General features: G+C 69.0%; 39 protein-coding genes and 1 pseudogene. 26 read left to right on the top strand and 14 right to left on the bottom strand.

The genetic code is table 11. From position 1 onward, the window contains the following. The 5 genes from OQF71_RS03520 to OQF71_RS03540 all read left to right on the top strand — a co-directional run. Positions 1-1,120, top strand: a 1,120-nt coding sequence (locus tag OQF71_RS03520; protein WP_280585834.1) for a BMP family protein, incomplete at its 5' end; no start/stop codon positions are given. Between the two features lie 151 nt (positions 1,121-1,271). Beyond that, positions 1,272-2,900, top strand: coding sequence for an ABC transporter ATP-binding protein (locus OQF71_RS03525; RefSeq protein ID WP_280585835.1), 1,629 nt, complete (start codon positions 1,272-1,274; stop codon positions 2,898-2,900). Then, positions 2,897-4,144, top strand: coding sequence for an ABC transporter permease (locus OQF71_RS03530; RefSeq protein WP_280585836.1), 1,248 nt, complete (start codon positions 2,897-2,899; stop codon positions 4,142-4,144). Before OQF71_RS03525 ends, OQF71_RS03530 begins: the two co-directional genes overlap by 4 nt. Next, on the top strand, positions 4,137-5,237 hold the full coding sequence (locus tag OQF71_RS03535; RefSeq protein ID WP_280585838.1) for an ABC transporter permease: 1,101 nt from the start codon (positions 4,137-4,139) through the stop codon (positions 5,235-5,237). Before OQF71_RS03530 ends, OQF71_RS03535 begins: the two co-directional genes overlap by 8 nt. Positions 5,238-5,511: 274 nt before the next feature. Then, on the top strand, positions 5,512-6,882 hold the full coding sequence (locus OQF71_RS03540; protein ID WP_280585841.1) for a geranylgeranyl reductase family protein: 1,371 nt from the start codon (positions 5,512-5,514) through the stop codon (positions 6,880-6,882). A 49-nt stretch (positions 6,883-6,931) separates the two neighbouring features. Here the strand turns inward: OQF71_RS03540 and OQF71_RS03545 are convergent, their stop codons facing one another. Then, positions 6,932-8,212 carry an amidohydrolase gene (locus OQF71_RS03545; protein WP_280585843.1) on the bottom strand — a complete coding sequence of 427 codons (1,281 nt, stop codon included), beginning with the start codon at positions 8,210-8,212 and terminating at the stop codon, positions 6,932-6,934. A gap of 103 nt (positions 8,213-8,315) precedes the next feature. Next, complete coding sequence (locus OQF71_RS03550; protein ID WP_280585844.1) at positions 8,316-8,648, bottom strand: uS10/mL48 family ribosomal protein; 333 nt, start codon at positions 8,646-8,648, stop codon at positions 8,316-8,318. 161 nt (positions 8,649-8,809) lie between these two features. Between OQF71_RS03550 and OQF71_RS03555 the strand changes: the two genes are divergently transcribed. The 3 genes from OQF71_RS03555 to OQF71_RS03565 all read left to right on the top strand — a co-directional run bounded on the left by OQF71_RS03555 (position 8,810) and on the right by OQF71_RS03565 (position 10,642). Beyond that, complete coding sequence (locus tag OQF71_RS03555) at positions 8,810-9,256, top strand: bis(5'-nucleosyl)-tetraphosphatase (protein WP_280585845.1); 447 nt, start codon at positions 8,810-8,812, stop codon at positions 9,254-9,256. A gap of 114 nt (positions 9,257-9,370) precedes the next feature. Beyond that, positions 9,371-10,411 (top strand): DUF5787 family protein, encoded by a 1,041-nt coding sequence (locus OQF71_RS03560; RefSeq protein WP_280585846.1) that lies wholly within the window; start codon positions 9,371-9,373, stop codon positions 10,409-10,411. Positions 10,412-10,432: 21 nt separating this feature from the next. Continuing rightward, positions 10,433-10,642 (top strand): hypothetical protein, encoded by a 210-nt coding sequence (locus OQF71_RS03565; RefSeq protein WP_280585848.1) that lies wholly within the window; start codon positions 10,433-10,435, stop codon positions 10,640-10,642. Between the two features lie 60 nt (positions 10,643-10,702). Here OQF71_RS03565 and OQF71_RS03570 read toward each other — a convergent pair whose 3' ends face one another. After that, the gene (locus OQF71_RS03570) at positions 10,703-13,774 is read right to left on the bottom strand and encodes an FAD-binding and (Fe-S)-binding domain-containing protein (protein ID WP_280585849.1); all 3,072 of its coding nucleotides are present in this window, start codon (positions 13,772-13,774) and stop codon (positions 10,703-10,705) included. Between the two features lie 381 nt (positions 13,775-14,155). On the opposite strand from OQF71_RS03570, the gene OQF71_RS03575 reads away from it, so the two are divergent. The 10 genes from OQF71_RS03575 to OQF71_RS03620 all read left to right on the top strand — a co-directional run bounded on the left by OQF71_RS03575 (position 14,156) and on the right by OQF71_RS03620 (position 24,651). Continuing rightward, entirely contained in the window at positions 14,156-15,241 is a 1,086-nt protein-coding gene (locus OQF71_RS03575) for a glycerophosphodiester phosphodiesterase (protein WP_280585850.1), read from the top strand. Between the two features lie 226 nt (positions 15,242-15,467). Further along, positions 15,468-16,889, top strand: coding sequence for an ABC transporter substrate-binding protein (locus OQF71_RS03580; protein ID WP_280585852.1), 1,422 nt, complete (start codon positions 15,468-15,470; stop codon positions 16,887-16,889). Position 16,890: 1 nt separating this feature from the next. Then, entirely contained in the window at positions 16,891-17,778 is an 888-nt protein-coding gene (locus tag OQF71_RS03585; protein WP_280585854.1) for a sugar ABC transporter permease, read from the top strand. Beyond that, positions 17,778-18,665, top strand: a complete 888-nt coding sequence (locus OQF71_RS03590) for a carbohydrate ABC transporter permease (protein WP_280585855.1) — start codon at positions 17,778-17,780, stop codon at positions 18,663-18,665. The genes OQF71_RS03585 and OQF71_RS03590 overlap by 1 nt, the downstream gene beginning before the upstream one ends. Then, entirely contained in the window at positions 18,662-19,807 is a 1,146-nt protein-coding gene (locus tag OQF71_RS03595) for an ABC transporter ATP-binding protein (protein WP_280585856.1), read from the top strand. The genes OQF71_RS03590 and OQF71_RS03595 overlap by 4 nt, the downstream gene beginning before the upstream one ends. Then, positions 19,804-20,502, top strand: a complete 699-nt coding sequence (locus OQF71_RS03600) for an HAD-IA family hydrolase (protein WP_280585857.1) — start codon at positions 19,804-19,806, stop codon at positions 20,500-20,502. Before OQF71_RS03595 ends, OQF71_RS03600 begins: the two co-directional genes overlap by 4 nt. Then, positions 20,499-21,275: a sugar phosphate isomerase/epimerase family protein gene (locus OQF71_RS03605; protein ID WP_280585858.1), complete on the top strand. Its 777-nt coding sequence runs from the start codon at positions 20,499-20,501 to the stop codon at positions 21,273-21,275. Before OQF71_RS03600 ends, OQF71_RS03605 begins: the two co-directional genes overlap by 4 nt. An 89-nt stretch (positions 21,276-21,364) precedes the next feature. After that, positions 21,365-22,003, top strand: a complete 639-nt coding sequence (locus tag OQF71_RS03610) for an LUD domain-containing protein (protein ID WP_280585860.1) — start codon at positions 21,365-21,367, stop codon at positions 22,001-22,003. Beyond that, a complete protein-coding gene (locus OQF71_RS03615) occupies positions 21,996-24,230 on the top strand; it encodes an LUD domain-containing protein (RefSeq protein ID WP_280585861.1) in 2,235 nt (744 codons plus the stop codon). Before OQF71_RS03610 ends, OQF71_RS03615 begins: the two co-directional genes overlap by 8 nt. 109 nt (positions 24,231-24,339) lie before the next feature. Next, positions 24,340-24,651: a PRC-barrel domain-containing protein gene (locus OQF71_RS03620; RefSeq protein ID WP_280585862.1), complete on the top strand. Its 312-nt coding sequence runs from the start codon at positions 24,340-24,342 to the stop codon at positions 24,649-24,651. Here OQF71_RS03620 and OQF71_RS03625 read toward each other — a convergent pair. The 5 genes from OQF71_RS03625 to OQF71_RS03645 all read right to left on the bottom strand — a co-directional run bounded on the left by OQF71_RS03625 (position 24,648) and on the right by OQF71_RS03645 (position 27,191). Beyond that, positions 24,648-24,974, bottom strand: coding sequence for a hypothetical protein (locus OQF71_RS03625; protein ID WP_280585863.1), 327 nt, complete (start codon positions 24,972-24,974; stop codon positions 24,648-24,650). The two genes, OQF71_RS03620 and OQF71_RS03625, sit on opposite strands and share 4 nt — an antisense overlap. 91 nt (positions 24,975-25,065) lie before the next feature. After that, the gene (locus OQF71_RS03630) at positions 25,066-25,479 is read right to left on the bottom strand and encodes a hypothetical protein (RefSeq protein ID WP_280585864.1); all 414 of its coding nucleotides are present in this window, start codon (positions 25,477-25,479) and stop codon (positions 25,066-25,068) included. 2 nt (positions 25,480-25,481) lie between these two features. Next, positions 25,482-26,174, bottom strand: a complete 693-nt coding sequence (locus tag OQF71_RS03635) for a hypothetical protein (RefSeq protein ID WP_280585887.1) — start codon at positions 26,172-26,174, stop codon at positions 25,482-25,484. Positions 26,175-26,242: 68 nt separating this feature from the next. Further along, a complete protein-coding gene (locus OQF71_RS03640) occupies positions 26,243-26,803 on the bottom strand; it encodes a thioredoxin family protein (protein ID WP_280585866.1) in 561 nt (186 codons plus the stop codon). A gap of 70 nt (positions 26,804-26,873) precedes the next feature. Further along, positions 26,874-27,191, bottom strand: coding sequence for a hypothetical protein (locus tag OQF71_RS03645; protein ID WP_280585868.1), 318 nt, complete (start codon positions 27,189-27,191; stop codon positions 26,874-26,876). A gap of 231 nt (positions 27,192-27,422) precedes the next feature. Between OQF71_RS03645 and OQF71_RS03650 the strand changes: the two genes are divergently transcribed. Continuing rightward, positions 27,423-27,608: a hypothetical protein gene (locus OQF71_RS03650; protein WP_280585870.1), complete on the top strand. Its 186-nt coding sequence runs from the start codon at positions 27,423-27,425 to the stop codon at positions 27,606-27,608. Between the two features lie 63 nt (positions 27,609-27,671). After that, positions 27,672-30,239, top strand: a complete 2,568-nt coding sequence (locus tag OQF71_RS03655; protein ID WP_280585871.1) for a PAS domain S-box protein — start codon at positions 27,672-27,674, stop codon at positions 30,237-30,239. Between the two features lie 85 nt (positions 30,240-30,324). On the opposite strand, the gene OQF71_RS03660 is transcribed toward OQF71_RS03655, so the two are convergent. Together OQF71_RS03660 and OQF71_RS03665 are read right to left on the bottom strand one after the other, a co-directional pair. Beyond that, positions 30,325-30,723 carry an OsmC family protein gene (locus OQF71_RS03660; RefSeq protein ID WP_280585872.1) on the bottom strand — a complete coding sequence of 133 codons (399 nt, stop codon included), beginning with the start codon at positions 30,721-30,723 and terminating at the stop codon, positions 30,325-30,327. Positions 30,724-30,825: 102 nt separating this feature from the next. Next, positions 30,826-31,551: a metal-dependent hydrolase gene (locus OQF71_RS03665; protein ID WP_280585873.1), complete on the bottom strand. Its 726-nt coding sequence runs from the start codon at positions 31,549-31,551 to the stop codon at positions 30,826-30,828. A 144-nt stretch (positions 31,552-31,695) separates the two neighbouring features. On the opposite strand from OQF71_RS03665, the gene OQF71_RS03670 reads away from it, so the two are divergent. From OQF71_RS03670 to OQF71_RS03695, 6 genes are all read left to right on the top strand, one after another. Further along, complete coding sequence (locus OQF71_RS03670; RefSeq protein WP_280585874.1) at positions 31,696-32,772, top strand: zinc ribbon domain-containing protein; 1,077 nt, start codon at positions 31,696-31,698, stop codon at positions 32,770-32,772. A gap of 54 nt (positions 32,773-32,826) precedes the next feature. After that, positions 32,827-33,570 (top strand): fumarylacetoacetate hydrolase family protein, encoded by a 744-nt coding sequence (locus OQF71_RS03675; RefSeq protein WP_280585876.1) that lies wholly within the window; start codon positions 32,827-32,829, stop codon positions 33,568-33,570. A gap of 332 nt (positions 33,571-33,902) precedes the next feature. Further along, entirely contained in the window at positions 33,903-35,327 is a 1,425-nt protein-coding gene (gene hflX / locus OQF71_RS03680; RefSeq protein ID WP_280585877.1) for a GTPase HflX, read from the top strand. 81 nt (positions 35,328-35,408) lie between these two features. After that, entirely contained in the window at positions 35,409-36,503 is a 1,095-nt protein-coding gene (hisC, locus tag OQF71_RS03685; RefSeq protein WP_280585879.1) for a histidinol-phosphate transaminase, read from the top strand. Next, entirely contained in the window at positions 36,500-37,057 is a 558-nt protein-coding gene (locus OQF71_RS03690) for an adenylate kinase family protein (RefSeq protein ID WP_280585880.1), read from the top strand. The genes hisC and OQF71_RS03690 overlap by 4 nt, the downstream gene beginning before the upstream one ends. Before the next feature lie 26 nt (positions 37,058-37,083). After that, complete coding sequence (locus tag OQF71_RS03695; RefSeq protein ID WP_280585881.1) at positions 37,084-37,686, top strand: CDP-alcohol phosphatidyltransferase family protein; 603 nt, start codon at positions 37,084-37,086, stop codon at positions 37,684-37,686. A 169-nt stretch (positions 37,687-37,855) separates the two neighbouring features. Here OQF71_RS03695 and OQF71_RS14600 read toward each other — a convergent pair whose 3' ends face one another. The 4 genes and pseudogenes from OQF71_RS14600 to OQF71_RS03715 all read right to left on the bottom strand — a co-directional run. Beyond that, positions 37,856-39,169, bottom strand: a complete 1,314-nt coding sequence (locus OQF71_RS14600; protein WP_280585883.1) for a response regulator — start codon at positions 39,167-39,169, stop codon at positions 37,856-37,858. A gap of 156 nt (positions 39,170-39,325) precedes the next feature. Further along, the gene (locus tag OQF71_RS03705; protein WP_280585885.1) at positions 39,326-40,681 is read right to left on the bottom strand and encodes a P-loop NTPase; all 1,356 of its coding nucleotides are present in this window, start codon (positions 40,679-40,681) and stop codon (positions 39,326-39,328) included. A gap of 70 nt (positions 40,682-40,751) precedes the next feature. Beyond that, the gene (locus OQF71_RS03710; protein ID WP_280585886.1) at positions 40,752-41,588 is read right to left on the bottom strand and encodes a HEAT repeat domain-containing protein; all 837 of its coding nucleotides are present in this window, start codon (positions 41,586-41,588) and stop codon (positions 40,752-40,754) included. After that, positions 41,585-41,932: pseudogene (locus tag OQF71_RS03715) on the bottom strand (phosphate ABC transporter permease); the annotation flags it as partial. The gene OQF71_RS03710 and the pseudogene OQF71_RS03715, both read right to left, overlap by 4 nt.

Raw genomic sequence — 41,932 nt, forward strand, 5'->3', positions numbered from 1 at the left:
CCTAAGCCGGCTCCCTTCCCCCGCCGTAGTCTCGCGGTCTCGGAGATGTGTTTTAGAGTCTGCGGACGGGTCTGACGGTTCGGACGGTTCGGACGGATCTGATGGTTCGGACGGGTCTGACGGTTCGGACGGTTCGGACGGGTCTGACGGTGAGAGCGGCCCGGCGGCGAACATCGGGATGGTCTACGCGACCGGCGGTCTCGGCGACGGGTCGTTCAACGACCAGGCTCAGCAGGGAGCGATACGGGCGGAAGAGGAGCTGGACATCTCGTTCCGGGAGGCCCAGCCCGACGAGGTGTCGCAGTTCAGCACGTTCCAGCAGCAGTTCGCGGAGTCGAGCGACCCGGACTACGACTTGGTGTCGTGTATCGGCTTCCTTCAGGCGGACTCGCTCTCGGATACGGCCGAGTCGTACCCCGACCAGGACTTCATGATCGTCGACTCGGTCGTGGACGCGGACAACGTCGCGAGCTACACGTTCCAAGAACACGAGGGATCGTACCTCGCGGGCCTGATGTCGAGCCTGCTCACCACACGAGACTTCTCGGCGGGCGCGGGATCGACCGCGGGCGACTCCACGAGCGTCGGCTTCGTCGGCGGCGTCGAGTCCGACCTGATCCAGAAGTTCCAAGCCGGCTTCGAGGCGGGCGTCGCCGCCGGGAGCGACGACGTCGACGTCAGCGTCAACTACACCGGTAGCTTCAACGACCCCGCGGCGGGCCGCGAGGCGGCGACCGCGATGTACAACGACGGCGCCGACATCGTCTACCACGCCGCGGGTAACACCGGGACCGGCGTCTTCCAGGCCGCGCAGGAGCAGGAGGGGTTCGCGATCGGCGTCGACCGCGACCAGTCGATCACGCGGCCCGACTACGCCGACGTCATCCTCGGGAGCATGGTCAAGCGAGTCGACACGGCCGTCTACAACGCGATCGACGCGACCGTCGACGGGGAGTTCCCCGGCGGATCGGTCGTCGCGCTCGGCCTCGACAACGAGGGCGTCGCGCTCGTCTACGGCGACCAGCTCGGCTCCGAGATTCCCGACGACGTCAGAGACGAGGTCTCGACCGCGCGCGAGGACATCATCGCCGGGGACATCTCCGTCCCCTCGGAAGTCTAGCGTAGCGTCTCACGGACCGACGCCACCGACGGGTGCTCCGCGAACCGACCGTCCCGCGCTTCGGTCGGGGGGTCGGGCGTTCGTCGCGCTGCTCGGGCCGAACCATATCCAAACATATTCAGCCGCTCTCAAAACAGAGGGTACTAGACCAATGGCCTCAGCCGTCCACCTCGACGGGATCACGAAGCGGTTTCCCGGGGTCGTGGCGAACGACGACGTCGATCTCGAAGTCGAACGCGGCACCGTTCACGCCCTCCTCGGCGAGAACGGTGCCGGCAAGACGACGCTGATGAACGTTCTCTACGGCCTCTACGAACCGACGTCGGGGGAGGTTCGGCTCGACGGCGAGCCGCGCGCGTTCGGCTCGCCGCGGGACGCGATCGACGCCGGGATCGGGATGATCCACCAGCACTTCATGCTCGTGGACCCGATGACCGTCACCGAGAACATCACGCTCGGCAACGAGCCGCGGAAGTGGGGCGGGATCGCCGTCGACCGGGCGGGATCGCGCGAGGCCGTCGTCGACCTCGCCGACCGCTACGGGTTCGACGTCGATCCCGACGCGCGGATCGAGGACGTCTCCGTCGGCGAGCAACAGCGCGTCGAGATCCTGAAGGCGCTGTACCGCGGCGCAGACACGCTGATCCTCGACGAACCGACCGCCGTGCTGACTCCCCAAGAGGTCGACGAGCTGTTCGAGGTGCTCGACGAGCTCACCGCCCAGGGGAAGACGATCATCTTCATCACCCACAAGCTCGGCGAGGCGATGCGCGCGGCCGACGAGATTTCCGTCCTCCGAGACGGACGGAAGGTCGGAGCCGTCGACGCGGACGCGACCACTCAAGAGGAGCTCGCGGAGCTGATGGTCGGCCGCGAGGTCCTCTTGGACGTCGACCACGGGACCGCGGAGACGGGCGAGGTCGTCGCATCGGTCTCGGACGTCGTCGTCGAAGACGACCGCGGGGTTCGGGCGGTCGACGGCGTCTCCTTCGATGTCCGGGGCGGCGAGGTGTTCGGGATCGCCGGCGTGGACGGCAACGGCCAGTCCGAACTCGTCGAGGCGGTGACCGGTCTCCAGACCCCCGACGCGGGCGAGATCCGGTTCCGCGGCGAGGACGTCACGACCGCCTCGCGGCGACAGCGGATAGATGACGGGATGGCGTACGTCCCCGAGGACCGCCAGGAACGCGGACTGGTGATGGAGTTCGGACTGGTCGAGAACGGGCTGTTAGGCAGTCAACACGGTCCCGAACTCGCCTCCAACGGTCGGATCGACTGGTCGAAGACGCGAGGGCACGCCGAGGCGATCATCGACGAGTACGACGTTCGGCCGCCGGACGCCGACGCCGACGCGGAGTCGCTCTCCGGCGGCAACCAGCAGAAGTTCATCGTCGGCAGAGAGTTCGAGCGCGACCCGGAACTGGTCGTCGCCTCGCACCCGACGCGGGGCGTCGACGTCGGGTCGATCGAGTTCATTCACGAGCGGCTCTTAGAGCTCCGAAAGCAGGGCGTGGCGATCCTCCTCGTCTCCTCGAAGCTGGAGGAGGTACAGGGGCTCTCGGACCGGCTGGCCGTCGTCTACGAGGGAGAGTTCATCGACGTGGTCGACCCGGACGAGACGACCGAAGAGGAACTCGGGCTCCTGATGGCCGGGGAGCGGCCGGGAGAGGACGACGGAGACGGGGGCGAACCTGAGGCGACGGGCGGCGGGGACGCGGACGGGACGGAACGAGAGACACCGACGGACCTCACGGACGCCGCGGACGGTGAGCGAGCGTGAGCGTCACCGACCGCGCGCGAAGCGCGCTCTCCCGACTCGTCGACGCGTCCGCGACCGAGCGGATCCTGATCAGCACCGCGGCGCTCGTCCTCTCGATCCTCATCGGCGCGGTGCTGGTGCTCGTTGCCGGTCGGATGACGACGTGTACCGCCGGCGAGGCGGTGTACTACTTCGGCACCGGGTTCTGTTACGACCCCGTCGTCGTCTTCGACCGCCTCTTCCTCGGGGCGCTCGGCGACCCGCTCAGCGGCGGCTGGTCGCCGAACGGGCAGTTCGCGGTCACCCTGCGAGAGACGACGCTGCTGCTGTTCACCGGGCTCTCCGTCGCGCTGGCGTTCCGCGCCGGGATCTTCAACATCGGGACGCAGGGGCAGATGGTCGTCGGCGCGCTGGCGACCGCCCTCGGCGTCCTCTGGGCGTCGTCGCTCGTGTCGGGGGTCGTCGGCACCGTCGTGTTGATCCCGTTCGGGCTCCTCGTCGGTGCGGTGTTCGGCGGACTTTACGGCGCGGTTCCGGGCCTACTGAAGGCGTACGCCGACGCCAACGAAGTGATAACGACGATCATGCTCAACTTCATCGCCACCGGGGTCGCGCTGTATCTGGTCAGCGGGATCTTCAAGGACCCCGAAAGCGCCGCGAACCAGACCGTGCCGCTCCCCGAGTTCGCGCAGTTCCCGGCCCTGCTGTTCGGCGGCCGTCAGGACTTCTCGATCGTCGCGCTCGGCTTCGGGCTCCTCGCCGTCGCCGCGCTGTACTACGCCCTCGAACACACGGCGTTCGGGTACGACGTCCGCACGAGCGGCGTCCAACCCGAGGCGGCCGAGTACGGGGGCGTCGACGCCAAACGCACCGTCGTCGCGAGCCTGACGCTCTCCGGCGCGCTCGGCGGCATCGCCGGCGCGATGTACGTGATGATGGTGCTCGGGACGTTCCAGACGGGGATCCCCGCCTACGGCTTCGACGGGATCACCGTCTCGATCCTCGCCGGCAACAACCCGCTGGGCGTCGGTGTCGCCGCGCTGCTGTTCGGCGTGCTGAAGAGCGGGACCACGGTCGTCCAGTTCGCGACCGACGTCCCGCCGCAGCTCGTGGGCGTCCTCCGCGGACTCATCATCCTGTTCGTGGCGATGCCGGAGTTCTTCCGGCTACTGGCCCGCGGACTGCCGGGAACGGGATCGAGACCGGAGGCGGTCGCGACCGACGGCGGCACCGCGGGCGACGGGAGAGGTGAGACCGATGAGTGACGCGCCCGCGGACCGAGCCGACGCCGATAGCGCCGCCCGGAACGCCGAGGGAGATGGATTCTTCGAGCGGTACACGACTCGCGCGCTCGTCGCCGGCGTGACGGTCGCCGTCGTCGTCACGCTGCTTCTCGCCGGCCTGCTGTTCCCGGACTCGCTCGCCGGGACGCTCGCGGACGCGCTCACGAGCCGGAACACGCTCGCGGCGGCGCTGCGGCTGTCCGTGCCGATCGCCTTCGCCGCCCTCGGCGGGATCTTCGCGGAGAAGTCTGGCGTGATCAACATCGGGCTGGAGGGGCTCCTGATCATCTCGGCGTTCAGCGCCATCTACGTCGCCGACGTCACCGGTGGCGTCTGGATCGGCTTCGCCGGCGGAGTGGTCGCGAGCACGCTGCTCGCGGCGCTGTTCGCCGTCGTGACGATCGGGTTCCGCGCGGACCAGATCATCGCCGGGCTCGCGGTCTGGCTCATCGCCCTCGGGCTCGCGCCGTTCGCCTCGCAGGTGATCTACTCGAGCCCGAACACCCCGACCGTCGCGACGACGGGGACGATCACGGTGCCGGTGCTCGCCGACCTCCCGTTCTTCGGCGCGCTCTTCTCGGCGTCGCCGTCGGTGTATCTGCTGTTCGCCGCCGTCTTCGGGTCGTGGTACGTCTTCGAGCGGACGGCGTTCGGCCGGTGGATCCGCGCCAGCGGCGAGAACCCGAAGGCCCTCGACACCGCCGGCGTGAGCGTCACCCACGTTCGGTACGCGGCGGTGCTGATCTCGGGCGTGCTCGCGGGGATGGGCGGTGCGGCGCTGTCGCTCGATCTGGGTCAGTTCACCGGTAACGGTCCGACGATGGTCAACGGGAAGGGGTTCATCGCCATCGTGGCGTACCTGTTCGGCAACTACAACCCGGTCGGGGCGTTCCTCTCGACGATGCTGTTCGCGGGACTGGACGCGGTTCAGACCGTGCTCCAGCTACAGGGGATCGGGATCCCCCGCCAGCTCATCCGGATCACGCCGTTCGTCGTGGTCATCCTCGTCCTCGCGCTGGTCGGCCGGACGCGGCTTCCGGAAGCGGCCGGGGAGAACTACGAGACCGAAGACTGAGCCGAAACCGGTGGTCGGTCGGGGGGCGCGTCCCGCCGCCTCGGAGACGGGGCGGACCGACAGCCCGGCGGACTCGACCCCGACCGACTCGACCGACTCGGTCGACCGGTCGTCCCACGATGCCGGTTCGATCGCACCGATCCCCTCGTCGCACGCGACCGCGACGGCGTCGCCCGTAGGGCCGCGATCCGGCGACCGCCGCCGCTCGTGTCGGTCCGGAGGCGACCGAATCGGGAACAAAGAGTTTTGCCACCGGGGGAACGACCCACGTGACATGACCATCGACGAGTACGACGTCGTCGTGGCCGGCGCCGGGACCGCCGGCTGTTACGCCGCCGCGACGATCGCGAACGAGGGCCTCGACGTCGTCATCGTCGAGCGAAAAGACGAGACGGAGGCGGGCCACATCGCCTGCGGCGACGCGCTGAAGGGCGCCGACGCCTTCCCGGAGGCCATCCCGAAGGAGCGGCTCGAACCGGCGTTCACGAACACCGGCGTCGACCACGGCCGGTTCGAGATCCCGCAAGAGGACACGGTCCTCGAGATCCCCGTCCCGGGCGAACTCGCCGTCATCGACCGTTGGGAGTACGGTCGCCGGATCATCGCGGGCGCCGAGGACGCCGGAGTCGACTTCCACTACGACACCGTGATCAACGACGTGGTCCAGACCGTCGACGGGCGGGTCACTGGGCTCCGCGCGAAGCGGAAGGGAGAGCCGGTCACGTACGAGAGCGACCTCGTCATCGACGGCGCCGGGTCGCTGTCGCTGCTGCAGGACAAGGCGGACTTCGAGGGGACGACGTTCGACACCAACGTCCGCTACTCGCAGTTCTGCTCGGCGTACCGCGAGATCGTCGAGGTCCCCGAGCCGGTCGAGTGGGACGACGCCCTCGTGTTCAAGGCCACCGACCGCGCCGCCGGCTACCTCTGGTACTTCCCGCGGACGAGCACGGAGATCAACGTCGGGCTCGGCTTCCAGATGAACGAGGAGCCGATGCAGCTCGTCGAGGCGCTGAAACGCGACCTCCGGAACCGCCCCGAGTTCGAGGGCGCGGAGGTCACGGACAAGCTCGGCGCCGCGCTCCCGACTCGCCGCCCGTACGACTCGGCGGTCGCGCCGGGATACATGGCGGTCGGCGACGCGGCGGGCCACGTGAATCCCACGACCGGCGGCGGTATCGCCGGCGCGGCGTACGCGGGCAAGTACGCCGGCGAACAGGCCGTGAAGGCGGTCTCCGACGGCGACGTCAGCGAGGAGAACCTCTGGCGGTACAACACCCGCGTGATGGACCACTTCGGCGGGCGCTACGCCGGGCTCGACGTGTACAACGTGCTCTCGACCGCGGTCGACGTGGACGACCTGATGGGGCTGCTCGCCGCGCTCCCGGGCGAGAAGCTCGCGGAGGCGCTGTACGAGGGGTCGACGTCGATGTCGTTCGGGCTGAAGCTGAAGGCCGCGATCAAGAGCTTCGGCTACTGGGGGACGATCCGGAACTTCTACCAGACGAAGTCGCTCGCGGACGAGCTGCTGGCCCACTACGAGTCGTACCCGACCAGTCCGGTCGCGATGGCGAACTGGACCGGCGAGCGCGACGAGATTATGGACCGGATCTACGAGACGACCGGCGCGGACGCGAAGTACTGAGTCTGTTTTCCCGTTCTCCCGTGGTGCCCGGTTCGATCGCTCATCCGCGTCAGGGCCGTGTCTCGGCTACTCGCCGGATCGCCCCGCTCAGCACGTCGATCCCGACCGCGATGTCGCCCTCGACCACGTCGAAGGTGCTCGTGTGATGACCGCCCGGGTGGTCGGTGCCGACGCCGACGTAGCAGGCGAGGCCGCCGCGGTCCTGGACCGCCTGCATCAGATAGGTGGCGTCCTCGGAGCCACCTAACTCGTCGCTGTCGACGATATCGGTGACGCCCGCGGTCTCGCCGGCGATGTCGCCGACGATCCCGGCGAGGGCGTCGTCGCTGGTCGCGCTGGGCGCCTCGCCTTTCGTCGCCACGTCGACCTCGCAGTCGTGCATCGCGGCGGCGGACTCAAGGACGCGGTCGGCGTGCTCGGACATGTACGCGGCCAGCTCCGTCGTCGCGCCCCGGAGCTCCCCCTCGATGTACGACTCTTCGGGGATGATGTTCGTCGCCGTGCCGCCGCCGACGAGCCCCGCGTTCACCCGGGTCGGGCCGTCGGCGTGGCGGGGGATCGCGTAGAGGTTCTGGACCGCGCCCGCCATCGCCTGGACGGCGTTGCGCCCCTGCTCGGGCCGCGCGCCGGCGTGGGCCGGCGCGCCCGTGAACTCCGCGAGGAAGTGCCGGACCGCGAGGAACCCCTCGACGCCGCAGACGACCTCGCCGGAGGGGTGATCTAAGCCGACGTGGACGGCGTAGAGGTAGTCGACGTCGTCGAGGTGCCCCGACTCCGCCATCGGCTTCCCGCCCGCCACCTGCTCTTCGCCCGGCTGGAAGAACACCTTCAGGGTGCCCGCGAAATCGGAGTCGAGCACCGCGTCGAGGGTGCCGAGACCCATCGTCGCGTGGGCGTCGTGGCCGCAGGCGTGCATGAACCCCTCGTGCTCCGACCGGAACCCCTCGGCGACGGGGACGTGGTCGCCGTCCTCGGACTCGCGGATCGGCAGCGCGTCGATGTCGACGCGGAGCCCGATCACCGGGCCGTCGCCGCGCTCGACCACGGCGACGCAGCCGGTGTAGCCGCCGGAGAGCTCGTCGACGATTTCCGGGTCCGCGCCCGCGTCGCGGGCACGTCGCTCCCACTCGACCAGCTCCTCGTCGGCCGGGACGTTCATCCGGTCGTCGGTCGCGAGGGCGTCGCGGCCGACGTACAGCTCGCTCAGCTCGCGTTCCCGGAGCTCGTCGACGATTCGCGCGGTGGTGTAGAACTCGCGCCACGCGGGCTCGGGGTGGCGGTGGAGGTCGCGGCGGAGCTGTCGGTACGCGTCGCGTTCGAGCGTGCTCATAGGCCTCGGTGACCTCGCACGGGCTTAAAAGATCGCGTGACTGGGAGGTCGGCGGTGCGTGGTCCGTGACCAGAATCAGACCGGTCGAAATCGGCCGTTCCGCTCAGTCTCGCCGGTGTCCGAGCGGCTTCTTCTGGTCGACCTCGACCTCGACGTGGATCGAGTCGGGGAAGTCGCGGCCGACGACCTCGCGAGCGATGTCGTCGGCGCCGTGGATCTCCATCGAGCGCTTGTAGACGGAGTAACTCCACGGCGAGAACTCGTCGCCGGCGCGGAGCTGTTTATAAAGCGGGACGCGGGCGGTCTCGGCGGGCGTGGCGTGCGGGCCCTTACACTCCGCGCCCTTCCGTTCGAGCGTCGACTTGAGCTCTTTGACGGTTTCGGCGAGCACGTCGCGGTCGCCGGAGGCGAAGGAGAGTTTCGTGACGAAGGTCATAGCTGGGGGTCGTCCGTGCATGGTCGCCCGAGGAGTAAAAACGCATCTACCCGCGACTCCGCCCGATCGGCGGCGATTCGCCCCGATCGGCGACGCCGACGGCTGCCGCGACGTTCGGAAGTCCGACACGCTCTTTAAGGGTGCTCGCTTACCTGACGCTAATGACGGTCGAAGCGACCAGTGCCGGAGCCATCCTCTTCCGCGACACCCGCGGCGAACGGGAGTACCTCCTCCTGAAGAGCCGACCGGGGGACTGGGAGTTCCCCAAAGGTGGGGTCGAGGGGGACGAGGAGCTCCAGCAGACGGCGATCAGGGAGGTGTCGGAGGAGGCCGGAATCGAGGATTTCCGGCTGATCGACGGCTTCCGCAAGGAGTACGACTACGTGTTCGAGGCGAACGGCGAGACCATCCACAAGACGGTTCACCTGTTCATCGCGCGCTCGTTCGAAGCGAGCGCCGAGATCTCGAACGAACACCGCGACCTGCAGTGGCGCGACTACGACCAGGCGCTCAACACGATCACCCAGAACGGGCCCCGGGACATCCTCGAAGACGCTCACGAGTACCTCGACGAGCGGAAAGACGAGGAGACCGGCGACTACGTCTAAGCGGTTCCGCCGCACCGAGGCTGTCGACCCCGTACCGAGGCTGTCGACCCCGTACCGAGGCCCGAGCGATCACGCGGGCGGTTCGTTTTTAAACGATCCCGTACTACCGAAGCCGTGACTCCGGACGCCGAGTTCGGCTACGAGCTCTTGGTCTGTCGGTACGCCGAGCTGGCGTGGCACCCGAGCGACGGCCCGCGCCCCGCGGTCGTCGCCCGCCAGCTCGGCACGAAGGAGCGCCGCTGGGACACGGTCGTGATCGAAGTCGACCCCGCCGCGTTCGCGGTTCGGCGCGCCTTCGGCGAGCGGGCCATCGACTCCGACCTCCTCCACGTCGTCCGCCACGCGCCGGCGGAGTGGTCGTGGTACCGCGACGCGCTCCCGCACCCCGGCTACCCGTGGCGCTACGTCCGGCAGGCGGTCCACCGCGCCGCGGGCCGGGACCTGATAGAGAAGCGCCGGCGGAACAACCGGATCCAGCTCCGCCGAAAGCGACCGTACCCCGACTGGGTCGAGCGGATCGTCGCGGTCGAGAACAAGCCGGACTTGGACCGCTCCGCGGCCGACCGGCTCGCCGAGCAGCTGACCCACGACGTCGACACCGCCCTCGCCGACGAGGCGTGGCTCGCGACCGAGACGACCGGGGAGCGCGTCGAGCCCGCGCTGCTCCGCGAGATGCCGATCGAGGCCGGAATCCTCGCGACCGACTTCTCCGAGGGCGTCCACCCCGACGCGGCCGACGTGGCGTGGCACCCGAGCGACCTCTCGGGCGGGGCCGGCGCGACGGACGAACCTGAAGGCGGCGACGACCCGTCAGAGCGCACCGGTTCGCGCGATCCCGAGACCGAGACCCTCCGGCTCGAAATCGCCGAGCGCGCCTACGGGAAGGGGTGGCGCTCGTACCACGAGACGATGCGCCCGGACTGCCGGCACTTCGAGCTCCGCCGCGAGGGGCGGTCGCTCGTTCCGCGCTGCGCGGCGAAGGAGAAGGTTCCGACCGCGCGGGAGTGTTCGGGCTCCTGCCCGGATTTCTCGCCCGAACCGCCCCAGTGGCGGACGAAGGGATGGCCGATCGAGGGGGGTCCCGGGAAGGGGTTCAAGCGGGTGTTGGCCCGGCGGCGAGAGCGAGAGCACGAGACGGCCGATGCGTTTGAGTGACCGCGGCCCGCAAGGACGCGCGTGAAGCTCCCGAACCCCTCCCCGTTCGAGTACGCGGCGCGGACGGCCCTCGTGGTTCTCACCGTCGCCGTCGTTCGGTACACCGGCGTCTTCCTCGACGATCCCGGCGGGATCGACCCGGTGTTCCTCGCCCTGGTCGCCGTGACGTATCCGGCCTTCTCGTACCTCCTCGCGGTCCTCGCCGCGAACGCGGACCGAGGTCCCGAGTGAGGAGCGCGCCGGGGTCAGCGGACCGGTGACTCGCCGTCGGGTCCTCGATAGCGCCTGCGCTTACGTCAGCGCGGCCGCGAGCTTCTCGACCGGATGCGGCGGCTCCGGCGCGGCGCCGTCGCGCTCCTTCAGCTGCGTCCGGCACGAGGCGCCGGGGGCGACGACCTCGTCGCCGTCGCTCGCAGCGACCTGATCGAAGAGGGTCCGGCCGATCGCCTTGCTCATCGAGTAGTGCTCGGCCTCGTAGCCGAACGAGCCCGCCATCCCGCAACAGGAGGAGTCCAAGGGATCGACGCCGTAGCCCGCGCGGCGGAGCACGCCGACCGCGTGGTGGTCCTTCTTCGTCGCCTTCTGGTGGCAGTGGCCGTGGTACGTGAGCGACTCGGTGGGGGCGTCGAGCGCGATCTCCTCGTCGAGCCGGTGGGCGTCGACGTACTCCATGACGCCGTAGGTGTTCCCCGAGACGGTCGCCACGTCGGCGTCGGGCACGTCGCTGGCGTCGCCGTCGAGAAGGTCGTGATAATCGGTCTGGAGCATCACGGCGTCGGTCGGCTCCACGACGACCACGTCCCAGCCGTCCGCGGCGTCGGGCGCGAGCGTCTCCACGGCGTCTGCCGCAGCCGCGCGCGACTCGTCGAGCATCCCCTTCGAGTGCGGCGGGCGCCCGCTCCCGTCCACGTCGGGAATCCGGACGTGACAGTTCGCGGCCTCCAACACCCGGACCGCGGCCTTCCCGGCGCCGGGGTTCGTGTAGGTTGTGTACACGTCGGGGAACAGGAGGACCTCGCGGTCGGCCTCGGCGCGCGGGACGCCGGCGCCGCCGCGGGCCTCGAACCAGTCCGTCAGCGTCTCCGAGCGGAAGGTCGGCAGGTCGCGCTCCTTCGCGATTCCCAGGGCCTTCTCCATGACGAACCCGGCGCCGGGGATCTTCCCCGGGAGGTTCGAGAGCGGCGCGAGCTTCGAGCCGAGCGGCGCGAGCGACTCGAAGTTCCCGAGCAACCGGGTCCGGAGGTCGATCCCGTGTTCCTCGTGGTGGGCGTGTTCGACCTCGGCCTTCAGCTTCGCCATGTCGACGCCGCTCGGGCAGTCCACCTTACAGCCCTTACAGCCGACGCACAGGTCCATCACCTCCGTGACGAACTCGTCGTCGGTCGGATCGTCGGGTAGATCGCCCGAGATGGCGCCCCTGAGCATGTTCGCGCGGCCGCGGGTCGCCTGGATCTCCTCCTCGGATGCGCGGTAGGTCGGGCACATCACGCCGCCGGTCGTCTCCTGTGGCCCCCGGCAGCCGCCGCAGCCGTGACAGAGCTCGACCATCCCCTGCATCCCGTTGTCGACGGCCCACTCCATCGCGGGGTCGAAGCCGGCGTCGTACTCGTACTCCGCGTCGAACCGGAGGTGCTCGCTCATGTCGTGGTCGCCGCAGACGTTCCCGGGGTTGAGCAGCCAGTCGGGGTCGAAGGCGGTCTTGAGCTCGCGGAACGACTCCCAGAGCTCGTCGCCGTACAGCTTCCGGTTCCACTGGGTCCGCGCGCGCCCGTCCCCGTGCTCGCCGGAGACCGACCCGCCGAGCCGGACCACGGCGTCGGTGACGCGGTCGGCGATGTCGACCATCGCCTCGACGTCGTCGACCTCCTTCGTGTTGATCAGCGGCCGGATGTGGAGCACGCCGGGGCCGGCGTGCGCGTAGAACGTCGCGAACGTGTCGTTGTCCTCCAGAATGTCCTGGAACTCGCGGGTGTACTCCGGGAGGTGTTCCGGCGGGATCGCGCAGTCCTCGATGAAGGAGATGTGCTTCTCGTCGGTGGTCCGCGAGAGGAGGATCGGGAGCCCGGCCTTCCGCATCTTCCAGAACCGATCGCGCTTCTCGGGGTCGTGCGCCTCCATCGCGTGGACCGCGCGGCGCGGCTGGCTCGTCACGTCGGCCGCGCCCTCGCTCGGGTCCGCCTCCGTCTCGGGGCGGGGACGGTCGTCGGTCGCGCCGACCCGGTCGGCGACGAGGTCCGCGACCTTCCGTTTCCCCTCCGCGTCGCTGTCGGCGTAGAACTCGACGAGGAGCACGGAGTCGGTCCCGTCGGGCAGCATCCCGACGACGTCGGCGAACTCGGGGGTGTCGGCGGCGAGCCCCAGCAGGACATCGTCCATCACCTCGACGGCGGCGGGGTCGTGGTCGAGGATCGGCGCCACGTCCTCCATCGCGTCGAGGAGGTCGTCGTACGTTAACAGCGCGACCGCCTTCGTGTCGGGGATCGCGACCAGCGAGACGGTCGCCTCCGTCACCGTCGCGAGGGTCCCCTCGCTGCCGGCCATGAGCCGGGCGAGGTTGACGACGCCGGCCTCGCCGTACTCGCCGCGGTGCTCGGCGAGCAGCCGGTCGAGGTTGTAGCCGGAGACGTTCCGCTTCATCTCCGGGAAGCGCTCGTCGATCTCGTCGGCCGCGTCGTCGAGGATCCGGACGACCTCGGCGTGGATCCGCGGGAGGAGTCCGTCGGCGTCGGGGTCGGCCGACTCGCGGAGGTCATCGACGGCGACCTCGCCGAACGTGGTCACCGTCCCGTCCGCGAGCACGACCTCCGCCTGCTCGACGTAGTGGTCCGTCTTCCCGTACTTCAGCGAGTGCGAGCCGGTGGAGTTGTTGCCGATCGCGCCGCCGACCGCGGACTTGTCGCGCCACGCCGGATCGGGCGCGAATTTCAGTCCGTCGGACTCGACCGCCGCGTTGAGGTCGCCGACGTACGCGCCGGCCTGCACGCGAGCGGTCCTCGCGTCCGGGTCGGTCGAGAGGACCGAGTCCATCGAGTCCGAGAGATCGAGGACGACGGCCTCGTTGACCGTCTGTCCGGCGAGGGAGGTGCCGCCGCCCCGAGGAAGCACGGGAATTTCCTCCGCGAAGCAGTACTCCTGGACCGCCGCCACGTCAGCGGTCGACTCCGGCATCACGACCCCGATTGGCGTGGCCTCGTACGCCGAGGCGTCGGTCGCGTAGAGCCGCTTCGAGTAGTCGTCGAACCGCACCTCTCCCTCGACCCGGCGGTCGAGCGCGTCCACGAGCGCCGGCCGCTCGACGTCACCCCCGGTGTAATCGAAGTCGCCCCCGTCCCGCGGGTCCGGGTCCGATCTGTTGGTCGCCATGTGGATCTCTCACGGTCGAACTATGAAAAATCCCCTGACCCCGCCGAGCGACCGGGAATTCGAGGCGACCGGGGGCCGGGCGGGTCGAAAGCCGGGAGTCCGGTGGGTCGAAAGCCGGGTGTCGGGTGGGTCGAAAGCCGGGAGTCCGGTGGGTCGAAAGCCGGGAGTCCGGTGGGTCGAAAGCCGGGAGTCCGGTGGCGACGAATGCTGATGCGGCCGACTGGACCACGATCGACGCTTGGACAGCACACGGCGGCCGTCCGACGACGACCGCTGGTAGCGAAGGCGAGGGGCTGACCGCTACCGAGGCGTATCGTCGGGTATAGACCGTTCCGGATCCCACATACCAGCGACTATTCCGGACTCGTCGAAAGCGAGTGCATGACCGGACCCGACGACGAGCGGTTCGCGAGCACGGACCGATCGGCCGCACGACGGCGGACGCTACTGAGATCCACCGCCGGTGTCGCGGCCACGGGGGTGTTGGGTGCCGCCTACGCGGACGGCGGGACGCGGTCGGCGGACGCCGACGCGAGACGCGACGCCGTCGCCACCCGGACACGAGACGGCGCGGACGGGGCGATCGACGCCCGCCCGCCTGGCGAGCTCACGCTCATCGCGCATCGTGGGTTCGCCGGTGAGAACCCGGAAAATACGGTCGCAGCCGCCGAGGCGGCCACGAGCGTGGGCGGATCGGCTGGAGACGATACACCGGCTGGCCGGGGGGCAGACATCATCGAGCTCGATGTCGTTCCGACGGCCGACGGCGACATCGTCGTGTTTCACGACGACGCCCTGTCCGGCCGCGACGGGGGGAGACGCGGACTCACCGACACGGAGGGGGTCGTCTGGGAGACCGACACGGCGACCGTCACGAGCGCGGAGGTCCTCGACAGCGGCGAAACGGTCCCGCGCCTGTCGAGGTTCCTCGACGCCGTGCCCGGTGACGTCGGCGTGAACGTCGAACTGAAAAATCCGGGACGAGCGGACCTCCGATTCGCCGAGAAGCTCTCAGAGGCGGAGCTCGCCGACCGCACGGCGGTCTGGCTGCCGTTCGTCGAGCGCGTCGTTGACGTGCTCGTCGATCACGACAACGAGTTCCTCTGTTCGTCGTTCTGCGAGGGGGCGCTGGCAGCGATACGCGAGGTGTCCTCGTACGCGGTCGCCCCGATCCTGTGGGAGTCGATCGGCGACGGGCTCGCTATCGCTCGGGAACACGACGCCGCCGCGGTCCACGCGCCGATGCAGCTGATCGACCGGACACCGTTCCACGACCCGGCACTGACCGCCGGCGTCGACCTAGTGGCGCTGGCTCACGCTGAAGGGCGCGACGTGAACGTGTGGACGGTGGACACGTGGTACCAGGCGGAGCGGCTCGCCGAGGCCGGTGTCGACGGTATCGCGGCTGACTACTCGAATCTGCTTTCGCGAGCGACCGGCGCCTCGACCGCGGGGAGCCGATCCTGACGCCGGAGCGAAAGCCGGACCGAGACGGCTGTGGCCGGAGCGGATCACCGCGAGACCGAGCCGCGCGACTCCCGAGCTATATATCTCACAATACGTTTCGGTGTCGTCGTACCGCTCCATACCGGTACGGAGTTGAATGGGCCGAAACGGACGTCCTCCCACTGGCTCATAGCAATCATTTCAAATATTATAAGAGTTTATGTCCGGAAATCTCCGTCTCATCGGTGTGGTCAACCCGAACGACTCAGACGAGAGGCGGCGTCGATTCCTGCAAACGACCGGAGCGGCCGTGGTCGGCCTCGTATCCGCCGGTTGTCTCGGAGCGACATCCAGTAATTCGGACGGCGCCGAGGCGTCGAGCGGTTCGGCGAGTTCGGCCGACGGCTCCGACTCGGGGAACGGCGGCGAGACGACGATCAACTGGTGGCACGCCATGGGCGGGAACCTCGGCGAAACGGTCGACCGGCTCGCGGCCGACTTCAACGAGCAATCCTCCGGCGTGACGGTCGAGACGAGCTACAAGGGGAGCTACGACGAGACGCTCAACGCGGTCACGTCGGCTATCGGGGCCGGCGAAGCGCCGGAACTGGCACAGATCGTCGACCTCGGCAGCCGACTCGCCATCGACAGCGGGGCGTTCGAACCGATGGAGGAGGCGCTTCCGAGCGACCGGATCGACTGGTCGGACTTCCAGGACCCGGTCATCGATTACTACTCGTTCGACGACACGGTGTACTCGATGCCGTTCAACTCCTCGAATCCGATCTTCTACTACAACAAGGACATGTTCGAGGCGGCCGGGTTAGATCCCGAGTCGCCGCCCGAGACGCTGGCGGAGATCCGGCGGGCGAGCGAGGCCATCGTCGACCAGGGGATCGCGGAACAGGGGATCACCTTCGCTAACGTCTCGTGGTTCCCCGAGCAATGGTTCGCGGAGGCGAACGTCCCGCTCGTCAACGAGGCGAACGGTCGCGAGACCGACCCGACCGAGATCAACTTGGACACCGACACGGCCGACCGGATCTTCACGTGGTGGGCCGACATGCACGCGGACGGGCTGTACAACCACGCCGGCGTCGGCAACTGGGGCGCCGCACAGCAGGCGTTTCTCAACGGACAGACGGCCATGTGGATCTCCTCTACGGCCGGCGTCGCCTCGGCCACCGAGGGCGCCGAGGAGAACGGTTTCGAGCTCGGCACGGCGTACTACCCGACGGCGGGCGACACTCGGACGGGGGTCGTCATCGGCGGCGCGTCGCTGTGGATGACCCGCGGTCTGTCCGATCGGAAGAAGCAGGGACTCACCGACTTCCTGCTGTGGCTGGCTGAGGCGGAACAACAGGCGTTCTGGCACCAGAACACCGGCTACTTCCCGGTCAGCGACAGCGCGGTCGAGTATCTCGAGGAGGACGGTTGGTTCGACGAGAACCCGAACTTCCAGACCGCCTTCGACCAGCTGCGGGAGACGGAGACGACGGTCGCGACGCAGGGGTGGCAGGCCGGGCCGGCGTCGGAGGTCCGGACGATCATCCAAGACGGGTACGTCGGCATGATCAACTCCGACGTCACCGTCGACGAGAAGCTCGCCGAAATGAAGTCGGAGGCCGACGACGCCCTGCAGAGCTACATCGAAAGCAAAGGGAACTGACATGGGCGTTCACGAGAACACGTACGACAGCACGGTGGGGGCGTACCTCCTCCTGCTGCCGACGCTGGTCGCGATCGTCGCGTTCCTGTACTACCCGTCGCTACAGACGCTCAGGTTTAGCTTCTTTCAGACGTTCCTGTTCGGCCAGAACACGCGGTTCGTGGGCCTGGCGAACTTCACCGAGCTGCTGAGCTCACAAGTGTACCTCACCAGCGTCGGGCTGACGATCGCGTTCGCGGCGATCGTCGTCGTCGGGTCGCTCGCCGTCGGACTCGCCGTCGCGTTCCTGTTGTACGAGGTCAGCGACGGGAAGGCCGCGTACCTGATCGCGGCGATCTGGCCGTACGCGCTTCCGACGGCGGTCGCGGGGACGGTCCTGCTGTTCCTCGCTCACCCGAGCGTCGGTATTTACACGCACTACATGGAGGCGTGGTTCGGCGTCGAACTCGACTGGTTCACCGTCGGCTGGCAGGGGTTCGCCGTCGTCGCGGTGGCAGCGATCTGGAAACAGATCGGGTACAACGTGATCTTCATGCTCGCGGCCCTGAACAACGTGCCCGAATCCCTCAACGAGGCCTGTCGGCTCGACGGGATCGAGACGTGGCGACGGCTCGTCCGCGTGTACATCCCGCTCATGTCTCCCACGTTGGTGTTCCTCGTCGTGATCAACACCATATACGCGTTCTTCGGGAGCTTCGCGCTGATCGACCTGATGACGCAGGGCGGACCGACGAACGCCACCAACCTGATGATCTATCAGCTGTACCGTGACGCCTTCCAATTCAACAACCTCGGACTCGCCTCCGCGCAGTCTGTGATCCTGTTCGTGCTCGTCGCCGGGCTCACGTTCGTCCAGCTGCGGGTGTCCGACCGCTACGCACACTACTAATGTCACTAGATACCGAAGACACCGCGGTCGGCGCCCGAGAGAACGAACCGCTATCGGTGATCTCCGACACCCGGCTGGTCCCGGGGCAGTGGCGCGTCCACCTCGGGCTCATCGGGTCGATTCTGTTGATGGCGTCCCCGCTCCTGCTGGCGTTCGTGATGAGCACCCAGACCGTTCCGGAGGTGTACGACATCACGAACGTCGGGATCGGGAGCGACGGGGTCGCGAACTACGTGGAGGTGTTCACGACGTACGGCATGGCCTCGTACATGTTCAACTCGCTGGTGATGTCGATCGTCGTCACCGTCGCGAAGATCGCTGTGAGCCTGCTCGCCGCGGTCGCGCTCGTCTTCTACGATTTCCGGTTTAAGAACGCGATCTTCTTTCTCATCCTGTTCACGCTGATGTTCCCGGTCCCGGTGCGCATCGTCCCGCTGTACGAGATGATGGCCGCGTTGGGATGGACGAACACGCTGTTAGCGCTCACCGGGCCGTACGTCGCGAGCGCGACGGCCGTGTTCCTCCTCCGACAGCACTTCATGTCCATCCCGGACTCGCTCGTCGAGTCGGCCAAGGTCGACGGGGTCGGTCCACTGCGCTTCCTCTGGGACGTGTTGATCCCGATGTCGCGGGGCATGATAAGCGGGCTCAGCGTGATCACGTTCATCTACGCGTGGAACCAGTACCTCTGGCCGCTGATCGTCGTCTCCGACCAGAACAAACAGGTCGTACAGGTCGGGATGAAATACCTCCAGTCCGTCGGCAACGCCGGCCAGACCGATTGGGGGCTCATCATGGCGGGCGCGGTGTTGACGCTACTGCCGCCGCTGCTGGCGCTCGTCGCCTTCCGCGGCCCGCTGTTAGAAACGTTCGGACTCTCAGAATGACAGGAATCACGACGACAGACCTGGTGAAACGCTTCGACGACGTCACCGCAGTCGACGGCGTCGACCTCAACGTTCGCGAAGGCGAGTTCCTCGTCCTCGTCGGGCCGTCGGGCTGCGGAAAATCGACGACGCTTCGGCTGCTCGCGGGGCTCGAATCCCCCACGGCCGGCGCCGTCGAGATCGCCGACGAGGACGTGACGACCGCGTCGCCCAGCGACCGCGATGTCGCGATGGTGTTCCAGAACTACGCGCTGTACCCGCACATGACCGCGCGAGAGAACATGACGTTCGGTCTCAAGACGGCTACCGACTTCTCCGCTGACGCGGTCGACGACAGGATCGCCGAAGCGGCCGGGATACTCGACATCGAGGACCTCCTCGACAGGACTCCGTCCGCACTCTCCGGCGGCGAACAACAGCGCGTCGCCATCGGTCGCGCGCTCGTCCGCGATCCGGAAGTGTTCCTGATGGACGAGCCGCTCAGCAACCTCGACGCGAAGCTCCGCGTGCAGATGCGCGCCGAGCTCGCGGAGTTACACGCCGAACTCCAGACGACCACGCTGTACGTCACCCACGATCAGGTCGAGGCGATGACGCTCGGCGACCGGGTCGCGGTGATGTACGACGGTGAGATCCAGCAGATCGCGCCGCCCCAGCAGCTGTACGACGCGCCCGAAACTCGGTTCGTCGCCGAGTTCATCGGCAGTCCGGGGATGAACACCGTCGAGGGGACGCTCAAACGACGCGGTGACGCCGCGCACGTGACGTGGGGCGAGAACAGCCTCTCCCTTCCGTCCGCCGGGGCCGTCAAGCCGTACGCGGGCGACCGAGTCGTGCTCGGCGTTCGGCCGGAAGACCTCACGCAGGAGATGGGCGGTCCGCTCAGCATGGAGGTCACGGTGACCGAACCGCTGGGCGACTCGCTTCTCACGCGGGGCGTCGTCGGTGACACGGAGATGGAAGTGAGCCTCCCGCCGCGGTCGGCCGTCGACGTCGGCGACGTGCTCTCGCTGACCGCCGACCCGCAGCGCCTGCACCTGTTCGACATCGAAACCGGAGCCGCCCTGTACCACTCCGCGGAAACCGTCGGGTCGGACGCGGCTGAGCCGCCCGTGGCAGACACCCAACGGAGCACGACATGACGAACGTCGAATCGCGATACGACGCCGTCGTCTTCGATAACGACGGCGTGCTCACTCACCCGACGAGCGAATCCCTCCTCCGAGAGGCGTCGCGAAACGCCTTCGAGGCCTTCGGCGTCGATCCGACGCCGAACGACCTCCGCGCGCTCGTGGCTGACCTCTCGACAGAAACGGTCCGGTCGCTCGCCGACCGCTACGGGCTCGACGCGGCCGAGTTCTGGTCCCGTCACGAGACGGAGCGTACCGCCGTTCAGTTGACGGCGATCCGAAACGGCGACAAGCCGCTGTACGACGACGTCGAGGTCGTCACCGATCTCGCGGTCCCGGCGGCGATCGTGAGCAACAACCAGCACGCAACGATCGAACACATCGTCACTGAGTTCGGTCTCGAAGCGTCCTTCGAGGCGTGTTACGGGCGAAAACCAACGCTTCGAGGACTCGACCGACGAAAGCCGAACCCGTCGTATCTCGAGACTGCGCTGGCGGCGTTAGACACCGAGTCGGTGCTGTACGTCGGTGACAGCCGCGTCGACGTCGCCGCGGCACGTGCCGCTGGCGTCGACTCCGCGTTCATCGCTCGTCCTCACCGACGGGAGTACCGTCTCGACGCCGAACCGACGTATCGGATCGAGAGCCTCGCAGACCTGTCTCGCTTACCGACGCGGTCGCTGGACGCCACCGGACACCACCCATGAATCCCCGAATCGGTTTCGTCACGTCGGTCGTATCGGACCTCGAACGGCAGCTGCGCTTCGCCGGAGCGGGCGATTTCGACTACGTCGAGGTGCTCATGGACGGCGAGCACAACCACGAGCGCCTCGCGTCACAGGCGTCGACGATCAGGGGCGTCCTCGACGAGTACGGGCTCGATCTGGCCGTTCACCTCCCGTTTCCGACGGACATCGGATCGCCGTACGAGCGGGTCCGTGCCGGGGCCGTCGAAACGCAGCAGACCTGTATCGACGTTGCGACGGATCTCGGCGCCGAAAAGGGCGTCCTCCATCCGGAGTCGTCCGCGTGGACGGTCGCTTGGGAGGACGCGACGCTCCGAGATCACATCGATGAGTCCACGGCCGCGCTGACCGCCTACGGAGCCGCGCGCGACTTCGAAATCTGCGCGGAGAACATCTTCGGCAGCCCCTACACCGTCGAACACATCCCCCGGTTGCTCGACGAGACGGACGCGTCGATGACGCTCGACACCGGTCACGCTCGGGTGACCGGATACGACGAGACGGAGACGGCCGCGTTCGTCGCCGAGCACGCCGACCGGATCTCGCACGTTCACCTGAACGACACGCGCCGTCCGGCGGACGAGCATCTCCCGTTCGGCGCGGGGAACCTCGACTTTGAGCCGATCTTCGACGCCTTCCCCTCCGGGTGGAGCGGGACGTTCTCCCTCGAGGTCGGGACGCAGTCGCTCGACTATCTGGAGGAGTCGCGCTCGCAGTTGGCCCGGTACCTGTAACGTCCACCGCCGGCGCGAGAGAGCGGTCGGGATCGCCGCCGGTCGGGAGCCGGCACAACACCCATATATGTCCATTCGGATGATAGCGTATGTCAGTCGCTGACCGCTCGACGTTCAAGCGTCGACTCGATTCTCTCGGCGTGACCGTCACGGAGGGGTCCGAGAGCGCGTGTGCGGAACTTATCGACGAGGCCGCCGGCGACCCGGCGGTCGGCGTCGCGCTCGCCGACGAGGGCGCCGGTTCGGCCGACCCGGCGCTCCGGCTTCCGGACCGGGTCGAGACCGACCCGACCACGGCCGAGCTCCGCGCTGCCCACACCGGCGTCACCGACGCGGAGCTCGGGGTCGCCGCGTACGGGAGCGTCGCGATCGAGGCCGACGCCGCCGGCACGGAGCCGGTGAGCCTCTTCGTCGACCGCCACGTCGTCGTCCTCCGCGAGGCCGACATCGTCCCGGACATGCCCGACGCGTTCGACTGGCTCGGCCCGAAGGCGCGCGACGAGTCGGTCGACGTGGTGTTCGCGACCGGCCCGAGCGCGACCGCCGACATGGGCGGGCTCGTCCACGGCGCGCACGGTCCGAAGGAGGTGCACGTGGTGCTGTTGCGGGAAGACGACGCGGACGGTGCGGCTTCGGGGGACATCGCGGACGGTGCGGCTGCTGGGGATGACGCGGACGGTGCGGCTTCGGGGGACGACGCGGAATCCGAGGTGGGCTCCGATGAGTAGCGACGCGTCGAAAGGGGACCGGATCCGCGAGCTGCTGGCGACCGAGGGCGACGCGGTCGCCGAGAACACCCGCGGGTTCAATCGAGGGCGGATCGAGTCGACCGAGCGGCTCGACGACTACGAGGCGCTGAAAGACGACGCCCGCGAGATCAAAGAGGACGCGATCGCTCGTCTCCCGGAGCTCATCGAACGGGTCCGAGAGTCGGTCGAGGCCAACGGGGGCACCGTCTACGTCGCCGACGACGCGGCCGACGCGAACCGGTACGTCACCGAGCTGACCGCGGAGGAGCGCGATGCCGACCGCCTCGTGAAGTCGAAGTCGATGACCTCCGAGGAGATCGAGGTGAACGAGGCGCTGGAGGCCGAGGGCGTCGAGGTGGTCGAGACGGACTTAGGCGAGTGGGTGCTCCAGATCGCGGACGAGGCGCCCTCTCACATCGTCGCCCCGGCGATCCACAAGTCTCGCGAGGGCATCTCGGAGCTGTTCGCGGAGCGGTTCGACCTCGACGACCCGCCGGAGACCGCCGAGGAGCTCACCATGTTCGCCCGCGAGCGGCTCGGCGAGCTGATCGAGGACGCCGACGTGGGGATGACCGGCGCGAACTTCATCGCGGCCGACTCCGGTACCATGCTGCTGGTCACCAGCGAGGGCAACGCCCGGAAGACGGTGACCGCGACGGACACCCACGTCGCGGTCGCGGGCGTCGAGAAGATCGTGCCGACCGTCGAGGAGTTCGCCCCGTTCGTCGAGCTGATCGGGCGCTCCGGGACGGGCCAAGACGTGACCTCCTACATCTCGACGCTGACCCCGCCCGTCGAGTCGCCGGTGCCGGACTTCCAAGACGACGCCGACCCCCTCGCCGACGGCTCGGGCGACGACCGCGACTTCCACCTGGTCCTCATCGACAACGGCCGGATGGCGATGCGCGAGGACGAGCAGCTGAAGGAGACGCTGTACTGCATCCGGTGTTCGGCCTGCTCGAACGCCTGCGGGAACTTCCAGAGCGTCGGCGGCCACGCGTTCGGCGGCGAGACGTACTCCGGCGGGATCGCGACCGGCTGGGAGGCCGGCATCGAGGGGCTCGACGTCGCCGCCGAGTTCAACGACCTCTGTACCGGCTGCTCGCGCTGCGTCCCGGCGTGCCCGGTCGGGATCGACATCCCGTGGATCAACACGGTCGTCCGCGACCGAGTCAACCGCGGCGAGGTCGAATCCCGACAGACCGACTGGCTGTTCGAGGAGCTGGCCCCCGACGAGGAGCCCGCCGGACTCGACCTGAGCACCCGGATAGTCGGCAACTACGAGACGCTTGCGAAGCTGGGGAGCCTGACCGCGCCGGCCGCGAACCGGCTCGCCGACGCGGGACCGGTACGCGCGATCGCGGAGCGCGTCGCCGGGATCGACCGCCGGCGCGACCTCCCCGAGTTCGCGAGCGAGTCCCTCGTCGACTGGTTCGAGTCCCGCGGCGGCGCCCGGATATCCGCCGACGCGGCCGAACGCGAGGCCGTGCTCTACCCCGATACCGCGACGAACTACGTCGACGTCGACCGGGGGAAGGCGGCCGTGCGCGCGCTGGAGGCGCTCGACGTTCACGTGACGGTGCCGGACCTCCCTGGAAGCGGCCGCCCGCCGCTCTCGCAGGGGATGATCGCGACGGCGGAGTCAGCCGCGGAGGACGTGTACGCCGGGCTCGCGACCCACGTCGACGCCGGCCGCGACGTGGTCGTGATCGAGCCGAGCGACCTCGCGATGTTCCGGAGCGAGTACGAGCGGTTCCTCCCCGAGGCCTCGCACGAGCGGCTCGCCGCGGCCAGTTACGACGTGATGGAGTACTGCTTCGGCCTGCTGGAGAACGGCGGGGACCCGGCCGCGCTCCGTGCGCCGGCCGAGGGCACCGGGCCGGTGGCGGCCGGAAAACGCGTCGCCTACCACCCGCACTGTCAGGGGCGGACGATCGGCGTCGGCGAGCACGCGACCGCCGTGATGGAGACGCTCGGATACGACGTGCGCGTCTCCGACACCGAGTGCTGCGGGATGGCTGGCTCGTTCGGGTACAAGCACGACTACTACGAACTGAGCATGGACGTGGGAGAGCCCATACGGGAGCAGTTCGGCGACACCGATCGGACCGTCGTCGCCGCCGGAACCTCCTGTACCGAGCAGATCGACGCGCTCCTCGGGGACGCACCGATGCACCCCGTCGAGCTGGTCGCGCCGCGGGAGTGACGTGAGGGGGCGGCGGTCCCGCCGCGGGCTGCCGTCGGCCTCTGACTCCGTCTGACGGGCGTCGTTCGACAACGAACGCTTAATACGCGCGCTCGTCACCGTATGCCATATGAAAGCGGCTCCACAGGAGATCACGTCGCTCGTCGGCCGTGAGGTGTACTCGAACAACGGCGTCTTCGTCGGGGAGATCGAGGACGTGCGCCTCGATCTCGACGCCCGGGCGGTGACCGGGCTCGCGCTCGCGGAGCTCAACCACGAACTGTTCGCCGGACGCGTCGCCGGGAACACCGGCGTCATCGTCCCGTACCGCTGGGTGCGGGCCGTCGGCGATGTCGTGCTGATCAACGACGTCATCGAACGCATCGACGCCGGGAGCGAGGAGGGCGAGGCCGAGGTCGGCCAGTCCGCGCAGTCGACCTAAAAGGGGAGCGCGTCGCGAAGGCTGGTCAGGAAGCCGCTGCCCTCCCGTCGCTTGCGGTCGAACACGGGGTACAGCGCGTCGAGAAACTCAGTCTCGTTTTCGAACGTGGTCTGTGGCACCTGCGCTAACGCCTCGGAGAGGCGGATCGTTCGCCCCTTGGCATCGTAGGGGATCGCGCCGTCGTCGAGCGCGTCGACGATCTCCTCGCCGGTCGCGGGAAACGAGACGCCGGCCTCGTCGATCCGCTCGTCGAGCACGGCGATACCGAACTCGATCGCGTCGGGCTCGGCGGAGCCGCCGCCGCCGGGTGGGCGTGCTGCCATTGAGTCGATCTACTCGCTCGCTCCTTTTTAAACCCATGCTCGCGCGGCGACCCGCGAGCGGCTCGCTTCGATATCGCCTCCGCCGAACGACTCACTCCGGGACCGACTCTTCGGGCGGGGCCGCGTCGAGGGCGGCGAGCCCCATCCCGTCGCCGGAGCGGTCGAACGCGGCGACGCTCTCGTCGTCGTACGGCGGGACGGCGACGAGCACGACCGCGGCGAGGTCGTCCGTCTTCGACACGCCGAGGAACCCGTCCGGGTGCGAGAGGAACCGCGCCCCGCCGTGGCCCGCCGGCGTGCCGAGGTCGACGCCGAACACCGCGTTCACCGACCCCCCGACGTCGGGCGTGAAGTGGGTCAACACGGGCGTCTCGGGGTCGAGTCCGGTGTCGCTCTCGAAGTCGCCGGCGCGCGTGGCCGACAGGCGGAGATTCGTCTCGCCGGGGTCGCGCTCGGCGGCGCGTTCGAGCAGCACCGTCAACAGGTCGCGGGTGACGTGGATCACGCTCAGATTCCGATGACGGAGCGGAGCGTCTTCGCGTAGAGCCCCGGCGCCTTCCCCCGCGAGTTCGAGAGCGCGTCCTCGACCGCGATCGCCGCGTCATCGAGCACGCCGACGCCGTGTCCGACCAGCACGCGGTCCGGGTTCAGCCCGGAGAGAACCGTCGTCGGCGGCGTCAGCCTGAGCATCGGGTGGACGCCGATCCGCTCGCGGTCCCCGCGGAAGTACGACGAGGAGCCGAGCGACTCCGGCACGATCAGTGTCTCCCCGTCGAAGAACCCGGCCTCCTGCCACGGCGGCAGCGAGGAGTCGCGGATCCGAAACGCCTCGAAGCCGGTGTCGGCCAGCCGGTCGCCGAACCGCTCGACCGGCGCGTCGAGCTCAGCGGCGACGCCGGTCATCCACTCCGGGACCCACACCGCGACGTCGTGGCGGGTCGCGATCGCGGCGCTGTCGCGCTTGTGACGGTCGAGACCGACGACGACGCCGGTGACCGACCCGAGCTCCGCGAGCAGCTCGTCGAGCTCGGGAGCGTCGACCGGGTCGAACACCCAGACGTCGTCGGTCTCGCTCTCCTCGTTCGGGACCGCCACCGCGTGGCTCGCGCGCTCCATCGTCTCGTCGGGGTACGCGATCCATCCGACGCCGCCGTCGAACCGGTCGATCTCGTGGAGGTCCGCGTCGCCGTCGCTTTTCATTCCCATACGGACGCCTTCGGTCCGGATCCCTTTCAACCCGTCTCCGGCGGCGAGGGGGTCGACGACGCTTACGCCTCCGGCCACTTGATCGAGCAGCCGCGGGACGGTCTGTCGGGGACCTCGACCGACTCGCCCGCGAGCACCGACTCCACGGCCTCCCGAACGTAGAGCTCGGTCGGCTCGTCGTCGGGGTTCAAGGCGTCGTCGAGCCGACCGTGATAGCGGAGCCGCCACGCGTCGCCGTTGCGGCCGAACAGGAACGGGTCGGGCGTACAGACCGCTCCGTACGCCTCGGCGACCGCGCCGGTCTCGTCGCGGAGGTACGCGTCGTAGGCGATCGTGCCGTCGTCGACGCGGTCGCGCATCGCCTCGAACGAGTCGTCGGGGTACTCGTCGCCGTCGTTGGGGTTGATCCCGACGACAGCGAGGTCGTCGTACTCGGCCACGAGTCCGTTGAGGAGGTCGAATTTCGCCTGCGCGTACGGGCAGTGGTTACAGGTGAAGACGACGAGCAGCGCGTCCTCCTCGAAGGAGTCGAGCGGGTGCGTCTCGCCGTCGACGCCGAGCAGTTCGAAGTCGGGGGCCGCGTCGCCGCGGTCGAGCGCCGAGTCGGACTCTTTCAACACCATGCGAGGCGCTACCGTCGGCGGGAGTAAAACGGTTCCGCGGCAACCGGCGGCCACTAAAACGGTTCCACGGCTACCGGCGGCCGAACCATCGCGCGAGCGCGTGTGCCGCGCCGATCGCGGCCAGCCAGCACGCCGCGAACGCGAGCGCGGCGCCGGCGACGGGAGCCCAGTTCGGGACCGCGAACGCGGCGCCTGGGACGGGGCAGGAACCCGCAGTCGTGGGAATCGTCTCCCGTCTGGCCCACCGGATCGCCACGGTACGGGACGACGCCGCGGGCGCGATCTCGGCGAGCGCTGCGACGAGTCCGGCCGCGACCGCGCCGAGCGCGACGGTCACCCAGAGGGCGCCGACGGCGACGGCGGCGCCGGAGAGCCGGCGGGGCTTCATCGCCGCGTTTCGGTGCCGCGTCCGCGTCGCCGAAGCGCCCTCCTCGCGCCGCCCGCACGCTTCACCGTCGTCCGGACCGCTCCCGCGGCGTCGGGGCGGACGGGCCCGACTCGGTCTGCGCTTGCTCTGTCGCACGGCTCCGCTGGCCGCGGCATCCCTCCTTAACCTCCGGGCGGCCGAACGACTGCCGCCGACTCATGGCTTTTTGTCCCATGCACGCGAACGCGCGGTATGAGTTCCCGCGAACCGACCTACCGGACGCTCCGACTGCTGTGCGCGAACGCGGTCGGCATGGCCGGGTTCCTGCTCGCGCTCGCGCTCTCTCGGGAGTTCGCGGTCGCGCTCGTCGCGGCCGTCGTGCTGGCGGGGATCGGGTACACCGCGTCCAACGCCGTGGTCGCGTACGCCTCGGCCTGACGAACGACTGCAGACATGTGAAATGAGAACAGTTAGTATCTCGGAGTGTCGATACCTGGACATATGACAACACGGGACGAACGCGGCTCGGACGCGATCGCGGTAGATTCGCGCTCCGAGCCGGCGAGAGTACTCCTCGTTGTCGATCAACCGGAGATCGAGGATCGAGCGGCAGCGGCCATCGAGTCCCGAACCGACCGGTTCGAGGTGAGGCCAGCGGCGGACGCGGCCGAGGCCCTCGACCTCGTCAGGGGCGAACCGGTCGACTGTGTCGTCAGCGGCTACGACCTCCCCGGAATGGACGGCGTCGAGTTCCTCCGCGCCGTCCGCGACCGCGACGAGGACCTCCCCTTCGTGTTGTTTACGGCCCGCGGGTCGGAGTCGATCGCGAGCGAGGCGATCGCCGCGGGCGTCGACGAGTACCTCCCGGCAACCGGAGACGACTCCTTCGCGGCGCTCGCGTCTTGCGTCGACTGCGCCGTCTCTCGGTCCGAGGCCGAACGACGAGTGACGGAGCACCTCGACCGGATGACGGACGCGTTCTGCGGCATCGACGAGTCGTGGCGGCTCACGTACCTCAACGAGCGGGCGGCGGAGCTGCTCGACCGTGACGCCGAAGACCTGCTCGGCGATCGTATCTGGGACCTGTTTCCGACGCTCCGCGGGACGGCGATCGAATCGGAGTTCCGCGGCGCGATGGAGACCGGTACGCAGACCACGTTCGAGTACCGCTTCGACGGCCTCGGATACGATTTCTCTATCGACGCGTACCCTTCCGACACCGGACTCTCCGTGTACTTCCGAGATGTCACCGAGGAGAACAGGCGCCAACGAAGGCTCGAAGAGCTCGCCGAGCGGTTCCGACTCGCGGTGGAGGGCGCGGACGTTGGCATCTGGGACTGGGACCTCACCACGGACGAGGTGCAGTTCGACGAGCGGTGGGCCGACATGCTGGGGTACGACCGGTCCGAGATCGCCTTCGAGCTCGCCGAGTGGGAAGACCGCGTCCACCCCGACGACATCGGTGCCGCGTGGTCGGCGCTGGAGGCGCATTTCGCCGGTGAAACGGAGTACTACCGGTGCGACTACCGTATGGAGACGAAGGCGGGCGACTGGACGTGGGTCCGCGACCGCGGCCGCGTCGTCGAGCGCACCGACGAGGGGGACCCCGTCCGGGCCGTCGGGATCCACATCGACGTGACCGAGGAGAAAGAGCGCGAGCGCGACTTAGAGCGCCACCGGCGGCTCGTCGACGAGCTCCCGAACGCCGTGGCGCTGTACGACGCCGACGAGCGGTTCTCCGTCGTCAACGATCGGCTCGCAGAGGTGTACGAGACGACCCCGGAGGAGCTTACCGGTCGGGAGAGTCCCCTGTTACAGCGGCTTCGAGAGACCCGCGAGGACGACCCGTTCGCGGCGCTCGTCGCCGGCGACCGCGAGCGGCTGTCCGAGACGATCGAACTCGATCTCCCCGCTCGGGCCGACGCTATCATCGACATCAGCTTACAGCGGCTCGTCATCGACGGCGAGTTCGACGGGGTGATCGGTATCTCTCGCGACGTGACCGAGAAGCGTCGCCGGCAGCGGGAGCTCGAACGCACCTCGGCCCGGCTGGAGGCCCTCTACGAGGACTCGCCGGACATGGTCGACATCCACGACGAGTCGGGCGAGATCGTGGACGCGAACTCCGTGATAGCGTCCCAGCTCGGCTACGACCGCGAGGAGATCGTGGGGATGAACGTCTGGGAGATCGACGACGAGCTCGACCGCGAAGACGGTATGGACCTCTGGCAGAGCCTAGAGGTGGGCGAAACGCGCCGGCTGGAGACGACGTTCAGGCGGGCCGACGGCACGACGTTCCCCGTCGAAGTGCAGGTTCGGCGGGTCGACGTGCGGGGGGACGACCGGTACCTCGCCACGAGCCGCGATATCTCGGAGCGGAAGGCCTACGAGCGTCGGCTCGAACGCGAGAACGAGCGGCTCGACGAGTTCGCCTCTATGGTTTCACACGATCTCCGGAACCCGCTCACCGTGCTTTCCGGCTACCTCCGTCTCGCCCGTGAGACCGGTAACGAGTCGTATTTCGAGCGCTGCGAGACCGCGGTCGACGAAATGGATCGGCTGATCGACGACGTGCTGTCCCTCGCCCGGCAGGGCGACGCCGTGGACTCGGTGGGTCCCGTCCCGCTCGACGGGCTGGCGACCCGGTACGCGACCGACACGTTCGGCTCCACCGAAAGCGACGGAGGCGTCGAAGCGGGCGGCTCCGAAGACGGATCTGGCGAGTCCGTCGAGGTCGCCGTCGAGACCGAGAGCGACGTGCTCGCGGACCCCGGCCGGCTCAAGCGACTGCTCCAGAACCTCTTCCGGAACGCGGCCGAACACGGGGGGAACCGCGTCGTCGTCGGCGACCTCTCGGACGGCTTCTACGTCGAAGACAACGGCCCCGGGATCCCCGAAGACCGGCGCGACGAGGTGTTCGAGAGCGGGCACACGACCTCCGAGTCGGGGACCGGGTTCGGGCTCGCCATCGTCGAGCGCATCGCGGAGGCCCACGGCTGGGAGGTGACGGTGACGGAAGGCGAAGACGGCGGCGCCCGGTTCGAGTTCACGGGCGTCGGGCGGCCCTGAGTCGCCGACGGTGACCCCGTGAGCCGCGCGGCTGGAATCAGACAACGATTCCGGGAAAACCGGTCGGACCGACTGAGTCGCCGGCTTAGAACGCGTCCGGGTAGACGCTGATGTCAGCGTGCAGCTCGTCGCGAAGCGCGGTGTGGACGTGACAGATGCCCTCGGCGCGCTCGGCGATCTCCGACGCGGTCTCGTCGTCGAGGTCGGCCCCGACGTGGACGTCGAAGGCGATGGCCGTCAGGTCGTCGTCCTCGTCGAGCTCCGCGCTCGCGTCGATCTGAATCTTGCCGAGGTCCTCTTCGCCGCGCTGATTCCCGCCGACGCGGAAGGCGGGGAGGTAACAGGAGGCGTACGTCGCGACGAGTGCGGCGTTCGGGTTCGGGCCCGTCTCGTCGGTCGCGTCGATCTGGAGATCGAAGTCGCCGACTTGGCTCGTGCAGGCGTATCCTTCCTCGGAGACGGTGGAGGTCTCGATGTCTGACATACGCGTTGATAGACGACTCGCGGCGGCCTAAAGGTTGCCATCACGGACCCCGCGACGGAGCGTCGGCGGTGAAAGAGACGCGGACCGGCGATGAGGCGCGCGCTACGGCTCCAGCGTGTACGTCTCGTCGCCCCCGAGGACGACGGGTTCGGCCGCGGCGCCCGCCGCCTTCACCTCGTTAACGAACTCCCGCGTCTCGATCTCGATCGGCGGGAACGAGTCGTAATGCATCGGGAACACCACGTCGGCGCCCACCCAGTCGGCGGCGATGCCGGCGCCGGCGGGCCCCATCGTGAAGTGGTCGCCCGTGGGGAGCGCGGCGGCGTCGGGTTCGAGGTACGGCGCGATCACGTCGACCATCTCGGACATCAGTCCGGTGTCGCCGGCGTGGTAGAACGTCGTGCAGTCGGGATCGGACTCCTGGGTCGGCTTCTTGTCGCCGACCACGAAGCCCGCGGGCATCCCGGCGGAGTAGTCCGGGTCGTTTTCGATACCGTTCGAGTGGTCCGCGCGGACCATCGTCACCCACGCGTCGCCGCACTCTACGGTGCCGCCGATGTTCATGCCGCCGGCCGGAAGCGTGTGCTCCAGGCCGAACTCCTCCTCGACGTAGGCCGTCAGCTCCGGCGTGGCGACCACGGTCGCGTCGGGGAACGCCGCGGCGTGAGCGATGTGGTCGCCGTGGCCGTGGGTCAACAGGAGGTAGTCCGGGTCGAGCTCCTCCGGGTCGACGTCGGTCTTCGGGTTGTCGAAGAACGGATCGATCAGCAGCTCCGTGTCGTCGACGACGACGTGCCACGTCGAGTGGCCGTGCCAAGTGAGTTCCATGATACGTTCGGATCGTCTCGGCGAACCGTAATAAAAACCGACGCCGCGGATCCGCGTTCCCCGATCCGTCCGACCGTCTTCGCCGGGCCGATCCGTCGCGCGCCGGGAGAGGAGTTAACAGCGCCCCGCTCCAAGCCGGCCACGATGCCCTCCGAGCGGACCGAGAGACCTCCCCCGACCGACGCGTGTCGCGAGTGCGGACGGGCCCTCCCGTCCGAAGCCAACTTCTGTCCCGGCTGTGGGACGGAGGTGCGCGCCGAGCGCGACGCCGTCTACTGCGCCGACTGCGGCGAGCCCCTCGCTCCCGCCGACGAGTTCTGTGTCGGCTGCGGGGCGCCGCGGCCCAAGACACCGCGGTCCGAGGGGTCCGGACGAGCGAGCGAACGGGACGACAGAACGGCTGACGCCGAGGCGCGCCGAGCGTTCCGCCGGCGGGTGCAGGACCACCTCGACCACGGCTGGGAGCTCACCGAGGACCGCGGCGACCGCGTCGTCCTCGTCGACAGGGACGTGGGATCGATCCCCGTCCACGTCCTCCTGCTCCTGACCACCGGCGGCGTGGGGAACCTGCTGTACGGCTGGTACCACTACGCCGAACTGGCCGAGACGCGCCGGGTTAGCGTCTCCGACGGCCCGCTCCCCGACGGCGAACTGACCGCACCGGGAGGAGACGACGACCCGCTCGTCGAGCTCTCCGGCTACCTGTTGGGCGGGCTCCTCCTCCTGATCGGGCTCGGGATCGCCGCCGTCTCCGCGGGACAGGGATCGATCCCCGGCGCGGCGTTCGGCGTCGCGTTCGCGCTCGTCGGGCTCGCGCTGACGCCGCCGGCGGAGCGCAGACTGAGCCGGCGGCACGGCCTCTTCCGATTCGGCCGAATCCGGACCGTCGACCACCGGGTCACGCCCGCGACGGAGCGGACCGAGTCGCCCTGCGTCGTCTGCGGCGACGCCTTCGAGCGCGGGGTCGTCCGCCGCCGCCGCGACGAGACGGTCGTCGCGGGCGTCCCGGTGCGGACCCACGCGTCGGAGCGCAACCGCTACTGCGCGGACTGCGCCCGCGCGGAGCTGTTCGGCGGGTCCGGGGGAGACGGAACCGATCCGGACGGGGTCGACGCCGATATCGGCGGGACCGGAACCCGCCTCGACGCGACCGAAACCGATTCCGCCGCCGGAGAGCCCGTCAGGGAACGCTCCGGATCGGCGGACCGAGAGGGGGAGTAACGCCGCCGACGTAGTCCGGCAACCCTTTTTAAGACCCCGCCCGATCACACGGACATGCACCACGCACGGTTCCGCGATCCGGCCGGCTCGATCCGGGAGGGAACGTACGACCCCGAAAGCGACGCCGTCGCGTTCGGCGGCGACGAGTACGCGCTCGACGACCCGGAGATCGACGTGCTCCCGCCGACGGACCCGACGAAGATCGTCTGTATCGGGCGCAACTACGCCGACCACGCGGCCGAGCTCGGCAACGACGTGCCGGACCGCCCGCTCCTCTTCTTGAAGCCGCCGAACGCGCTGGCGAGCCACGGCGACACGGTCACCGTCCCCGAGGGGAAAGACCGGATCGACTGGGAGGCCGAGCTGGCGGTCGTGATCGGCGAGCAGTGTAAGGCGGTGGACGCGGACGACGCGATGGACGTCGTCGCCGGCTTCACCTGCATGAACGACGTCTCGAACCGCGACGACCAGAACCGCGAACAGAACTGGGTTCGCGGCAAGGCGTTCGACAACGCGGCGCCCCTCGGCCCGGTGATGGCGACGCCGGACGAGGTCCCCGCCGATGCGAGCGTCGAGCTCCGGGTGAACGGCGAGACGAAGCAGTCGAGCGACCGCGGGCACCTCATCTTCGACGTGCCGACCCTGATCGAGGAGATCACGACGTACCTCACTTTGGAGGCGGGTGACGTGATCGCGACCGGGACGCCGGAGGGGGTCGGCGCGCTCGCCGACGGCGACAGCGTCGAGGTCGACATCGAGGGCGTCGGCACGCTCGAACACGACGTGCGCGTGCCCTGAACGAGACGAAACAGCCGCCATTCGACGCTCCCTGTGGCTCGGTCGCACACCGCGTTTCCGGTGAACGCTTATATACCGGGCGTTCGAACTGAGTGTCGTGAAGTCCCGCTCGTTCTCGCGTTGACCCCGGCCGCGCGACGGCTCCGTGCGTTCTGCCGCTCCTCGCGGAGGGCCCCGGTCAACGACCGATCGGCGCGACCGTGACCTTCTCGGTCCCGCCGCGCACCGCTCTCGATTTCGGTCCGTCATCCCCACTGCGCGCCGGTCGTCGCGAGGCCGTGGTCCCCGGTGACGAACCCCTCCCCGGGCCGATGTGAGCGCCCGACGAAACGATGTCACGAGACGAGCGATCCGACGACGAGACACGAACGGGAAGCGATCCCGACGACGACCGGACGCACCGCTCCGACGACAACCGAAGACGCCAGCAAAACGACAGCCGAACGCACTGTTCCGACGCCGGCCGCGCGCTGATCGCCGCTCGCGACGCCGATACCCGCCCGGACACGGACGAGATCCGCGGGCTCGCTCGCGCGGCGGGCTACGAGGTCGTCGACGAGGTGACCCAGCGGCGCCGCGAGGACCCGACGTACGGACTCGGACGCGGTAAGGCCGAGGACCTGATGCGCCGGGCGTCGACCGAGGACGTCGACGCCGTGGTCTACGACGGCGAACTCTCTCCGGGCCAGACGGCGTCGCTCTCGGACCTGCTCCCGGACGAGGTCGAACCGATCGACCGCACGCGGCTGGTCCTCGGCCTGTTCGCCGAGGGGGCCGGCTCCCGCGCCGCCGAGCTCCAGGTCGAACTCGCCCGCCTCCGGTACCTGAAGCCGCGGCTCCGGGAGCTCATCGCCCGGGACTACGCGACCGACCTCCGGTACCACAACGAGGACGACCGGCGGGTCCTCGACGCGGAACGCCGGATCGACGATGTGAGACGCGCCCTCGACGACGTGACCGAGACCCGGAGCGAGCGCCGCGAGCAGCGCCGGCGGGAGGGGTTCGACGCGGTCGCGTTGGCCGGCTACACCAACGCCGGCAAGTCGACGCTGCTCCGGCGGCTCGCCGCCGATATCGACGAGTCTGTCACCGCCGCCGACATCGACGAGTCCGTCACCGCCGCCGACCGCCTCTTCGAGACGCTCGACGTGACCACCCGGCGGGTGACTCTCGGGGGGCGGCGCGCGCTCGTCACCGACACCGTCGGGTTCGTGGACGCGCTCCCGCACCGAAGCGTCCGATCGTTCCGGGCGACGCTCGACGCGATCCGCGACGCCGACGTGGCCCTGCTCGTTATCGACGCCGACGACGATCCCGAGGCGGTCCGCGACCGGGTCCGGACGACCCTCTCGGCGGTCGAAGAGACCGACGGTCCGGTGGTACCGGTGCTCAACAAGGCCGACCTGCTCGACGACCGCGGGCTGCGGGCCCGCCGCGAGGCGCTCGCGTCGGCGACGGACGACCTCGCCGCGGACGGACACGCCGTCGCCGACGCCCTCGCCGCGCCCGTCCACGCGAGCGCGCGCTCCGGCGAGGGAGTCGACGCGGTTCGAACCGCGGTCCGCGAGGCGTTACCGACCGCGGAGACGACGCTGCGACTGCCGAACTCGGGCGAGACGCAGTCGCTGCTGTCGTGGGCGTACGACCGCGGCGAGGTCCGCGAGGTCGACTACGGGCCGGACGGCGTGGCGGTCGACTTCGTCGGCCGCCCGTCCGTCGTCGCGGAGGCGGAGCGCCGGGCGACTGAGGTCAACTGAGGCGCCGCGAGCGTCGGCGACCCGGTCCGTCCGTGGCCCCGTTCGGCCACCCTTAAGACCGCCCGTCCCGGACGAACGGGCATGCACCCACGCGATCTCTCTGACCACTCTCAGTACGTTCCGGGCCGGGGCGTCGAGGAGGTCGCCCGCGACCGCGGGCTCGACCCCGACGACCTCATCAAGCTCTCTTCGAACGAGAACCCGCACGGCCCGAGTCCCGCGGCCGTCGAGGCGATCCGCGAGCACGCCGACCGGGTCCACCAGTACCCGAAGTCGTCGCACACGGACCTCACCGCGAAGATCGCCGAGAAATGGGGCGTGGCGACCGAGCAGGTGTGGGTCTCGCCCGGCGCCGACGGCTCGATCGACTACCTCGCGCGGGCCGCGTTGGAGCCCGGCGACGAGGTTCTCGTGCCGAGCCCCGGCTTCGCTTACTACGGGATGTCGGCCCGATACCACCACGGCGGGGTGACGGAGTACGCCCTCGACCCGGCCGACGGCTTCGCGCAGGACGCGGAGACGGTTCTGAGCGCCTACGGCGGCGAGCGGATCGTCTACGTCACCTCTCCGCACAACCCCTCGGGGTCGACGATGCCGCTCGACGAGGTGAAGGCGATCGCGGACGCGACCGCGGAGGACACGCTCGTCGTCGTCGACGAGGCGTACGGCGAGTTCGCCGACGTCGACAGCGCGATCCCGCTGGTCGACGAGCGCGACGACGTGGCGGTGCTCCGCACGTTCTCGAAGGCGTACGGCCTCGCGGGGCTCCGTATCGGGTACAGCGTCGTCCCGGAGGCGTGGGGCGAGGCGTACGCCCGGGTGAACACCCCGTTCGCGGCGAACGAGCTGGCGTGCCGGGCCGCGCTCGCGGCCCTCGACGACGAAGCGCACGTCACCGAGTCGGTCGAGACGGCGCAGTGGGCCCGCGAGTACATCGCAGACGAGCTCGACGCGCCCACGGTCGAGTCGGCCGGGAACTTCGTGCTCGCCGAGGTCGGCGACGCGGAGCGGGCCGCCGACGCGGCACAGGAGCGCGGCGTCATTATTCGGGACTGCACCTCGTTCGGCCTCCCGAACCACGTCCGGATCTCGACCGGGACCCGTGAGGAGACGCGGGAGGCGGTCGAGCGGCTCAACGAGACCCTCGCCGACCTCGGGCTCGGTGTTCGAGCGTGAGCGGGAGCGAGCGAGGCGAGGACGGCACCGGCGCCGACGGCGCCCCCGCCCGCGTCGCCGTCACCGGCACCCCGGGGACCGGGAAGTCGACCGCGACGGACCTGCTCGCCGACGAGCACGACGTGATCCACCTCAACGACCGCATCAAGGGGGACGAGGACCTCTGGACCGAGCGCGACGCCGACCGCGACACCCTCGTCGCCGACCTCGACGCGGTCCGCGAGCACCTCGGCGAATGGTCCGGCGTGCTCGACTCGCACCTCGCTCACCGGTTCGACGTCGACCGCGTGGTCGTCCTGCGGTGTCACCCCGAAACGATCGAGACGCGGCTCAGCGAGCGCGGGGAGCCGGACGCGACCGCCGCGGAAAATGCAGAGAGCGAGGCCCTCGACGTGATCCTCTCGGAGGCGATCGCCGAACACGGCGTCGAGAACGTCTACGAGATCGATACAACCGACCGCGACCCGGCCGCCGTGGCCGACGATATCCGGGAGGCGATCGAGGGCGAGCGCGAGCCCAGCGCGGGGACCGTCGACTTCATCGATTATATATGAGCCCGCCGCGACGGTCGGATCGATAGATGACCCTCGACCAGTACCGCTCCGTGGCGGACCGCCTGCTCGGGCCGTGGGTCCGCGCGGCGGCGCGGCTCGGCCTCTCTCCCGATCAGGTGAGCGTCATCGCGTTCGGAGTCGCCGTCGCGGCCGCCGGCGCCTTCGCGGTCGGCGAGGCCGTCTTTTATTTCGCCGGAGCGGTCTGCGTCCTGCTCAACGGCTGGCTCGACCTCGTCGACGGCGCGCTCGCCCGCCACTTGGAAGTCTCCTCAGACGGCGGCGACCTCCTCGACCACGTCCTCGACCGCTACGCCGACATCGCGGTGATCGCCGGGTTCACGGTCGGGATCGAGGCGTACGCCCTCGGCTTCGCCGCGGTGACCGGCGTGCTGATGACCTCGTACATGGGCACTCAGATCCAGGCGGTCGGCATCGGCCGCGAGTACGGCGGCCTCCTCGGTCGCGCCGACCGGCTCGCGCTGATGGGGATCGTCGGCGTCGCCGCCGCGGCGTACGCCGCCCCGATCGTCGCCGGCCTGAACGTCGTCGGGCTCCTGCTCGCGCTGTTCGCGGCAGTCGGACACCTGACCGCGGTCCAGCGGTTCCTCGGCGCCTGGAGCGATTTATAAGGGCTCGACCGGTACGTCGCGACCGCCCGGTCCGCTCCGATCAGACGGTCCTCCCCTGTTACGTCTTGCCGGGTTCCGGCCGGTCATGGCCCGATCCGCGGGATACAGAGTCGCCCAATCGAGAGTCGGTGATCCGTCTTGACCCGGTTACACCGCGCGACGCTCGCGCTTACGATTCAATCGGCGTCGACACCGCACAGATGCCGCGTAGGTCACCCTCATGGTCGTAGAACGGTGACTTGCGCGTCAGATTGATCTGGACTCCCTCGGGCGTTGGTATCTCCTCTTCTAACTCGATCGTTTCCTCCTTCTCGAGAACACGCTGGTCATCCATCTGTATCTGAGCGGCGACCTCGTCAGGGAAGAAGTCAAAATCGGTCCGACCAACGATATCCGTCTCGGGACCGATCCCGAGAAGCTCTCGGCACTCCTGATTCATGAGCTGGTAGCGTTCCTCCGTGTCCTTGATAAAAATCGCCGCTTCGACGGTTTCGAGGACCGCTTGTAACCGCTCGCTGGTTTCCCGAAGCGACTGTTCGCGCTCGTTCCGTTTCCGGTTTCGCAGTGCCCGGTGGATGATGTCGGCGACGTCGCTCGCGAAAGCGATCTGATCGTCGGTCCACTCGCGGGGCCCACCGACATGTTCGTGACACAGCACCCCGATACTCTCTCCCTCTGACCGGAGGGTAGCGTCCAGTACCGCGCCGATATCGTTGGCTTCCAGATAGTCCGTCAACTCGGTCGTGCGCGGGTCGTCGCGGGCGTCCGTCGCGTCGATCGCTCGGTGGGTTTGGAGCGCCTCGAAATACGCCGGATGTTCCTGAGTCAGCAGCTGCATCCCGTCAGAATGGTTTCCGGTCGCCCGGACGTAATGATCGACGCAAGTGAGCACCGTCTCACCCGCATCGTCCTCGGCTAACCAGACGTTGACACGATGGACCTCCAAGACGTCCGCTGCGGTTTCCGTGATTCGGCGGACGGCGGTCTCGAAGTCGCCAGTCGTGACGGCCTCGTCCATCGACAGTTCGACGAGCGCCTCGCGGTAGCGCTCCTGGCGCTCCCGCGTGTGCTCAATTCGCTGGCTGGCACGCGCCTGCGCCACGCTATTCGAAATCCGGTTGGCTAAAACCGTATACTGCCCCGTGCTACTCTCCTTCTGGAGGTAATCGGTCACTCCGGCGGAAATGGCTTCGCTGGCGATCTCCTCCGTACCTTTCCCGGTGTAGAGAATGAACGGGAGGTTCGGGTGGCGTTCGCGGACGGCTTTGAGAAAGTCGATCCCGTCCTGGCCGGGCATGTCGAAGTCCGAGACGATACAGTCGTAGTCGCCGTCAGCGAGAAAATCGAGTCCGTCGCTCACACTCGTGGCCGTTTCGACGGCCAATCGGTCGTCCTCGCGTTCGAGACATTCGGCCGTAAGATCTGCGATAGCAGGCTCGTCATCCACATGAAGAACGTGAATGGACCCTGGCGCAGTGATCATTATACTAATATATGTATAGTTAAACAAAAATGTGATGCCAACATTTGCGCGAACAGGGCGTTTGAGCCACGTTCTCGAGAGGACTTCGATTCTGCGAGCGGATCGATCGGAATCGGCGAGATGATAACGCCGCCTCTAAGAGAGTTTACAACCGGATCACGGCCGCGTCGCTCGCGCGAACCACGTCTCCGGATTCTGTCGTTTGACGCGGAAGCTCGGGAGCGCGTCGGCGCCGATCAGGTCGAGTAGGAACCCCCGGACGGGCGCCGGGTCGCGGTCGCTCACGATGAAACACTCCTCGCCCGAGCCGAGCTCGCGGAACCGCTTCTCGACGCGCTCTTTGCGCGTCTCCGGGTCGAGTCCGCGCAGGTCGACGGCGTCCGCCGGCGGGTCGATCGACCACACCGCCTCGTACCGCTCGTCGATCGCAGCGGCTAGCTCGGTCGCGTACTCGGGGAGCGCGTCGGCGCTCGGCGCCGGCGTCGACTGCAGCTCCGGGTCGAAGGGGAGCTCCGCGAGGACGGGTAACTCGAGCGCCTCGATCGGGTCGTCACCGCCGAACAGGTCGTGGGGCGTTCCGCACTCGTCGCAGACGAACTCGCCCATGTTCGAGACGACGCCGAGCACGGGCACGTCGTTCTCCTCGAACAGCTCCAGCGCCCGGGCGGTGTCGGAGACGGCGGCGTGGAACGGCGTCGTGACGAGGACGACGCCGTCGACCGGGACCTCCTGCAGGGTCGTCAGCGTCACGTCCCCCGTTCCCGGTGGCATGTCGACGACGACGCTGTCCGGGTCGCTCCACGCGGTCGTCTCGAACAGGTCCGAGAGCGCGTCGTGGGCCATCGCGCCCCGCCACGCGAGCGGGCCGTCGTCAGAGAGCAGCGCCATGCTCATCACCTCCAGCCCGCCGGCGTCGACCGGGACCGGGTTGCCGTCGTCGTCGCTGTACACTGGGCCGCTCGCGCCGATCACCTCGGGGACGTTCGGGCCGTAGATGTCGGCGTCGAAGAGTCCGACAGCGGGGGTAGCCTGACTATCGCTGTTACCCGCCGCGAGCGCGCACGCCAGCGTCGTCGCGACCGTCGTCTTCCCGACGCCGCCCTTCGTGCTCGCGACCGCGATCACCCGGTCCGCGGTCTCTATCCCAGACGATCGCCCGTCGAGGTCCGGGCTCGGATCGGCCTGTTCGACGCGCGCGTTCGAGACGCCCCGCGCGTCAGAGACCGCCTGCACCATGGCGGCCGACACCCGCTCGGCGGCGTCCCGCGGGAACTCCCGCAGGTCTGCGGTGATCGTCGCGGTGCCGTCGGCGACCACGACGTCCTCGATCACCCCGGCCTCGAACACGCTGACGCCGGCGTCCGGGTCTCGGACCTTCCGGAGCGCGGCCTCCGCGGCGTCGGCGGGCGATTCCTGAGCGAGCGGTTCGTCGGTGTCGTCGGCGCCGTCGGCGTTGTCGGCGTTGTCGGCGCCGTCGGCGTCGTCGGCGGTATCAACGGTGGGATCTGTCATTGGTGTCGGTGTGGTTTGGATCGGTGGGGTGTCGGCGCGGCTGCGATCGACGGCTCCGGACCCGAACGGGTCACAGGTCCGGCCGGCGGTTGAGCGTGCTCTCGCCGGGCAGGTCGGCGCTGTCGTTCTCGGTGCCGCCGCTGAACTGCCGCCGGAACTTCCCCGGGTCGGCGTCGAGCGCGCGGACGGCGGTGCTCCGGACGACCTTCGACTGCGTCTCGTCGTTCGCGACCGCGTCGAGGCGGGCCGCGGCGCGCTCGGCGTCGACGCCCGCGAGCAGGTGGACCGCCCACTCTCGAAGCCGCTCGCTGTCAGCGTGCGACAGCTCCAGCAGGACGGGGCACAGCGCCTCGCCGCGCAGCTTGAACAGCGAGACCATCGCGTTCCTAACGACCGCGTGGTGCTCGTCGTCGAGCGCCGCCTCGATCGTCGACGCGTACTCGCTCCGGCCGGTCCGGTCGAGCGCGACGACCGCCTCGGCGCGGACCCACGGGTCGGGATCGTCACACGCCGCGACCGCGGCCTCGCCGGCCCGTTCACCGCCGAGTTCACCGAGCGCCTCGACGGCGAACTGGCGCACGTCGGCGTCGTCGTCCGCGAGGCCGTGCTCGATCAGCGCGTCGACTGCGGCCTCGGTGGGCCGCCCCTCGCCGAGCGCCAGCGCGGCTCGTCGGCGCTCGACGGGGTCGCCGTCGACGAGGTCCGCGACCTTCTCGGCGGCGTCGGTCCCCCGGAGCGGCGCCGTGTCCGTCGCCTGAAGCTCTCGGGGGGTCGCGTCGCCGATCGTCACGTCGCGGCTCACCTCGATGTCTTCGAGCCCGTCGGGCTCCTCGCCGAACCCCGGGCTCTCCTCGGGGTGGACCCGGGGATCGGTGGGGCCGTCCGTCGCCTCGTCGGGGTCTCTCATCGGGCGCTCACCTCCCTCGAATCCGTCGAGTCTGGCGCGTTCCCCGCTGGCGCGCCGAACGGCTCGTCGGCATCGAGCGCCACGAGCGCGGCGCCGAGACAGACGGCGGTCGCGGCCCCCGGCGTCGCCGGGACGCCCGCGGCAAGCAGGAGGACCGCACCGATCGCGAGCCGCGCGTCACCGTCGCGGAGCCCGGCGACTGCGGCGGCGACACCGCCGAACGCCGCGGTCGCGACGAGCAGGGACGGGCTCCCGACGACGGCGAACCCGACGAGCAGCGCGCTCCCGGTGACGAACGGGGCGGCGGCGCTCGCGGCGACGCAGACTCTTGTCCACATCTGACG

It is taken from the genome of Halorubrum sp. Boch-26 (assembly GCF_029889805.1).
Taxonomy (GTDB): domain Archaea; phylum Halobacteriota; class Halobacteria; order Halobacteriales; family Haloferacaceae; genus Halorubrum.

Coding starts and splice junctions, on each gene's coding strand:
- OQF71_RS03525 (WP_280585835.1), top strand. CDS start 1,272: ATGGCCTCAGCCGTCCACCTCGACGGGATCACGAAGCGGTTTCCCGGG.
- OQF71_RS03535 (WP_280585838.1), top strand. CDS start 4,137: ATGAGTGACGCGCCCGCGGACCGAGCCGACGCCGATAGCGCCGCCCGG.
- OQF71_RS03540 (WP_280585841.1), top strand. CDS start 5,512: ATGACCATCGACGAGTACGACGTCGTCGTGGCCGGCGCCGGGACCGCC.
- OQF71_RS03545 (WP_280585843.1), bottom strand. CDS start 8,212: ATGAGCACGCTCGAACGCGACGCGTACCGACAGCTCCGCCGCGACCTC.
- OQF71_RS03550 (WP_280585844.1), bottom strand. CDS start 8,648: ATGACCTTCGTCACGAAACTCTCCTTCGCCTCCGGCGACCGCGACGTG.
- OQF71_RS03555 (WP_280585845.1), top strand. CDS start 8,810: ATGACGGTCGAAGCGACCAGTGCCGGAGCCATCCTCTTCCGCGACACC.
- OQF71_RS03570 (WP_280585849.1), bottom strand. CDS start 13,774: ATGGCGACCAACAGATCGGACCCGGACCCGCGGGACGGGGGCGACTTC.
- OQF71_RS03575 (WP_280585850.1), top strand. CDS start 14,156: ATGACCGGACCCGACGACGAGCGGTTCGCGAGCACGGACCGATCGGCC.
- OQF71_RS03585 (WP_280585854.1), top strand. CDS start 16,891: ATGGGCGTTCACGAGAACACGTACGACAGCACGGTGGGGGCGTACCTC.
- OQF71_RS03590 (WP_280585855.1), top strand. CDS start 17,778: ATGTCACTAGATACCGAAGACACCGCGGTCGGCGCCCGAGAGAACGAA.
- OQF71_RS03595 (WP_280585856.1), top strand. CDS start 18,662: ATGACAGGAATCACGACGACAGACCTGGTGAAACGCTTCGACGACGTC.
- OQF71_RS03600 (WP_280585857.1), top strand. CDS start 19,804: ATGACGAACGTCGAATCGCGATACGACGCCGTCGTCTTCGATAACGAC.
- OQF71_RS03605 (WP_280585858.1), top strand. CDS start 20,499: ATGAATCCCCGAATCGGTTTCGTCACGTCGGTCGTATCGGACCTCGAA.
- OQF71_RS03610 (WP_280585860.1), top strand. CDS start 21,365: ATGTCAGTCGCTGACCGCTCGACGTTCAAGCGTCGACTCGATTCTCTC.
- OQF71_RS03615 (WP_280585861.1), top strand. CDS start 21,996: ATGAGTAGCGACGCGTCGAAAGGGGACCGGATCCGCGAGCTGCTGGCG.
- OQF71_RS03620 (WP_280585862.1), top strand. CDS start 24,340: ATGAAAGCGGCTCCACAGGAGATCACGTCGCTCGTCGGCCGTGAGGTG.
- OQF71_RS03625 (WP_280585863.1), bottom strand. CDS start 24,974: ATGGCAGCACGCCCACCCGGCGGCGGCGGCTCCGCCGAGCCCGACGCG.
- OQF71_RS03635 (WP_280585887.1), bottom strand. CDS start 26,174: ATGAAAAGCGACGGCGACGCGGACCTCCACGAGATCGACCGGTTCGAC.
- OQF71_RS03640 (WP_280585866.1), bottom strand. CDS start 26,803: ATGGTGTTGAAAGAGTCCGACTCGGCGCTCGACCGCGGCGACGCGGCC.
- OQF71_RS03645 (WP_280585868.1), bottom strand. CDS start 27,191: ATGAAGCCCCGCCGGCTCTCCGGCGCCGCCGTCGCCGTCGGCGCCCTC.
- OQF71_RS03650 (WP_280585870.1), top strand. CDS start 27,423: ATGAGTTCCCGCGAACCGACCTACCGGACGCTCCGACTGCTGTGCGCG.
- OQF71_RS03655 (WP_280585871.1), top strand. CDS start 27,672: ATGACAACACGGGACGAACGCGGCTCGGACGCGATCGCGGTAGATTCG.
- OQF71_RS03660 (WP_280585872.1), bottom strand. CDS start 30,723: ATGTCAGACATCGAGACCTCCACCGTCTCCGAGGAAGGATACGCCTGC.
- OQF71_RS03665 (WP_280585873.1), bottom strand. CDS start 31,551: ATGGAACTCACTTGGCACGGCCACTCGACGTGGCACGTCGTCGTCGAC.
- OQF71_RS03670 (WP_280585874.1), top strand. CDS start 31,696: ATGCCCTCCGAGCGGACCGAGAGACCTCCCCCGACCGACGCGTGTCGC.
- OQF71_RS03675 (WP_280585876.1), top strand. CDS start 32,827: ATGCACCACGCACGGTTCCGCGATCCGGCCGGCTCGATCCGGGAGGGA.
- hflX (WP_280585877.1), top strand. CDS start 33,903: ATGTCACGAGACGAGCGATCCGACGACGAGACACGAACGGGAAGCGAT.
- hisC (WP_280585879.1), top strand. CDS start 35,409: ATGCACCCACGCGATCTCTCTGACCACTCTCAGTACGTTCCGGGCCGG.
- OQF71_RS03695 (WP_280585881.1), top strand. CDS start 37,084: ATGACCCTCGACCAGTACCGCTCCGTGGCGGACCGCCTGCTCGGGCCG.
- OQF71_RS14600 (WP_280585883.1), bottom strand. CDS start 39,169: ATGATCACTGCGCCAGGGTCCATTCACGTTCTTCATGTGGATGACGAG.
- OQF71_RS03705 (WP_280585885.1), bottom strand. CDS start 40,681: ATGACAGATCCCACCGTTGATACCGCCGACGACGCCGACGGCGCCGAC.
- OQF71_RS03710 (WP_280585886.1), bottom strand. CDS start 41,588: ATGAGAGACCCCGACGAGGCGACGGACGGCCCCACCGATCCCCGGGTC.